6 protein-coding genes (2 of these 6 running past the window's edge) are annotated in these 57,671 nt (G+C 72.2%); 3 read left to right on the top strand and 3 right to left on the bottom strand.

The window, feature by feature from the left end:
• Window positions 1-8,902, top strand: the final stretch of a protein-coding gene (locus AB0B90_RS29955) for a type I polyketide synthase (protein ID WP_362925882.1). Its footprint begins 20,879 nt before the window's first position; 8,902 of the gene's 29,781 nt are visible here — the last part of the coding sequence; the start codon falls outside the window, past its left edge; it ends in the stop codon at window positions 8,900-8,902.
• Between the two features lie 327 nt (window positions 8,903-9,229).
• On the opposite strand, the gene AB0B90_RS29960 is transcribed toward AB0B90_RS29955, so the two are convergent.
• From AB0B90_RS29960 to AB0B90_RS29970, 3 genes are all read right to left on the bottom strand, one after another.
• Window positions 9,230-9,424, bottom strand: a complete 195-nt coding sequence (locus tag AB0B90_RS29960) for a ferredoxin (RefSeq protein WP_362925883.1) — start codon at window positions 9,422-9,424, stop codon at window positions 9,230-9,232.
• 61 nt (window positions 9,425-9,485) lie between these two features.
• Complete coding sequence (locus AB0B90_RS29965) at window positions 9,486-10,667, bottom strand: cytochrome P450 (protein ID WP_362907237.1); 1,182 nt, start codon at window positions 10,665-10,667, stop codon at window positions 9,486-9,488.
• The gene (locus AB0B90_RS29970) at window positions 10,664-12,064 is read right to left on the bottom strand and encodes a glycosyltransferase (RefSeq protein ID WP_362925884.1); all 1,401 of its coding nucleotides are present in this window, start codon (window positions 12,062-12,064) and stop codon (window positions 10,664-10,666) included. The genes AB0B90_RS29965 and AB0B90_RS29970 overlap by 4 nt, the downstream gene beginning before the upstream one ends.
• Window positions 12,065-12,637: 573 nt before the next feature.
• On the opposite strand from AB0B90_RS29970, the gene AB0B90_RS29975 reads away from it, so the two are divergent.
• Together AB0B90_RS29975 and AB0B90_RS29980 are read left to right on the top strand one after the other, a co-directional pair.
• Window positions 12,638-36,157, top strand: coding sequence for an SDR family NAD(P)-dependent oxidoreductase (locus AB0B90_RS29975; RefSeq protein ID WP_362925885.1), 23,520 nt, complete (start codon window positions 12,638-12,640; stop codon window positions 36,155-36,157).
• Window positions 36,158-36,195: 38 nt separating this feature from the next.
• A protein-coding gene (locus AB0B90_RS29980; RefSeq protein WP_362925886.1) for an SDR family NAD(P)-dependent oxidoreductase crosses the window boundary here: on the top strand, window positions 36,196-57,671 show its beginning. The gene runs 29,155 nt beyond the window's last position; the window shows 21,476 of its 50,631 coding nt (coding positions 1-21,476); it begins with the start codon at window positions 36,196-36,198; its stop codon lies beyond the right edge, outside the window.

The following is a 57,671-nucleotide window of genomic DNA, read 5'->3' on the forward strand; positions in this document are numbered from 1 at the left end:
GTCCAACCTCGGCCACACGCAGGCGGCGGCGGGCGTCGCCGGTGTGATCAAGATGGTGCTCGCGATGCGGCACGGCCTGCTGCCCAGGACGTTGCACGTCGAGACGCCGGCGTCGCACGTGGACTGGTCGTCCGGGGCGGTGGAGCTGCTCACCGAGGCCAGACCGTGGACGCGGCAGGACCGGCCGCTGCGGGCCGGTGTCTCCGCCTTCGGGATCAGCGGCACCAACGCCCACGTCATCCTGGAGCAGGCGCCCCCGGACGAGCGGTTCTCCGACGAGCGCTCTTTCGGCGAGCCGTCTCTCGACGGGCGGACCTCCGGCGAGAGGTCCCTCGCTGAGCGGCCTGCCGGCGAAGGGCTCCTCGACGAGCGGCCTCTCGACAAGCGGTCCCTCGGCGGGCGGGGCGAAGGGCGGCTGCCCGAGCCGCTCGGCGGGCCGAGGGTCCCCGCGGTCGTGCCGTGGGTCGTCTCCGGCCGGACCAGGCAGGCGCTGCGAGCCCAGCTCGATCGGCTGCCGGCCGCCGACTCCGGCCTCGACCCGGTGGACGTCGGCTACTCGCTGGCGAGCCGGTCGATGTTCCGGCACCGCGCGGTGCTGCTGGCCACCCCGGACGGTACGTCGGAGATCGCGCGTGGCGAGGCCACCGCGGTCGCGGGCAGGTCGGCGATGCTGTTCGCGGGGCAGGGCTCCCAGCGCCCCGGCATGGGCCGGGAGCTGTACGCCAGGTTCCCCGTGTTCGCGCAGGCACTGGACGTGGTGCTCGCGCAGTTCGACGTCGAGCTCGACCAGCCGCTGCGGACGATCCTGTTCGCCGAGGCGGGCTCCGCCGAGGCCGAGCTGCTCGACCGGACCCAGTGGACGCAGCCCGCGCTGTTCGCGGTCGAGGTGGCCCTGTTCCGCCTGGCGGAGTCGTGGGGGCTGCGCCCGGACCTGGTGGCGGGCCACTCGATCGGCGAGATCGCCGCGGCGCACGTCGCCGGTGTGCTGACGCTGGCGGACGCGTGCACCCTGGTCGCCGCGAGAGGGCGTCTGATGCAGGCGCTGCCGGCCGGGGGCGCGATGGTCTCCGTGCAGGCGGGCGAGGACGAGGTCGTGGCGATGCTCGCCGGACGCGAGCACGAGGTGTCGATCGCCGCGGTCAACGGGCCGTCCGCGGTGGTGATCGCCGGGGCGGAGGGGCCGGTCGTCGAGATCGCCGCCCACTTCGCGGCCGAGGGCCGCAAGACCACCCGGCTCGCCGTCGCTCACGCGTTCCACTCGCCGTTGATGGACCCCATGCTGGAGGAGTTCCGCCGGGCCGTACGAGGGATCGGCTTCTCACCGCCGGCCATCCCGCTCGTCTCCGGCCTGACGGGCGAGCCGGTCGCCGTCGAACGGCTCTGCTCACCCGGCTACTGGGTCGACCACGCCCGGCAGGCGGTCCGCTTCGCCGACTGCGTGCGCACCCTGCGCGGTTCCGGCGTGAGCACGTTCGTCGAACTCGGCCCGGACGGCGTGCTGTCCGCGATGACCCAGCACTGCCTCGCGGCCGACGACACCGAGACCGGCACCCTGGTCGTGCCGCTGCTGCGCAAGGACCGCGGCGAGGAGTCGTCGGTCGTGGACGCGCTGGCCAGGCTGCACGTCCACGGGATCGTGGTGGACTGGCGGTCCCTCTTCACCGGATGCGGCGCGCGCCGCGTCGACCTGCCCACCTACCCCTTCCAGCGCCGCAGGTACTGGCCGGAGGCCGCCGTGCGGGGCGGAGGTCCGGTGGGGGACCCGGTGGACGCCGAGTTCTGGGCCGCGATCGAGCGTGCGGACCTGACGTCCGTGGCGGCCACGCTGGATCTGGAGGCGGAGTCGCTGTCGACGGTGCTTCCCGCGCTGTCGACCTGGCGCCGCGCGCGCCGCGAGCGCACCCTCGTGGACTCCTGGAGCTACCGGGTGGCGTGGAAGCCCCTGGACGCCGTGCCGTCCGCCGTCCCTTCGGGGAGGTGGCTGGTGGCCGTGCCGGCGGGCCTGCCCGAGGAGGGGAGCTGGGCGGAGGTCCTCGACGCCGTGGGCGCCGCCCTGGGTGACCCCGGCGCGCTGACACGTGTGGACGTCACGAGTGCCGACCCCGTGCGGCTCGCCGAACTGCTCGATGCTCCCGACGGCCAGGCGCCGGTGGGGGTGATCTCCCTGCTCGCACTCGCCGGGACAGGTGGTGTGGGTCTAACCGAGGCCGGTCTAACCGAGGCCGGTCTAACCGGGGACGGTCTGTCCGAGGGCGGCCCGACCGGGGACGGTCTGCCTGAGGGCGGCCTGCCCGGGCTGGCGTTCACGGCCGCGCTGGTGCGGGCGCTGGGCATCGCCGGTCTCGACGCGCCGCTGTGGTGCGTCACCCGGGGCGCGGTGTCGGTGGGCCGGTCCGACGCCCCGCCGAGCCCTGAGCAGGCCGCGGTCTGGGGCCTCGGCCGGGTGGCGGCGCTGGAGCACCCCCGGCGCTGGGGCGGCATGATCGACCTGCCGGGACAGCTCGACCGGCGGGCCGTCGCCAGGTTCGCCGGCGTGCTGGCCGGCGGTCCCGACGGCGAGAGCGAGGTCGCCGTGCGCGCCTCGGGAGTGTTCGGCCGCAGGCTCGTGCCGGCTCCCGCCGGGGACGCCGGCCGCTCCTGGCGACCTCGCGGCACGGTGCTGGTCGCCGGGGACACGGGAGTCTCCGGCGAGCGCGTCGCCCGCTGGCTGGCCGACGCGGGCGCCGACCGGGTCGTACTGGCCGGGCGTCCGGTCCCGGCCCAGGCCGGGGAGACAGGGGAGACCTGGGAGGCCGGCGAGTTCGCGGGCCGGGGGGAATCCCCGGAACCGCTGGAGGCCGCCGACCGGGTGGAGGCGGGAGAGACCGCCGCCCCGATGGAGCTCGGGGAACCACGGGAGAGCACCGGTCGGGCGGAACCCGCCGACGCCGATCCCCGGGTGACGATCAGGCACTGCGACCTCGCGGACCGGGAGGCCGTGGCCGCCCTGCTGGCGGAGTTCCCGCCGGACGCGGTCGTCTACGCCGAGGAACCGGCCGGGGCCGCCCTCCTCGAAGGGGCCGAGCCCGCACACCTCGCCGAGACCGCCACGGCCCACGTCGCGGGGGCGCTCCACCTGGACTCCCTGCTGGAAGGCCGGGAGCTGGACGCGTTCGTGCTGTTCTGCTCGCTCGCCGGAGTCTGGGGGGTCGCCGGCCGGGGGGCCGCCGCCGCCGCGGAGGCGGTGCGGGACGCGCTGATCGAGGCGCGCCGCGCCCGGGGCGCGGTGGGGACCGCCGTGTCCTGGGCGGCCTGGGCCGACGGCGGCGTGACCGCGGACAGGGGAATGGACCTGCACCTGCGGGCGAACGGGCTGCCCGCCCTCGCGCCCGACCTCGCGCTCGGCGCACTGGGCCGGGCCGTCGCGAACGGCGAGGGTGCGGTGACGGTCGCCGACGTGGAGTGGGACCGGTTCGCCCCGGCCTTCCTCGCGCTGCGGCCGACCTCGCTGCTGGACGAGCTGCCCCAGGCGAGGAAGGCGATCGAGGCGGCGGGCGGCGCCCGCGACGGCGAGCCCACCGTGGCGGCCGAACTCCGTGAGCGTCTTCTCGGGCTGCCCGCGGCCGAGCGTACGCCCCTCGTCCTCGAACTGGTCGTGGCCAGAGCGGCCTCGGTCCTCGGGCACGCGGACAGCGCCGAGATCGAGGCCGACCGGGCCTTCCGCGACTTCGGATTCGACTCCCTCACCGCGGTCGACCTGCGCAACCAGCTCAACGCCGCGACCGGACTGACCCTGCCGGCCACCCTCGTCTTCGACCACCCGACCCCGGTGGACCTCGCGGGACACCTGGCGGGTCTGATACTCGGCGAGGAGAGCCCCGACGAGGGCGGCCTCGGTGAGGGGAGCCCGGCGTCCGTACCGGCCGCGCTCACGGACGACCCGATCGTCATCGTCGGCATGAGCTGCCGCTACCCGGGCGGCGTCCGCTCGCCGGAGGACCTGTGGCGGCTGGTCACCGAGGGGGTGGACGCGGTCGGCGCGTTCCCCGCCGACCGGGGCTGGGACCTGGCCACGCTGTCCGGCGGGGACGCCGAAGGACGCGGCCGCAGCACGGCGGCCGGAGGCGGCTTCCTGTACGACGTCGCCGACTTCGACCCGGGCTTCTTCGGCATCTCGCCCCGTGAGGCGATGGTGATGGACCCGCAGCAGCGGCTGGTGCTCGAAGCCGCCTGGGAGGCGTTCGAACGGGCGGGCATCGACCCCTCGGGCCTGCGGGGCGGCGACGTGGGCGTCTACGTCGGCGCCACCGGCGGCGACTACCGGCCGCCCCGCGACCACCACGGCCACGCGCAGACGGCACAGGCGGCCAGCGTGATCTCCGGCCGGCTCTCCTACACCTTCGGCCTGGTGGGCCCCTCGGTGACCGCGGACACCGCGTGCTCCTCGTCGCTGGTGGCGTTGCACCTCGCCGCGCAGGCACTGCGGTCGGGGGAGTGCTCGCTCGCTCTCGCCGGCGGCGTCACCGTGATGTCCACCCCGGTGGGTTTCGTGGAGTTCGGCGAGATGGGGGCGCTCTCCCCGGACGGCCGGTGCAAGGCGTTCTCCGACGCCGCCGACGGCACGGGCTGGGCGGAGGGCGTCGGCATGCTCGTCGTCGAACGGCTGTCGGACGCCAGGCGCAACGGCCACCGCGTGCTCGCGGTCCTGCGCGGTTCCGCCGTCAACCAGGACGGCGCCTCCAACGGGTTCACCGCGCCGAGCGGTCCTTCGCAGCGCAGGGTGATCCACCGCGCCCTCGCCGGTGCCCGGCTGACCCCGTCCGAGGTGGACGTGGTGGAGGCGCACGGCACGGGCACCAGGCTGGGCGACCCGATCGAGGCGCAGGCCCTGCTGGAGACCTACGGGCAGAACCGCGAGCGGCCGGTGCTGCTCGGGTCGATCAAATCCAACATCGGCCACACGCAGGCCGCGGCCGGAGTCGCCGGACTGATCAAGATGGTGATGGCCATCAGGCACGGGGTGGCGCCGAGGACGCTGCACGTGCAGGCGCCGTCGTCGCACGTGGACTGGTCGGCGGGCGCGGTGGAACTGCTCACCGAGGCGCGGCCGTGGCCGGACTCCGGGCGCCCGCGCCGGGCGGGCATCTCGTCCTTCGGAGCCACCGGCACGAACTCCCATGTGATCATCGAGGAGGCGCCTCCGGCCGACGTCGCCGGGGTGTCCGAGGCCGTCGAGCCGTCGGGGTTCCACCGGGCACCCTCCGCCGACCTCGGCGAAGCGCCGGGGGCGGCCCCGGCACTCAACGGGACGTCCGCCGGACATCTCGCGGACCAGGCCGAGACGGTTCCCCGCCTCCTGCCGGTCCCGCTGTCGGCGAAGACCCCGGCCGCGGTGCGGGCACAGGCGCGGCGCCTGCTCGACCACCTCGCCGAACACCCGGACCTCGGCCTGGCCGACCTCGCCTACTCCCTCGCCACCACCCGGTCGAGCTTCAGGCAGCGACTCGTCGTCCTGGCCGGCAGCCGTACGGAGCTGCTGGACGGTCTGCGGGCGGCGGCGGACGAAACCCCGGCCCCGCACGTGCTCGACGGCGCTCTCGGGCGACCGGGCAGGACGGCGTTCCTGTTCACCGGCCAGGGCAGCCAGCGGCCGGAGATGGGCCGCGAGCTGTACGACAGGTTCCCGGTCTTCGCCGACGCGCTCGACGCCGTGCTGGCGCAGCTGGACGCCAGGCTGGACCGCCCGCTGAGGGAGATCCTCTTCGCCCCGGCGGGAACCCCCGAGGCAGAGCTGCTCGACGGGACCGGGTGGGCACAGCCGGCGCTGTTCGCGGTCGAGGTGGCCCTGTTCCGCCTGCTGGAGTCGTGGGGTCTCACCCCTGACGTGCTGATCGGACACTCGGTCGGCGAACTGGCCGCGGCGCACGTCGCGGGCGTGCTGTCCCTCGGGGACGCCTGCGCGCTGGTGGCGGCGAGGGGCGCGCTCATGGCGGCGCTTCCGGCCGGCGGCGCGATGGTCGCCGTCCAGGCGGGCGAGGAGGAGGTGCTGCGGGCGCTGTCCGGGTACGAGGGACAGGTCTCCGTCGCCGCGGTCAACGGCCCGGAATCCGTGGTGATAGCCGGGGCGGAGCGGGCGGTGCTCGACGTGGCCGGCACACTGGCCGACAGCGGTCACAGGACGAGGCGGCTGCGGGTCTCGCACGCGTTCCACTCGCCGCTGATGGAGCCGATGCTGGCGGACTTCCGCGCGGTCGCCGAAGGCGTCTCCTACTCCGAGCCGCGCATCCCGGTGATCTCGAACGTCACCGGCGGCGCCGTCACGGCCGAGCTGTGCTCTCCGGACTACTGGGTGACACACGTGCGGAACGCCGTACGGTTCGCCGACGGGATCCGGGCGGCGCACGAGGCGGGGGTGACCCGCTACATCGAGATCGGCCCGGACGGAACCCTCACCGCGATGGCACGGGAGACCGTCACCGCCGAGGCCGAGCTGGTCTCCCTGCTGCGCAGGGACCGAGACGAGCACCGGACCGTCCTCACCGCCCTCGCCCGGCTGCACGTGCACGGGATGAGCCCCGACTGGACCTCGGTCCTCGCCGACACGGGCGCCCGGCAGGTGGACCTGCCGACGTACGCGTTCCAGCACGAGCGGTTCTGGCCCGACGCCGGTCACCCGGGCCCGGCCCGCGCGGCGGACCGGAACGGCACGGCGGATTCGACGGCGGACCCGGTGGACGCCGAGTTCTGGGCGGCCGTCGAGGAGGAGGACTCCAAGGCGCTGGCGTCGCGGCTCGACGTGGACGGCGACGCGCTGACCAAGGTGCTGCCGGCGCTGTCGTCGTGGCGCCGGGAGCGGCGCCGGAAGTACACGATGGACTCCTGGCGGTACCGGATCGCCTGGAAGCCTCTCACCGGTGACGGCGCGGCCGCACCCGGCCGGAGCTCGCGGACCGGTCCGGCCGGCCCGTGGCTGGTGGTGCTGCCCGAGGAACTGCGCGCCGACGCCTGGACGGGCTCGGTGATCGACGCGCTCGGTGCCGACGTGGTCCGCGTTGAGGTGGCCGACCTCGCCGCGGTGCCTTCGGATCGGGCCGCGCTGGCGGAGCGGCTGGGCTCGCTCGCCGGCGACCGGCCGCTCGCCGGAGTGGTCTCGTTCCTGGCGTTGCGGGAGTCCGCGGGCGCCGGGAACCTGGGGAATGCCGGGAGCCTCGGGCACACTGTGCTTCCCGACGGCCTGGCCCTCACGACGTCGCTGATCCAGGCGCTGGGCGACGCCGGTGTCGAAGCGCCGCTGTGGTGCCTCACCCGGGGCGCTGTCGCGGCCGAGCCCGGCGAGGCCCTGCGCGATCCGGCTCAGGCCGCGATCTGGGGTCTCGGCCGGGTCGCCGCGCTGGAGCACCCGCAGCGATGGGGCGGCCTGATCGACCTGCCGGAGGGGTTCGACCGGGAAGCGGCGCGGCGGCTCGCGAGCGTGCTGGCCGGTCTGGACGGCGAGGACCAGATCGCCGTCCGGGCCTCCGGCACGTACGCCCGGCGGCTGGTGCAGGACCCGGCGGGCCAGAGCGGCGAGCCCGGCGAGTGGACGCCGTCGGGAACCGTACTCATCACCGGTGGCACCGGCGCGCTCGGCGGACACCTGGCCCGCTGGCTGGCCCGGCACGGCGCGGAGCACCTGGTGCTGGTCAGCCGACGAGGGATGGAGGCCCCCGGGGCCGCCGAACTGCGCGACGAGGTGTCGGAGCTGGGCGCCCGGGTGACCGTCGCGGCCTGCGACGCGGCCGACCCGGACGCGCTCGCCGCCGTGCTGGCCGACATCCCGGCCGAGTTCCCGCTCACCGGTGTGGTGCACGCCGCCGGCGTGGTCGACGACGGCGTGGTGGACGGCCTGACCAGGGAACGGTTCGAGACGGTGTTCCGGGCCAAGGTGGCACCGGCGGTCGTGCTGGACGAGCTGACGCGGGACATGGATCTGCCGGTGTTCGTGCTGTTCTCCTCCGCGGCGGGGACGCTCGGCACCCCCGGCCAGGGCAACTACGCCGCCGCCAACGCGGTGCTGGACGGCCTGGCGGAGCGGCGCCGCGAACGCGGGGCCGCGGCCACGGCGGTGGCGTGGGGCGCCTGGGCCGGCGGCGGCATGGCGGAGGTGGCCGCGGCGCAGGAGGCGTCCCGGCGCATGGGCGTACGCCCGATGGACCCCGAACTCGCGGTCGCCGCGTTGAGCGGCCTCGTCGCCGGCGGTGAGCCGATCGCGGTGGTCGCCGACATCGAGCACGAGCGGTTCGTCCGCTCCTACACGGCGGGACGGCCCAGCCGGCTGCTGTGCGAGCTGCCGGGATACCGTGAGCTGGTCGAGTCGGAGGGTTCGGCGCAGGAGACCTCACGGTCGGCGTCCGCCCTGCGGGACAGGCTGGCCGTCCTCGCGGGACCCGAACGGCTCGGTGTGCTGCTCGACGTGCTGCGCGATCAGATCGCGATGGTCCTCGGGCACTCGGGTCGCGAGGTGATCGGCGCCGACCAGGCGTTCAGGGACCTCGGATTCGACTCCCTCAGCGCGATCGAGCTGCGAAACCGGCTCACGGCCTCGACGGGGCTGAAGCTGCCCTCCACGCTGATCTTCGATTATCCGACCCCGCAGGCCCTCGCCGAACACGTGATCGCCCAGCTTCTGCCGGAGACGGGCGCGGCCTCGGGCATGAACGGCGTGAACGGTGGCGGCGAGGAGGAGGCGCGGGTCCGGGCGCTGTTCGCGTCACTGTCCATGGCGAGGCTGCGGGAGATCGGCGTGCTGGACGCGCTGCTGCACCTGGCCGGTGACCAGCAGAGTCCTGTCGACGACGATGCCGACGAGGACGCGGGCGACGCGCTCGACGCGATGGGACTCGACGAGCTGGTGCGGGCGGCCCTTGAGGGTGGAGGCCAGTAGGGCGGAGTCGGCAAGACGATCAGGACCGGCGCCTCGGGGGCGCGGGCGGCCCGCGACGGCGGAGCTCGACGAGCTCCGCCGTCCCGTCGTCCCGGGTTTCCGCGGTCCTGCCGTCTCGGCGTCGTGGTCCCGACCGTGTGGGGGACCCACGTATCCGGAGAGACTGGGGAACGTCGGTCTTCGCAAGGTCACGCCCGCGTGGGGGATCACCGGGGGCGGGAGCAGAGGGGAGCGGCCGGGAACGCGAATCGACCCGGCCGGGGGTGCGTCGACCCGGCCGGGTCGGGTTCGTGCGGGCGGGGTGCGATCACCCGCCCGGTACGGTCCTCAGCTCTCGGACAGCGAGATGGACCTCGACGGGCAGGCGAGGACCGCCTCCCGGGCGCCGATCCGAGCGGAGTCGTCCAGGGTCTCGACCAGGACCATGACGGTTCCCTCGTCGTTCTGGTCGAAGACCTCCGGCGCGATGAGCACGCACTGGCCGGCGCCGACGCAGTGCTCGGCGTTCACATTGACACGCATGACATTCCTCATCCTTGAAAGACCGGGACCGACGATGACCGGCCGGGAGCCTGTGGCGCCGTCACCAGCGGACCGGGAGCTCGTGCAGCCCGAACAGCACACCGTCGTACTTGAACGGCAGGTCCTCGACCGCGCCGTCGAGCCGAAGGGTCGGAATCCGCTGGAACAGGGACGTGAAGACGGTCTCCATCTCGATCCTGACGAGGTTCTGCCCGAGACACTGGTGCACGCCGTACCCGAACGCGACGTGGTGGCGGGCCGAACGGCTCGGATCGAACTCGTCGGCCCGCTCGAACGCGTCATGGTCGTGGTTCGCCGCGGCACCGAGCGGCACGATGCCCTCGCCGGCCTTGATGACGTGCCCGCCGATCTCGACGTCCTCCAGGGCCACGCGGAGCGCGACCCGGTCGGCGACGGACAGGTAACGCAGCACCTCCTCCACCACTCCGGGCGCGCCGATCCACTGCCGGTTCAGCAGCAGCATGACCACGCCGAGCGCGATGTTGTTCGCCGTCGTCTCGTGCCCGGCGATCAGCAGCAGCAGGGCGACACCGGAGATCTCCTTGGGGGTGAGCACCCCGGCCGACAGCAGCCGGCTGGTCAGGTCCCTGCCGGGGAACCGCTGCTTCATGGTGATCAGCTTGGAGATGTACAGCAGCAGGTCCTTGGTCGCGGACTCGCGTTCGTCGTCGGTCGACGTGAGGGTCACCAGGACGCGCGTCCTCGACTCGAAGAGCTCACGGTCGGTACGCGGCACGCCGAGCAGCTCACAGATGATCAGCGAAGGCACCGGCAGCGCGAACGCGGACACCAGGTCGGCGGTGGTGCCGGCGTTGAGCATGTCGTCGATACAGGTGTCGACGACCCGCTGGACGGCAGGGCGGAGCTCGGCGACCCGCCGTACGGTGAACTCGGGGATGAGGGCCTTGCGGAAGCGGGTGTGCTCCGGCGGGTCGTACGCGACGAACCAGCCGGGGATCTGGTCGGGCGGAGGCACCGTCCCGTTGCGCCCGATCGTCGGAAAGCCCTCGTGCAGGGGGCTGGCGCTGATCCGGGGATCGGTGAGCACGGCGCGCACGTCGTCGTGCCTGGCGACCAGCCACACGGTGCTGCCTCCCGGCAGCGCCGACCTGACCGGTCCCGGCTGTTCCCTGAGCGAGGCGTACTCGTCGGGCGGAGAGAGCTGCCCGCGCCGCCGCCTCGGGAACTCGATGGATGTCGGGTCGCCGCTGTGCGTTTTCATGATGTCGCCACGTCCTTCGGCATTACCTGGTCGGATCGTTTCAGCGCCGGGTTGCCCAGGATCAGATCGGCGGCCACCCGGGTGCCTCCCGCCTCCTGCTGCGCCTTGGCGAAGAACTCGGCGCGCTCACGGAAGGAAGGGGTGTCCAGCACCTGGGTGATCTTGCCGACCACGTCGTCGACGTCGATGGTCTGCGGGTCGTCGAGGGTGAGGCTCACCCCGCTGTCCACGCCGCGCACCGCCTGGTCGTAGCAGTCGACCCACAGCGGGCGGATGACCTGCGGCTTGCCGAAATACAGGCTCTCGTGGAAGGCGTTCGCGCCGCCGTGGTTGAAGAAGAGGGCGACGTTGGGATGGGCCAGCACGTCGAGCTGGGAGGGAATCCAGCTCTCGATCCTGAGGTTCGGCGGCAGCTCCTCCCGGGGAGGGAGGAACTGTTGCTGCCCGGCAGGGAGCTTCCACAGCACGGCGTGCCTGCCGTCCAACCGGCGGGCGACCTCCACCAGCGCGTGCACCTCGGGACGGGTCAGCCGGGTGATGGTGCCGAGTCCGACGTAGACCACGGAGGGGTTGGCGTCGAGCCAGCCGGACAGGTCACGGTCGTCCTGCGCCTCGGGCAACGGCGGGATGATCGCGCCGACCAGGTGGAACTTGTCGGGAAGGGGAAACGGGTACTCCAGCCCGAAGACCGTGTAGCACAGGACGAGATCGGCGCGGTCGACCTTCGCCGACGGACGGAGCGCCTCCTTCGGCAGCTGGATCTGTTTCGCGTACGAGATGCCCTTGAGCGCGAGCCTCAGCATCCTCGGGTGCAGGAACATCAGCGCGGCCCGGATCTTGAACACGTTGCTGTAGACCCGCTGCGGGAACGACATGTCCAGGGGCAGCCCGGTGTGCAGCATGGGGAATCCGCGCGGTGTCCTGGTGATGAGCAGATTGCTCGGCAGGAAGGGCGAGCTGAGGACGTACGGGATGTTCCTCCTGAGCGCGATCATGAGCGCGACGGGGTTCACGCTGTCAAAGATCATGAGAGCCGGTTTCAGCTCCTCGACCAGGGCGTCGAGTGCCAGATACTTCTGCTCCCCGCTGTCGGGGTCGAACCCGCGCCGCACCACCGCGTGGTGTGCCTTCCAGCGGGACCGCTGGGTGGCCAGCCGGTACATCTCGTCGTCCCAGTCGGCGGGGGATTGCAGGGGATCCGTCTCGCCGAGCGAGGCGAACCGTACGCCGCTTCCCTCGTCGATGCTCTCGATGTCGGCCCTGCAGGACTCATCCGTCGCGAACCACAGATCCTCCGTGCCACGCCTGGCGAGCTCGGCGGCGATCACGCGCAGGGGGTTGAAGACACCGGCCCCCGGATTGCTGACGAACAGCACTGGCTTGCGGCCCTCGCCCATCACACACACCTCCATCGCGGGAGCCGGACCGTTCGAACAGCCAGTGACGCGCGGGCGCCTGCTCCGGTGCGGATCCGTCCTCGCCGTGCGCGTCTTCCCTGCTCCGACGCCGGCGTGCCCGCACGGTATCGCGGCGACATTAGGGGGATCACTAGTTTTCCCGGGGCGCGGGATCGTGGGCTCGACCGGTCTCTCCCGGAGGTGGTCCGCGCGGTCGAGGGCGCCCGGAGGCGGTGCCGTGGGCGCGGCCGGCGCGCCGGGCTTCCCAAAGACTAGGCGTTTGCCGAGTCGCCATCGGCCTAACTTCGCCGAATGGATGGCATGCTCGACGACCTCTCTCTCAGCGGGAGTCCCGTCGTGCATACCGCCGGTCCTCCTCTTCGACCATGTGGAGACCCGTGCTACCGCCTCCCCTCTCCGGTGGGGACGCCTCGCCGGGTGAGGACACCGCGTGCCGGTGCGTGCGGAGAGGGCCGTGGTGACTGACGCGATCGACGCGGCGGTGGTGGGTGTCCTGGTACCGGCGACGCCGGACGCAGGTTTCCCGACCCCGCCCGACGTACGGAGGCTGTGATGGATACGCCCAGTGAGCAGGTCGTACAGGCGCTCCGGACCTCCATGAAGGAGGCCGAACGGCTAAGGCGTCAGTACCAGAAGCTGGTCGCGGTCACCACGGAACCGATCGCCATCGTGGCGATGAGCTGCCGGTTCCCCGGCGGGGTGTCCTCGCCCGAGGATCTGTGGCGGCTGATCGCCGAAGGTGGTGACGCCACCTCGGGCTTCCCGTCCGACCGCGACTGGGATCTCGACCTGCTGGCGGCCCGCGATTCGGACGGCCGGCCTCGGAGTGACACCGACAAGGGCGCCTTCATCAGCGACGTCGCGGACTTCGACCCCGGTTTCTTCGGGATCTCGCCGCGCGAGGCGCTCGCGATGGATCCGCAGCAGCGACTCCTTCTTGAGGTGTCGTGGGAGGCCGTCGAGCGGGCCGGGATCAACGCGGCCAAGCTGCGCGGTAGCCGTACCGGGGTCTTCGTCGGCATGAGCGGCCAGGACTACTCCTATCTGATGGTCGGCTCACTGGCCGACCTCGAGGGCAACATCGGGACCGGCATGGGCGCGGCCGCGGCCTCCGGCCGGCTCTCGTACACGCTTGGCCTGGAGGGGCCGGCGGTGACGGTGGACACGGCCTGCTCGTCGTCGCTGGTGGCGGTGCACCTGGCGACGCAGGCGCTGCGCAGCGGTGAGTGCTCGCTGGCGCTGGCGGGCGGGGTGACCGTGATGGCCACCCCAGGTGCGTTCGTGGAGTTCACCCGGCAGGGCGGGCTGGCGCCCGACGGCCGGTGCAAGGCGTTCGCCGACGCGGCGGACGGCACGGGTTGGGCCGAGGGCGTGGGCGTGCTGGTCCTGGAGCGGCTGTCGGACGCCCAGCGCAACGGCCATCAGGTCCTCGCGGTCCTGCGCGGGTCGGCGGTGAACCAGGACGGCGCCTCCAACGGCTTCACCGCGCCGAACGGTCCTTCGCAGCAGCGGGTGATCCGCCAGGCGCTGGGCAGCGCCGGGCTGAACCCCGCCGACGTGGACGTGGTGGAGGCGCACGGCACGGGTACGACGCTGGGTGACCCGATCGAGGCGCAGGCGCTGCTCGCGACCTATGGTCAGGATCGGTCGGAGGATCGGCCGCTGCTGTTGGGTTCGGTGAAGTCGAACCTGGGTCACACGCAGGCGGCGGCCGGTGTGGCGGGTGTGATGAAGATGGTGCTCGCGATGCGGCACGGGGTGCTGCCTCGGACGTTGCACGTGGACGCGCCGTCCTCGCACGTGGACTGGTCGGCCGGTGCGGTGAGGTTGCTGACCGAGCCGACGCGGTGGCCGCAGGTGGAGCGGCCGTGGCGGGCGGGAGTGTCCTCGTTCGGTCTCACCGGCACCAACGCGCACGTGATCATCGAGCAGGCGCCGCACGACAAGCGAATCGAGGTGAACACGGAGGACTGGTATCCGGCGGTGACCCCGGATGTGCCCCCGGTGCTGATCTCCGGTCGTACGGCGGAGGCGCTGCGGGCACAGGCCGAACGGCTGGTGTCACACCTGGACGCCGAACCTGATTTTGATCTGACCGACATCGCCTTCTCCCTCGTCTCGACGCGATCGGTCTTCGAGCACCGGGCCGCCGTACTGGCCGGTGCGCGCGAGGATGTCGTGGCCGGGCTACGAGCCGCGGCCGAGGGCCGACCGGGCGCGGGCGTCCTGCTGGGACAGAGCGGACGGCAGGGCAAGGTCGCGTTCCTGTTCACCGGTCAGGGCAGTCAGCGGGCCGGGATGGGTCGGGAGTTGTATGACCGGTTCCCGGTGTTCGCCGAGGCGTTGGACGAGGTGTTCGCCGAGTTCGAGCCGCTGCTGGACGGGTCGTTGCGTGAGGTGGTGTTCGCCGAGCCGGGGTCTGCGGAGGCGGAGGCGCTGGATCGGACCGGCTGGGCGCAGCCGGCGTTGTTCGCGGTGGAGACGGCGTTGTTCCGGTTGGTGTCCTCGTGGGGGGTGCGGCCGGATGTGCTGGCCGGTCACTCGGTCGGGGAGATCACGGCGGCGCATGTGGCGGGGGTGTTGTCGCTGAAGGACGCGTGCGCGCTGGTGGCGGGTCGGGCGCGGTTGATGCAGGCGTTGCCCGAGGGTGGGGCGATGGTGGCGGTCCAGGTCGCCGAGGAGCAGGTTGTCGAGCTGCTGGCCGGGCGTGAGGGTGAGGTGTCGGTCGCGGCGGTGAACGGCCCCGCGTCGGTGGTGATCTCCGGCGTTGAGGAGGCGGTGCTGGCCGTCGCGGCCGAGTTGGATGCTCGGGGAGTTCGGACGAAGCGGTTGCGGGTGTCGCACGCGTTCCACTCGCCGCTGATGGACCCGATGCTGGAGGACTTCCGCACCCTGGCCCGGACACTGACCTACGACCCGCCGCGAATCCCGATGGTCTCGACCCTGACCGGGGAACCCGCCACGGCAGAGCAGTTGTGCTCGCCGGATTACTGGGTGGAGCAGGTCCGGGGCGCGGTTCGCTTCGCCGACGGCATCCGTACCCTGCACGGCCAGGGCGTGCGCGCCTACCTGGAGCTCGGCCCCGATGGGGTGCTCGCCGCGATGGCGTCCGACACCCTCGCCGCCGAGGATCGGCCCGTCGCGGACGTGGTGGCCGGGGCGGACGCGGTGGCGGTGCCGGTGCTGCGCGGGGACCGGGACGAGCAGTCGGCGATCATGACGGCTCTCGCCGAACTGCACGTGCGTGGCGTGACGGTGGACTGGGAGGCGGTGCTCGCGGGCGGGCGCCGGGTGGCGCTGCCGACGTACGCGTTCCAGCGCCGGCGTTTCTGGCCCGACGGCGCGGGTGCGCGGGTGGGGAACCTGGCGGCCGCCGGGTTGGCGGCCACCGGCCATCCGCTGCTGGGTGCGGCGGTCGGGCTGGCCGGCTCCGACGGGGTGCTGCTGACCGGTCGTCTGTCGCTGGGGTCGCATCCGTGGCTGGCCGACTACGTGGTGATGGGTTCGGTGATGGTGCCGGGCAGCGTGTTCGTGGAACTGGTCGTGCGGGCGGGGGACCAGGCCGGCTGCGATGTGATCGAGGAGCTGACCCTGACCACGCCGCTGGTGCTGGGTGAGCGGGACGCGGTCGCGGTGCAGGTGTGGGTGGGGTCGGCCGACGAGTCGGGTCGGCGTGAGGTGAGCGTTCACGCCCGGTCGGCCGAGGCGGCCGATGAGGAGCCGTGGGTCGAGCACGCGACCGGTGTGCTGACGGCCGGAGACCGCGCCGCTGTGTCGTTCGAGACGGAGGTTTGGCCGCCGCGGGGTGCGTCGGTGATCGAGTTGGACGGGGTGTACGAAGGGCTCGCCGCGAGCGGGTTGGAGTACGGCCCGGTGTTCCAGGGGCTGCGGGCGGCCTGGCGCGGCGCCGACGGTGAGGTGTTCGCGGAGGTTGTGCTGCCTGAGCAGGTGGTGTCGGGTGCGGGGTCGTTCGGGGTGCATCCGGCGTTGTTGGATGCGGTGTTGCATGCGGTGCCGTTCGTGGGGTTGGACGATGCCGAGGGTGGGCGGTTGCCGTTCTCCTGGGAGCAGGTGTGTCTGCACGCGGGCGGGGCGTCGGTGCTGCGGGTGCGGCTGGCCAGGACGGGCGCGGATTCGGTGTCGCTGCTGGCGGCGGATGTGACGGGTGCGCCGGTGGTGTCGGCGCGGTCGTTGGTGTTGCGGCCGGTCGGCTCTGAGGTGGTGGCCGCTTCTGTTGGGGGTGCGGGTAGGGATGCTTTGTTCCAGGTGGAGTGGACGCCGCTGGTGGGTCTCCCGGCGGCTGACGCGCTCCCGACGGCGGTACTCGGCCAGGACACGTTGGGTGTCGCCGCCACGCTGCGGGCGGGCGGGGATTCGGGTGGGGATCCGGTGCCGGTTCACGTGGATCTGCTGTCGCTGGTTGAGGCGGGGCCGGTGCCGGGTGTGGTGCTGGCGGAAGCGGTCTCCGGCCGGGTCGGCGGGGTCGCGGAGTCGGTGCACGAGCTGACCTCGCATGTTCTGGACGTGCTGCAGGGGTGGCTGGCCGATGACCGGTGCGCCGATTCGCGCCTGGTGTTCGTCACCCGGGGTGGGGTCGTGGCCGGTGAGGACGGCGAAAAGGCGCCGGACCCGGTCGTGGCGGCGGCGCGAGGGCTCGTCCGCAGTGCCCAGTCGGAGAATCCTGGCCGGTTCGTCCTGGTCGACATCGACGACGAACTGTCCTCGTCCGTACTGGCCGGAGTGCTGGCCTCCGGTGAGCCGCAGGTGGCGGTGCGCGGGGGTGAGGTGTGGGTGCCGAGGCTGGCGCGGGTGACGCCGGATTCGAACGCCGGTGGCGACGTCCGCTCGTGGGATCCCGAGGGGACGGTGTTGATCACTGGTGGTACCGGTGGTCTGGGGGCGTTGTTCGCGCGGCATGTGGTGGCCGAGCGTGGGATACGGCACCTGCTGCTGGTGAGTCGGCGGGGGTTGGACGCTCCGGGTGCGGTGGAGTTGCGGGCGGAGTTGATCGCGCACGGGGTCGAGGTCACGGTCGCGGCGTGCGATGTGGCCGATCGCGATCAGGTGGCGGCGCTGCTGGCCGAGGTGCCGGAGGAACACCCGTTGACGGCGGTGATCCACACGGCGGGTGTGCTGGCCGATGGGACGATCCCGTCGTTGTCGGCCGAGGATCTGGATGTGGTGTTGCGGCCGAAGGTGGATGCGGCGTGGCATCTGCACGAGCTGACCCAAGGTCAGGATCTGGCGGAGTTCGTGGTGTTCTCGTCGGTGGCGGGGACGTTCGGTGGGGCGGGGCAGGGCAACTACGCGGCGGCGAACGCGTTCTTGGACGCGTTGGTGGGGGTGCGTCGGGCTGAGGGGTTGGCGGGGTTGTCGTTGGTGTGGGGGGCGTGGGGTCGTGAGGCCGGCATGACGGGTGGGTTGGGTGAGGTGGATCTGCGGCGGTTGGCGCGTTCGGGGATGGTGGCGTTGTCGGCTGAGCAGGGGTTGGGGTTGTTCGAGGCGGCGGTGGGTTCGGGTGGTTCGGTGGTGGTGGCGGCGCGGTTCGATGTGGGGGCGGTGCGGGCCGGTGGTGAGGTGCCGCATTTGTTGCGGGGGTTGGTGCGGGGGGTTCGCCGGTCGGCGGTGTCGGGTGTGGGTGTCGGTGATGGTGTGTTGGTGGGTCGGTTGGTGGGGTTGGGTGAGGCTGATCGGGTGCGGTTGGTGGTGGAGGTGGTGCGGGCGCAGGTGGCGATGGTGTTGGGGCATGCTTCGCCGGAGTCGGTGGAGGTGCGCCGGGAGTTTCGGGAGTTGGGTTTCGACTCGTTGACCTCGGTGGAGTTGCGTAATCGGTTGAACGCGGCGACCGGGCTGAGGCTGCCGGCGACGTTGGTGTTCGATTATCCGACTCCGGTGGTGTTGGCGGAGTTCCTGCTGGGTGAGCTGCTCGGCGAACGAGCCGGCGTGATCATCCCCGCGTCCGTGATGCCGGTGGCCGACGACCCGATCGTGATCGTGGGCATGGCATGCCGTTATCCGGGCGGGGTGTCCTCGCCGGAGGATCTGTGGCGGTTGGTGGCCGAGGGCGGGGACGGGATCTCGTCTTTCCCGACGACGCGCGGCTGGGATCTGGCCGCTTTCTACAGCCCGGACCGCGAGAGGCCCGGCACCAGTTACGTACGTGAGGGTGGGTTCCTGCACGAGGCCGGGGAGTTCGATCCCGGGTTCTTCGGGATCTCGCCGCGTGAGGCGCTCGCGATGGACCCGCAGCAGCGCCTGCTGCTGGAGACCACCTGGGAGGCGATCGAGCGGGCGGGCATGGACCCGATCTCGCTGAAGGGCAGCCGCACCGGCGTGTTCGCCGGAGTGTCGTATCACGACTACGCGTCCAGCGTGGAGTTCCCGCCGGATGTGATGAGCTTCTTCGGTACCGGCAACGCCGGGAGTGTGCTGTCGGGGCGGATCTCGTACACGCTGGGCCTGGAGGGTCCCGCGATGACGGTGGACACCGCCTGCTCGTCCTCGCTGGTGGCGATGCATCTGGCGGCGCAGGCGCTGCGTTCGGGTGAGTGCTCGCTCGCGGTGGCCGGTGGTGTGACGGTGATGGCGTCGCCGGGTGCGTTCATCGACTTCAGCGCGCAGGGCGGACTGGCCGGCGACGCGCGGTGCAAGGCGTTCGCCGACGCGGCGGACGGCACGAGCTGGTCCGAAGGCATCGGGGTGCTGGTGCTGGAGCGGCTGTCGGACGCGCGCCGCAACGGCCACGAAGTACTCGCGGTGATGCGCGGCTCTGCGGTGAACCAGGACGGCGCGTCGAACGGCCTGACCGCGCCGAACGGTCCCTCTCAGCAGCGGGTGATCCGCCAGGCGCTCGCCGGCGCCGGACTGTCGTCGGCCGACGTGGACGTGGTGGAGGCGCACGGGACCGGCACCACGCTGGGTGACCCGATCGAGGCGCAGGCGCTGCTGGCGACCTACGGTCAGGATCGGCCGGAGGATCGGCCGCTGCTGCTGGGTTCGATCAAGTCGAACATCGGTCACACGCAGGCGGCTGCGGGTGTGGCGGGTGTGATGAAGATGGTGCTCGCGATGCGGCATGGTGTGCTGCCTCGGACGTTGCACGTGGACGCGCCGTCCTCGCACGTGGACTGGTCGGCCGGTGCGGTGAGGTTGCTGACCGAGCCGACGCGGTGGCCGCAGGTGGAGCGGCCGTGGCGGGCGGGTGTGTCCTCGTTCGGGATCAGCGGCACCAACGCGCACGTGATCATCGAACAGGGGCCGGAGGCGCCGGAACCCGAAGAGGTTTCGCGGAGCGAGGCACCTGCGGGCGTGCTGCCGGTGGTGGTGTCGGGTCGTACGGCGGAGGCGTTGCGGGCGCAGGCCGGGCGGTTGGCGTCGTTCCTGGAGGGTGAGCCCGGTCTGGGGCTGGCCGATGTGGCGTTCTCGCTGGCGACGACGCGGTCGGCGTTCGAGCATCGGGCGGTGCTGGTCGGCGACCGTGAGAGTGTGCCGGCCGGGCTGGGTGCGCTGGCCGAGGGTCTGCCGGGCGCGGGTGTGGTGCGCGGGCTGGCAGCGGGCGAACCGAAGCTGGCGTTCCTGTTCACCGGTCAGGGGTCGCAGCGGGCCGGGATGGGCCGGGAACTGTACGACCGTTTCCCGGTGTTCGCGCAGGCGCTGGACGAGGTGATCGCGAAGCTGGATCCGCTGCTGGAGAAGTTCGAGGGGGAGCCGGACAGCGAGGCGGCCGAGCATTACCGGAGTCGCTCGTTGCGTGAGGTGGTGTTCGCCGAGCCGGGGTCGGTTGAGGCGGGGTTGCTGGATCGGACGGGGTGGGCGCAGCCGGCGTTGTTCGCGGTGGAGACCGCGCTGTTCCGGCTGGTGGAGTCCTGGGGGATCCGGCCCGATGTGCTGACCGGTCACTCGATCGGAGAGATCACCGCCGCTCATGTGGCGGGGGTGTTGTCGCTGAAGGACGCGTGCGCGTTGGTGGCGGGTCGGGCGCGGTTGATGCAGGCGCTGCCTGCCGGTGGGGCGATGGTGGCGGTGGCGGCTTCCGAGGAGCAGGTCGCCGAGCTGCTGGTGGGGCGGGAGAAGGAGGTGTCGGTCGCGGCGGTGAACGGTCCGTCCTCGGTGGTGGTCTCCGGGGTTGAGGAGGCGGTGCTGGAGGTGGCCGCCGCTCTGGAGGAGCGGGGGGTGCGGACGAGGCGGTTGCGGGTGTCGCACGCGTTCCATTCGCCGTTGATGGATCCGATGCTGGAGGAGTTCCGGGCGGTGGCGGGGTCGCTGACCTACGGTGCGCCGAGGATTCCGGTCGTGTCGACGTTGACCGGGCAGGTGGCCGGTGCGGAGTGGTTGTGTTCGCCGGAGTACTGGGTGGAGCAGGTGCGCGCTGCGGTTCGCTTCGCCGACGGTGTCCGTACGCTGCACGCTCAGGGGGTTCAGGCGTATCTGGAGCTGGGCCCCGACGGTGTGCTCGCCGCGATGGCGTCCGACACCCTCGCCGAGTTTGCCGGTTCCGATCCGAGGGCCGAGGGCTCTTCTGTCGCGTTCGCGGGTGAAACGGGCGCGGTGGCGGTGCCGGTGCTGCGCGGGGACAGGGACGAGCAGTCGGCGATCATGACGGCTCTCGCCGAGCTGCACGTGCGTGGCGTGGCGATCGGTTGGGAAGCGGTGCTCGCGGGCGGGCGCCGGGTGGAGTTGCCGACCTATGCCTTCCAGCACCAGTGGTTCTGGCCGAGTGTCGGGCGAATCGCGGATGCTCGCGGTCTGGGACAGGAGGCGGCGGGCCATCCGCTGCTGAGCGCGGCCGTGGGCCTGGCCGATTCCGGTGACGCGCTGCTGACGGGACGGTTGTCGCTGCGGTCGCATCCGTGGCTGGCGGATCACGCGGTGGGCGGGATGGTGATCTTCCCGGGTACCGGCTTCCTGGAGCTGGCGATCCGCGCGGGTGACCAGGTCGGCTGCGACCTGGTCGAGGAGCTGACCCTGACCACGCCGCTGGTACTGGGTGAGGACGACGCGGTCGCGGTGCAGGTGCGGGTGGGGCCGGCCGACGAGTCCGGGCGGCGTGAGGTGAGCGTCCATGCCCGGCCGGCCGATGCCGGTGATCACGATGGCTGGGTGCGGCATGCCTCGGGTGTGCTGGCGAGCGGTGGCCACGTCGGGGAAGACCGAGGGCAGGTCACGGGGGCCGGTGGTGAGGTCGTCACGCGTTTCGAGACGGAGGTTTGGCCGCCGCGGGGTGCGTCGGTGATCGAGTTGGACGGGGTGTATGAGGGGTTGGCTGAGGGTGGGTTGGAGTACGGCCCGGTGTTTCGGGGGTTGAGGAGGGCGTGGCGGGGTTCTGAGGGTGAGGTGTTCGCGGAGGTTGTGCTGCCTGAGCAGGTGGTGTCGGGTGCGGGGTCGTTCGGGGTGCATCCGGCGTTGTTGGATGCGGTTTTGCATGCGGTGCCGTTCGTGGGGTTGGACGAGGCTGAGGGTGGGCGGTTGCCGTTCTCGTGGGGTGGGGTGTGTTTGCATGCGGGTGGGGCGTCGGTGTTGCGGGTGCGGTTGGTGAGGACTCGGGGTGATGCGGTTTCTGTGGTGGCGGTGGATGGGGGTGGGGGTTTGGTGGTGTCGGCGCGGTCGTTGGTGTTGCGGCCGGTGGCGTCGGAGGTGTTGGCCACCTCTGGTGGGGGTGCGGGTAGGGATGCTTTGTTCCAGGTGGAGTGGACGTCGTCGGTGGATCTCCCGGCGGCTGACGCGCTCCCGACGGCGATACTCGGCCAGGACGTTCTGGACATCACCCGCGCTTGGCAGGCGACCGGACGAGCGGCCTCCACGCATGCGGATCTGGCGTCGCTGGTTGAGGCGGGGCCGGTGCCGGGTGTGGTGCTGATGGAGGCGGTCTCGGATCCGGCGGGCGAAGTGGTGGAGTCGGCGCATGCGCTGACCGCTCGCGTTCTGGACGTGGCGCAGGGGTGGCTGGCCGATGACCGGTTCGCCGATTCGCGCCTGGTGGTGGTGACCAGGGAAGCGGTGACGGCAGGGGACGGCGAGGTGGTGGCCGACCTGGCGGCCGCGGCGGTGTGGGGTTTGGTGCGCTCCGCGCGGCTGGAGAATCCTGACCGGTTCGTACTGGTGGACGTGGACGGACGGGAGTCTTCGCTGTCGGCACTGCCCGGTGTGCTCGCCGGGGTGTTGGCCTCAGGCGAGCCGCAGGTGGCGGTGCGCGATGGTGAGGTGCGGGTGGCGCGGCTGTCGCGGCTGGTGCCCGGCTCTCCCTCTGAGGGGGAGGCGAGCGGAGTCTGGAACCCCGAGGGGACGGTGTTGATCACTGGTGGTACCGGTGGTCTGGGGGGTTTGTTCGCGCGGCATGTGGTGGCCGAGCGTGGGGTGCGGCGTCTGCTGCTGACCAGTCGCCGGGGGTTGGACGCTCCCGGTGCGGTGGAGTTGCAGGCGGAGTTGATCGCGCACGGGGTCGAGGCCGAGGTCGTCGCGTGTGATGTGGCCGATCGCGATCAGGTGGCCGCGCTGCTGGCGGGGATCGATGCCGCTCATCCGTTGACGGCGGTGATCCACACGGCGGGTGTGCTGGCCGATGGGACGATCCCGTCGTTGTCGGCCGAGGACCTGGATGTGGTGTTGCGGCCGAAGGTGGATGCCGCCTGGCATCTGCACGAGCTGACCCAAGACGAGGATCTGGCGGAGTTCGTGGTGTTCTCGTCGGTGGCGGGGACGTTCGGTGGGGCGGGGCAGGGTAACTACGCGGCGGCGAACGCGTTCCTGGACGCGCTGGCGGAGTATCGGCGCGGGCTGGGGCTGACCGGGCGTTCGCTGGCGTGGGGGGCGTGGGGTCGTGAGGCCGGCATGACGGGTGGGTTGGGTGAGGTGGATCTGCGGCGGTTGGCGCGTTCGGGGATGGTGGCGTTGTCGGCTGAGCAGGGGTTGGGGTTGTTCGAGGCGGCGGTGGGTTCGGGTGGGTCGGTGGTGGTGGCGGCGCGGTTCGATGTGGGGGCGGTGCGGGCCGGTGGTGAGGTGCCGCATTTGTTGCGGGGGTTGGTGCGGGGGGTTCGCCGGTCGGCGGTGTCGGGTGTGGGTGTGGGTGATGGTGTGTTGGTGGGTCGGTTGGTGGGGTTGGGTGAGGCTGATCGGGTGCGGTTGGTGGTGGAGGTGGTGCGGGCGCAGGTGGCGATGGTGTTGGGGCATGCTTCGCCGGAGTCGGTGGAGGTGCGCCGGGAGTTTCGGGAGTTGGGTTTCGACTCGTTGACCTCGGTGGAGTTGCGTAATCGGTTGAATGCGGCGACCGGGCTGAGGCTGCCGGCGACGTTGGTGTTCGATTATCCGACTCCGGTGGTGTTGGCGGAGTTCCTGCTGGGTGAGCTGCTCGGCGAACGAGCCGACGTGATCATTCCGACCACGCTCGCATCGGTCTCGGACGACCCCATCGTCATCGTGTCGATGGCATGCCGCTATCCGGGCGGAATCACGTCTCCGGAGGACCTGTGGCGGCTGGTCGACGAAGGCGGGGACGGGATCTCGTCGTTCCCGACAACGCGCGGCTGGGATCTGGCCGCTTTCTACAGCCCCGATCGGGAGAGCCGGGGGACCAGTTATGTGCGTGAGGGGGGGTTCCTGCACGAGGCCGGGGAGTTCGATCCGGGGTTCTTCGGGATCTCGCCGCGTGAGGCGCTGGCGATGGACCCGCAGCAGCGACTGTTGCTGGAGACGTCGTGGGAGGCGGTCGAGCGGGCCGGGATCGACCCGCTCTCGCTGCGTGGCAGCCGTACCGGCGTGTTCGCCGGGATCATGTACCACGACTACGCGTCCAGTGTGGAGCTGCCGCCGGAGGCGATGAGCTTCTTCGGCATCGGTAACGCCGGGAGCGTGCTGTCGGGGCGGATCTCGTACACGCTGGGCCTGGAAGGTCCCGCGATGACGGTGGACACGGCGTGTTCATCGTCTCTCGTCACGATTCACCTGGCGGCGCAGGCGCTGCGCAGCGGTGAGTGCTCGCTGGCGCTGGCCGGTGGTGTGACGGTGATGGCGTCGCCGGGTGCGTTCATCGACTTCAGCGCGCAGGGCGGGCTGGCCGGCGACGGGCGCTGCAAGTCTTTCTCTGACGCGGCCGACGGGGTGAGCTGGGCCGAGGGCGCGGGCATGGTCGTGCTGGAGCGGCTGTCGGACGCGCGCCGCAACGGCCACGAGGTGCTCGCGGTGGTACGCGGCTCTGCGGTGAACCAGGACGGCGCCTCCAACGGCCTGACCGCGCCGAACGGTCCGTCTCAGCAGCGGGTGATCCGTCAGGCCCTGGCCGGGGCGGGTTTGAAACCCTCCGAGGTCGACGCGGTGGAAGGTCACGGCACCGGTACCACGCTGGGTGACCCGATCGAGGCGCAGGCGCTGCTCGCGACCTACGGTCAGGATCGGCCGGAGGATCGGCCGCTGCTGCTGGGTTCGATCAAGTCGAACATCGGTCACGCCCAGGCGGCCGCGGGGGTGGCGGGTGTGATGAAGATGGTGCTCGCGATGCGGCACGGGGTGCTGCCTCGGACGTTGCACGTGGACGCGCCGTCCTCGCACGTGGACTGGTCGGCCGGTGCGGTGAGGTTGCTGACCGAGCCGACGCGGTGGCCGCAGGTGGAGCGGCCGTGGCGGGCAGGGGTGTCCTCGTTCGGGATCAGCGGCACCAACGCGCATGTGATCATCGAGCAGTTCCCCGAGTCAGAAGCCGAGGAGCCGGAGGCTCCGCGAGGCGAGGTCGAGCCGGACGTGGTGCCGGTGCTGGTGTCGGGAAGATCCGCGGGGGCGTTGCGGGCGCAGGCCGGGCGGTTGGCGTCGTTCCTGGAAGGTGAGACCGATCTCGGTCTGGCCGATGTGGCGTTCTCGCTGGCGACGACGCGCTCGGCGTTCGATCATCGGGCGGTGGTGGTCGGCGACCGTGAGAGTGTTCTCGCCGGGTTGGGTGCGCTGGCCGGGGACCTGCCGGGTGCGGGTGTGGTGCGCGGGGTGGCAGCGGGCGAGCTGAAGCTGGCGGTGTTGTTCACCGGTCAGGGCAGCCAGCGGGCCGGGATGGGCCGGGAGCTGTACGAGCGGTTCCCGGTGTTCGCCGAAGCCTTGGACGAGGTGTTCGCCGAGTTCGAGCCGCTGCTGGACGGGTCGTTGCGTGAGGTGGTGTTCGCCGAGCCGGGGTCTGCGGAGGCGGAGGCGCTGGATCGGACCGGCTGGGCGCAGCCCGCGCTGTTCGCGGTGGAGACCGCGCTGTTCCGGCTGGTGTCCTCGTGGGGGATCCGGCCCGATGTGCTGGCCGGGCACTCGGTCGGGGAGATCGCCGCTGCTCATGTGGCCGGGGTGTTGTCGCTGCAGGACGCGTGTGCGTTGGTGGCGGCGCGGGCGCGGTTGATGCAGGCGTTGCCCGAGGGTGGGGCGATGGTGGCGGTCCAGGTCGCCGAGGAGCAGGTTGTCGAGCTGCTGGCCGGGCGGGAGAAGGAGGTGTCGGTCGCGGCGGTGAACGGCCCCGCGTCGGTGGTGGTCTCCGGGGTGGAGGAGGCGGTGCTGGAGGTGGCCGCGGCCCTGGAGGAGCGGGGAGTGCGGACGAAGCGGTTGCGGGTGTCGCACGCGTTCCACTCGCCGCTGATGGACCCGATGCTGGAGGACTTCCGCACCCTGGTCCGGACGCTGTCCTACGACCCGCCGCGAATCCCGGTGGTCTCGACCCTGACCGGGGAACCCACCACCGACGAGCAGCTGTGTTCGCCCGACTACTGGGTGGAGCAGGTCCGGGGCGCGGTCCGCTTCTCCGACGGCGTCCGCACCCTGCACGACCAGGGCGTGCGCGCCTACCTGGAGCTGGGCCCCGACGGGGTGCTCACCGCGATGGCCGACGACACCCTGAGGGTGCTCGCCGATTCGGACGAGGCCGCCCGTTCCCAGGTGGCAGAGGACTCAGGCGCCCACCACCCCGCCACGGGCACGAACGCGGATGCGAATCCTCTGCTCGTATCGGTGCTGCGGAGAAACCGCGATGATCAGTCGGCGATCCTGGCGGCGCTGGCCGAGCTGCACGTGCACGGGGTACCGCTCGACTGGCAGGCGGTGCTCGCGGGCGGGCGCCGGGTGGCGCTGCCCACCTACGCCTTCCAGCGTCAGCAGTTCTGGCCGACCGGTAAGCGCGCCGGGGACGCTCGTGGCCTGGGTCTGGCCGCGGCCGAGCATCCGCTGCTGGGCGCCGCCGTTCGCCTCGCCGACTCCGATGGCGTACTGCTGACCGGGCGGTTGTCGTCGCAGTCGCACCCGTGGCTGGCCGATCACGTCGTGGCCGGGATGGTGTTCTTCCCCGGTACCGGCTTCCTGGAGCTGGCGGTGCGGGCGGGTGACCAGGTCGGCTGCGACCTGGTGGAGGAGCTGACGCTGGCGACGCCGCTGGTGCTGGGTGAGGACGACGCGGTCGCGGTGCAGGTGTCGGTGGGTGCCCCGGACGAGTCGGGCAGGCGCGTGCTCGGCATCTATGCCCGCCCGGCCGAGGCCGAGGATCACGTGCCGTGGATCCGGCACGCCACCGGCACGCTGACGACCAGGGGCGAGGGCGACGGCCAGGCTGCCGCGTTCGACGCCACGGTGTGGCCCCCCGAGGGGGCGACCGCGATCGGGCTGGACGGGTTGTACGGCCGGCTCGCCGAGGGCGGACTCGCCTACGGGCCGGTGTTCCAGGGACTGAAAGCCGCCTGGCGCGGCCAGGACGGCGAGGTTTTCGCCGAGATCGCCCTGCCCGAGCAGGAGACGTCGAACGCGGCTTCGTTCGGGTTGCATCCGGCGCTGCTGGACGCGGCGTTGCACGCGGTGCCGTTCGCCGGGCTGGAGGCGACCGAGGGCGGAAGGCTGCCGTTCTCCTGGAGCGAGGTGAGTCTTCGCGCCGAAGGCGCGTCGGCGCTGCGCGTGCGGCTGGCCGTGACCGGCGCCGACTCCGTGTCGCTGACGGCGGTGGACGCCGTCGGCGCACCGGTGCTGTCGGCGCGCTCCCTGGTGCTGCGGCCGGTCTCGTCCGACCAGGTCGCCGCGGCCTCCCCCGACCGTGGGGTGGAGCGGGACTCGCTGTTCCGGCTGGACTGGGTCACCGTGCCGATGACGGTCTCCCCGGTGGACGCCGTGATCGGGTTGGAGGTGGCCGAGCTCACCGGCGACCTCGATTCGCTGGAACTGCCGTTCGGCAGGATGCCCGACCTGGTGACCGTCGAGATCGACACCGATGACTCCACGGACGTAGTGGAGGCGGCGCACGCGCTGACCACACGGGTTCTCGGCCTGCTTCAGCAGTGGCTGGCCGACGAGCGGTTCGGTGACTCGCGTCTGGTGTTCGTCACCCGGGGCGCGGTCGCGACCGATGACAGCGAGACCGTGTCGAACCCGGTCGCGGCCACCGTGTGGGGACTGGTCCGCAGCGCCGAGGCGGAAAACCCCGGCCGCTTCCTGCTGGCCGATGTGGAGGAGTACGAGACGGCCCTGTCCGCGCTGCCCGTCGTACTGGCTTCCGGTGAGCAGCAGGTGGCGGTGCGTGAGGGTGGGGTGCGGGTGCCGAGGTTGGCGTCGCTGACCTCGGGTGCGGGCCTGTTGCCTCCGGCCGGTGAGAAGGCGTGGCGGCTGGGCAGCCGGGCCAAGGGCAGCCTGGACGCGCTGGAGTTGTTGCCGTTCCCGCAGGCGGCCGAGCCCCTGGAGGCCGGACGGGTTCGGATGGCCGTGCACGCGGCGGGGGTGAACTTCCGTGACCTGCTGGACGGGTTGAACGCGCTGGGGTGGTTCCAGGACAGGGTCGGCCTGATGGGTGGTGAGGCCGCGGGCGTGGTGCTTGAGGTCGGTCCCGGCGTCGAGGACCTGCGGCCGGGGGATCGGGTGGTCGGCCTGGTCGAGGGCGGCTTCGGCCCGATGGCGATCACCAGCACCCAGGTCCGGGCGAAGATCCCCGACGGGATCTCCTTCGAACAGGCCGCGACGATCCCGGTGACGTTCCTCACGGCCTTCTACGGGCTGATGGATCTGGCCCGGTTGCGGGCGGGGGAGCGGCTGCTGGTGCACGCGGGCACCGGTGGTGTGGGCATGGCGGCGATCCAACTGGCGCAGCGGCTCGGGGTGGAGGTGTTCGCCACGGCCAGTCCGGCGAAGTGGGGCGTGCTGCGGTCGATGGGCATCTCCGACGATCACATCGCCTCGTCGCGCACCCTGGAGTTCGAGGAGCGGTTCCGGGAGGTGTGTGGTGAGCGGGGCGTCGATGTGGTGCTCAACTCGTTGACGGGTGAGTTCATCGACGCCTCGGCGCGTCTGCTGCGTCCGGGTGGCCGGTTCGTGGAGATGGGCAAGCTCGACATTCGTGAGCAGGAGAGTTTCCCGGGGTTGGAGTATCACTGGTTCGATGTGATGGATGCCGGCTCTGAGCGGCTGGAGCGGATTCTCGCCGAGTTGATGGAGTTGTTCGCGGCGGGTGAGTTGCGGCCGTTGCCGGTGACGGCGTGGGATGTGCGCCGGGGCCGGGAGGCGTTCCGGTTCATGAGCCAGGCGAAGCACACCGGCAAGATCGTGCTCACCATGCCTCGGCGCTGGGACGCGCAGGGCACGGTGTTGATCACCGGCGGCACCGGCGGTCTGGGCGCGGAGCTGGCCCGGCACCTGGTGGCCGAGCACGACGTACGGCACCTGCTGCTGGCCAGCCGCCGAGGTCTGGAGGCTCCGGGCGCGGTGGAGTTGCAGGCCGAGCTGATCGCGCACGGGGTCGAGGTCACCGTCGCGGCGTGTGACGTGGCCGACCGGGATCAGGTGGCCGAGGTGCTGGCCGGGGTTCCGGAGGAGCACCCGCTGACGGCGGTGATCCACACCGCGGGTGTGCTGGACGACGGCACGATCGCCTCGCTGACGCCGGAGCGGCTGGCCGGGGTGCTGCGGCCGAAGGTCGACGCCGCCTGGCACCTGCATGAACTCACCCGCGACATGGACCTGGTGGAGTTCGTGGTGTTCTCGTCGGTGGCGGGAACGTTCGGCGGGGCGGGGCAGGGCAACTACGCGGCGGGCAACGCGTTCCTGGACGCGCTGGTCCAGCACCGGAGAGCCGCGGGACTGCCGGCGGTGTCGCTCGCCTGGGGCCCGTGGTCGCAGGACGTCGGGATGACGAGCCGGATGTCGCAGGCGGACGTGCAGCGGTGGGGCATGAGCGGCCTGCTGCCCATCTCACCCCCGCAGGGCATGGCGCTGTTCGACGCGGCCATCGGGTCCGGTGCGCCGGCGGTGGCCCCTGTCCGCCTGAACATGCCGGCGCTGCGGGCGCACACGGAGCTGCCGCCGATGCTGAGCGGGCTGCTTCCCGCCGCACGCCGCTCGACGGCCGCCGCCCCGCAGGTGCGGAGCAAACTGCCGCAGAGGCTGGCCTCGCTGGGGACCGCGGAACGCATCGAGGTCCTGCTGGACGTGGTGCGGACCGAGGTGGCGCTGGTGTTGGGGCACACCACACCGGACACGGTGGAGGTGCGGCGTGAGTTCCGCGAGCTGGGCTTCGACAGCCTCACCGTGATCGAACTGCGTAACCGGCTGAACGCGGCGACGGGTCTGCGCCTGTCGGCCACGCTGGTGTTCGACTATCCGACGCCGACCGTGCTGGCCAGACACCTGCTCGACGAGCTCATGGGCGCGCAGGCGGAGGTTCAGGAGACGGCGCCGCCGGTGCTGCCGCCGGTGGACGACGACCCGATCGTGATCGTGAGCATGGCCTGCCGCTTCCCGGGCGGGGTGAACTCCGCCGAGGATCTGTGGCGGCTGGTGGCCGAGGGCGGGGACGGGATCAGCGGGTTCCCGACGACCCGCGACTGGGACCTCGACGGGCTGTACAACCCGGATCGGGAGAACCGCGGGACCAGCTACGTGCGTGAGGGTGGGTTCCTGCACGAGGCCGGGGAGTTCGATCCCGGGTTCTTCGGGATCTCGCCGCGTGAGGCGCTCGCGATGGACCCGCAGCAGCGACAGCTTCTTGAGGTCTCCTGGGAGGCGATCGAGCGGGCCGGAATCGACCCGGTCTCGCTGCATGGCAGCCGTACCGGCGTGTTCGCCGGGATGATGTACCACGACTACCGGTCGGGGCGCCTTGAGTTCCCCCCGGACGTGATGAGCTTCATGGGCACCGGCACCGCGGGAAGCGTGCTGTCCGGCCGGATCTCGTACACGCTGGGCCTGGAGGGTCCGGCGGTGACCGTGGACACCGCCTGTTCCTCCTCCCTGGTGGCGATCCACCTGGCGACGCAGGCGCTGCGCTCGGGTGAGTGCTCGCTCGCGGTGGCCGGTGGTGTGACGGTGATGGCGTCGCCGGGTGCGTTCATCGACTTCAGCGCGCAGGGCGGGCTGGCCGGCGACGGGCGCTGCAAGTCCTATTCGGACGCGGCCGACGGGGTGAGCTGGGCCGAGGGCGCGGGCATGGTCGTGCTGGAGCGGCTGTCGGACGCACGCCGCAACGGCCACCAGGTGCTCGCGGTGGTACGCGGGTCGGCGGTGAACCAGGACGGCGCCTCCAACGGCCTGACCGCGCCGAACGGCCCCTCCCAGCAGCGGGTGATCCGCCAGGCGCTCGCCGCCTCCGGGCTGTCGCCCGCCGAGGTCGACGCGGTCGAAGGGCACGGTACGGGCACGACGCTGGGTGACCCGATCGAGGCGCAGGCGCTGCTGGCCACCTATGGTCAGGACCGGCCGGAGGATCGGCCGCTGCTGCTGGGGTCGGTGAAGTCGAACATCGGTCACACCCAGGCCGCCGCCGGTGTCGCGGGTGTGATCAAGATGGTGATGGCTCTGCGGCACGGCGTGCTGCCTCGGACGCTGCACGTGGACGAGCCCTCCTCGCATGTGGACTGGTCTCTGGGTGCGGTGGAACTGCTGACCGAGACCACGCCCTGGCCTCGGACGGACCGCCCGTGGCGGGCGGGGGTGTCGTCGTTCGGGATCAGCGGCACCAACGCGCACATGATCCTGGAGCAGGGGCCGGAGGCACCGGAAGCGCCGGAAGGAGAGGGCGGGGCTCCGGCCGCGGGTGTGGTGCCGTGGGTGGTGTCGGCCCGCACCGATCAGGCGTTGCGCGCGCAGGCCGGACGCATGGTCTCGTACGTGGACGGCGAGCCCGATCTGAGCCTCGGCGATGTGGCGTTCTCACTGGCCACGACGCGGTCGGCGTTCGAGCACCGGGCGGTGGTGGTCGCCGGGGACCGGGCCGACGCGCTGGCCGGGCTGCGGGCCGTTGCCGAGGACCTGCCGGGTGCCGGTGTGGTGCGCGGGGTGGCAGCGGGCGAGCTGAAGCTGGCGGTGTTGTTCACCGGTCAGGGCAGCCAGCGGGCCGGGGTGGGCAGGGAGCTGTACGACCGTTTCCCGGTGTTCGCCGAGGCGCTGGACGCGGTGATCGCCGAGCTGGACCCGCTGCTGGACGGGTCGTTGCGTGAGGTGGTGTTCGCCGAGCCGGGATCGGCGGCGGCGGAGGCGCTGGATCGGACCGGGTGGGCGCAGCCGGCGCTGTTCGCGGTGGAGACGGCGCTGTTCCGGCTGGTGGAGTCGTGGGAGGTGCGGCCGAACGTGCTGGCCGGGCACTCGGTCGGGGAGATCGCCGCGGCTCATGTGGCCGGTGTGCTGTCGTTGCAGGACGCGTGTGCGTTGGTGGCGGCGCGGGCGCGGTTGATGCAGGCGCTGCCCGAGGGTGGGGCGATGGTGGCGGTCCAGGTCGCCGAGGAGCAGGTCGTCGAGTTGCTGGCCGGGCGGGAGAAGGAGGTGTCGGTCGCGGCGGTGAACGGCCCGTCCTCGGTGGTGATCTCCGGGGTCGAGGAGGCGGTGCTTGAGGTGGCCGCCGCCCTGGAGGAGCGGGGAGTGCGGACGAAGCGGCTGCGGGTGTCGCACGCCTTCCACTCGCCGCTGATGGACCCGATGCTGGAGGACTTCCGGGCGGTGGCCGGGAGGCTGACCTACGGTGCGCCGGAGATCCCGATCGTGTCCACGTTGACCGGGCGGGCGGCCACGGCCGAGCAGTTGTGCTCGCCGGAGTACTGGGTGGATCAGGTCCGCGGCGCGGTTCGTTTCGCCGACGGCGTGCGCACCCTGCACGGCCAGGGCGTGCGGGCCTACCTGGAGCTGGGCCCCGACGGGGTGCTCACCGCGATGGCCGCCGACACCCTCGCCACCGACGCGGAGGCGCACGAGTCGGACGCCGTGCTCGTGCCGATGCTGCGCAGGGACCGCGACGAGCAGGTCACGTCCATGACGGCGCTCGCCGAACTGCACGTGCACGGGGTGGAGATCGACTGGAAGGCCGTCCTTCCCGGCGCTCGCCGGGTCGACCTGCCGACGTACGCCTTCCAGCACCAGCGGTTCTGGCCCAGGAGGGTGAGGGCCGGCGTGGGCAACGTGGCCGCGGCCGGGTTGGCGACGGCCGGGCACCCGCTGCTGGGCGCCGCCGTGGGCCTCGCCGACTCCGACGGTGTGCTGCTGACCGGGCGGTTGTCGGTGCGATCGCACCCGTGGCTCGCCGATCACGTCGTGTCCGGAACGGTGCTCTTCCCGGGTACCGGTTTCCTGGAGCTGGCGGTGCGTGCCGGTGACCAGGTCGGGTGTGACCTGGTGGAGGAGCTCACCCTGACGGCGCCGCTGGTGCTGGGCGAGAGCGACGCCGTCGCGGTGCAGGTGTGGGTGGGCGCGGTTCAGGAGTCGGGCCACCGGAGCGTGAACGTCTACGCCCGGTCGGCCGAGGCGGCCGACGATGTGCCGTGGGTGCGGCATGCCACCGGCACGCTCGCGATCGGGATTTCCGAGGCCGCGCCGTTCGACGCGGGGGTGTGGCCTCCGCAGGGCGCGACCGCCGTCGAGTTGGACGAGTTGTACGAGAACCTGGCCGCCGGAGGGTTCGCGTACGGCCCGGTCTTCCGGAATCTCCGCGCCGCCTGGCACGGCGCGGACGGAGAGGTGTTCGCCGAGGTCGCGCTGCCTGAGCAGGTCGGTGACGCCGGTTCGTTCGGGATGCATCCGGCGCTGCTGGACGCGGCGCTGCACGCGGTGCCGTTCGTCGGGCTGGAGCCGGTCAAGGGCGGCCGGATGCCGTTCTCCTGGGGTGAGGTGAGCCTGCGCGCGGCCGGCGCGTCGATGCTGCGGGTGCGGCTGGCCAGGACGGGCGACGATTCCGTGTCGCTGGCGGCCGTGGACGCCGCCGGGGAACCGGTGCTGTCGGCGCGGTCGCTGGTGCTGCGTCCGGTCACGTCCGACCAGCTCGCCGTCGACGGCGGTCGTGGCGTGGAGCGGGACGGGCTGTTCCGGGTGGAGTGGAGCACACTGCCTGAGACGTCGGAATCGGCCACCGGGGTGAGCGTGGCCGAGACGACCGGAGACCTCGCTTCGCTGGATCCGGTGCCGGACGTGGTGACGTTCACCGTTGACTCCTCCGAGAACACCGGCGTGGTGGAGTCGGCGCACGCGGTGACGGCCGGGGTGCTGGATCTGCTGCGACGGTGGCTGGCCGATGAGCGGTTCGCCGACTCGCGGTTGGTGGTGGTGACGCGGGGTGCGGTGGCCGCGGGTGAGGGTGAGGCGGTCGCCGATCTGGCGGCCGCGGGAGTGTGGGGGTTGGTGCGCTCCGCGCAGTCGGAGAACCCGGGCCGGTTCGTGCTGGTCGACGTCGACACGGAGGTGCCTCTCGCCTCGTTGGCCGGGGTGCTGGCTTCCGGTGAGCCGCAGGTGGCGGTGCGTGAGGGTGGGGTGCGGGTGCCGAGGTTGGCGTCGCTGACCTCGGGTGCGGGTCTGTTGCCTCCGTCGGGTACGCCGTGGCGGTTGGGCAGCCGGGCCAAGGGCAGCCTGGACGCGTTGGAGTTGTTGCCGTTCCCGCAGGCGGGCGAGCCGTTGGAGGCCGGTCAGGTTCGGCTGGGGGTGCGTGCGGCGGGGGTGAACTTCCGTGACCTGCTGGACGGGTTGAACGCGCTGGGGTGGTTCCAGGACAAGGTCGGCCTGATGGGTGGCGAGGCCGCCGGTGTGGTGCTTGAGGTCGGCCCAGGGGTCGAGGACCTGCGCGTGGGTGACCGCGTGGTCGGCCTCACCGAGGGCGGCTTCGGTCCACTGGTCGTCGCCGAGGCGAAGACCTTGGCGAAGATTCCCGATGGGATCTCCTTCGAGGGGGCCGCGACGATCCCGGTGGTGTTCCTCACCACCTACTACGGGCTGATGGATCTGGCCCGGTTGCGGGCGGGCGAGCGGCTGCTCGTGCACGCGGGCACCGGTGGTGTGGGCATGGCGGCGATCCAACTGGCGCAGCGGCTCGGGGTGGAGGTCTTCGCGACCGCGAGTCCGGCGAAGTGGGACGTGCTGCGGTCGATGGGCATCCCCGACGATCACATCGCCTCGTCGCGCACCCTGGAGTTCGAGGAGCGTTTCCGGGAGGTGTGTGGTGAGCGGGGCGTCGATGTGGTGCTCAACTCGTTGACGGGTGAGTTCATCGACGCCTCGGCGCGTCTGCTGCGTCCGGGGGGCCGGTTCGTGGAGATGGGCAAGCTCGACATTCGTGAGCAGGAGAGTTTCCCGGGGTTGGAGTATCACTGGTTCGATGTGATGGATGCCGGCTCTGAGCGGCTGGAGCGGATTCTCGCCGAGTTGATGGAGTTGTTCGCGGCGGGTGAGTTGCGGCCGTTGCCGGTGACGGCGTGGGATGTGCGCCGGGGCCGGGAGGCGTTCCGGTTCATGAGCCAGGCGAAGCACACCGGCAAGATCGTGCTCACCATGCCTCGGCGCTGGGACGCGCAGGGCACGGTGTTGATCACCGGCGGTACGGGTGGTCTGGGCGCGGAGCTGGCCCGGCACCTGGTGGCCGAGCACGACGTACGGCACCTGCTGCTGGCCAGCCGCCGAGGCGCGGAGGCGGCCGGCGCGCGGGACCTGGAGCGTGAGCTGGCAGCGCGAGGCGCTCAGGTGACCGTGGCCGCCTGTGACGTGGCCGACCGCGATCAGGTGGCGGCGCTGCTGGCGGGGGTTCCGGAGGAGCATCCGCTGACGGCGGTGATCCACACCGCGGGTGTGCTGGACGACGGGACGATCGCCTCGCTCACGTCGGAGCGGCTGGCCGGGGTGCTGCGGCCGAAGGTGGACGCCGCCTGGCACCTGCACGAGCTGACCGAGGGCATGGATCTGGCCGGTTTCGTGGTGTTCTCCTCGCTCGCCGGGCTGATGGGCGGTGCGGGTCAGGGTAACTACGCGGCGGCGAACGCCTGGCTGGACGCGTTGACGGCGCGGCGCCGGGCTCAGGGATCGCCGGGGCTCTCGCTGGCCTGGGGACTGTGGGCGCAGACGACCGGGATCACCGAGGGCATGTCGCAGGCCGACGTGCAGCGGATGACCGCGGCCGGGTTGCCGCCGATCACCACCGAGCAGGGGCTGGCGCTGTTCGACGCGGCGATCGGGTCGGACTCACCACTCGTGATCCCGGTGCGGCTGAACCCGCCGACACTGCCGCAGGAGCAGGTGCCGCCGTTGTTCCGCGGCCTGGTGCGCGGTACCCGCCGTACGGCCGCCGCGCTCTCCGAGACCGGCGGTGACGGCGCGGGCGCGGCACTGTCCCGGCGACTCGCCGACCTGCCCCACCCCAAGCGGATCCGCATGCTGATCGACCTGGTCCGAGCCCAGGCCGCCGCCGTACTCGGACACCCCGACTCCACGGCGGTGGAGGTACGGCGCGAGTTCCGCGAGCTGGGCTTCGACTCGCTGACCGCGATCGAACTGCGCAACCGGCTCAACACCGCCACCGGGCTGCGGCTGCCCTCCACCCTCGTCTTCGACTACCCCACCCCCACCGTGCTCGCCGAACATCTCCTCGCGGAGATCGCTCCCGGAGAGACCGAGGTCGCGAAGCCCTCGTTGCTGGAGGACCTCGACCGGTTCGAGGCCGCCCTTTCCGAGGACACGATGGACGAAATCACTCGGAACGGCATCGCGACCCGGCTTCGGCAGCTGCTGGGCAAGGTGAGCGGCAGCGGCGCAGGAACTAGTGAAATCGCTGTCGCAGACATGCTCGAATCAGCGAGTGCCGAGGACCTTCTCGGCATCATCGAAAGCGAACTGGGTCACTTGAAAGAGCTGTGATCCCGGCTCGCCTCGGAGTACTTCGGAGGTACGCGCCGATGTCGCAGGACCGGAAGCTCGTTGACTACCTGAAGTCGGTCGCCGCCGACCTGCGCGAGACCCGTCGGCGGCTCCAGGAGGTCGAGTCGGGCAGGCACGATCCGATCGCGATTGTCTCGATGGCGTGCCGCTTCCCCGGGGATGTCAACTCCCCTGAGGACCTGTGGCGTCTTGTGTCCGAGGGTGGGGACGGGATCGGGGAGTTCCCGACGTCGCGTGGCTGGGACCTCGGGATGGTGTACAACCCGGACCGGGAGAGCCGGGGTACCAGTTATGTGCGTGAGGGCGGCTTCCTGCACGACGCGGGGGTGTTCGATCCCGGGTTCTTCGGGATCTCGCCGCGTGAGGCGCTGGCGATGGACCCGCAGCAGCGGTTGCTTCTTGAGGTCTCCTGGGAGGCTTTCGAGCGGGCCGGGATCGACCCGGTCTCGCTGCGCGGCAGCCACACGGGCGTGTTCGCCGGTGTGATCTACCACGACTACGGTCCGAGCGTCGAGTTCCCGCTGGACGTGCGGGGCTTCGTCAGCACCGGCACCGCGGGAAGCATCGCCACCGGGCGTATCGCCTACACGCTGGGCCTGGAGGGGCCGGCGGTGACGGTGGACACCGCCTGCTCGTCGTCGCTGGTGGCGCTGCACCTGGCCGCGCAGGCGCTGCGCTCGGGCGAGTGCGACCTGGCCCTGGCCGGAGGCGTGACCGTGATGGCCACGCCCGGAATGTTCATCGACTTCAGTGCGCAGGGCGGCCTGGCCGGTGACGGGCGGTGCAAGGCGTTCTCCGACGCGGCGGACGGCACGAGCTGGGCCGAGGGCATCGGCATGCTGGTGCTGGAGCGGCTCTCGGACGCCCAGCGCAACGGCCACGAGGTGCTGGCGGTGGTGCGGGGTTCGGCGATCAACCAGGACGGCGCGTCCAACGGGTTGACCGCGCCGAACGGTCCTTCCCAGCAGCGGGTGATCCGCCAGGCGCTCGCCGGCGCCGGACTCACTCCCGCGAACGTGGACGTGGTGGAGGCGCACGGCACCGGCACCACGCTGGGTGACCCGATCGAGGCGCAGGCGTTGCTGGCGACGTACGGCCAGGACCGGCCGGAGGACCGGCCGCTGCTGCTGGGGTCGGTGAAGTCGAACATCGGTCACACGCAGGCGGCCGCCGGTGTGGCGGGTGTGATGAAGATGGTGCTCGCGATGCGGCACGGGGTGCTGCCTCGGACGCTGCACGTGGACGAGCCGTCCTCGCACGTGGACTGGGCCTCGGGAGCGGTGGAACTGCTGACCGAGAGCAGGCCGTGGCCCCAGGTGGATCGGCCGTGGCGGGCGGGTGTGTCGTCGTTCGGTTTCAGCGGCACGAACGCGCACGTCATCATCGAACAGGGGCCGGGAGCTCCTGACGCCGTGCCTGGCGCGGATGAGCGGGCACCGGCGGGCGCGGGTGTGGTGCCGGTGGTGGTGTCGGGTCGTACGGCGGGGGCGTTGCGGGCGCAGGCCGGGCGGTTGGCGTCGTTCCTGGAGGGTGAGCCCGGTCTCGGGTTGGCCGATGTGGCGTTCTCGCTGGCGACGACGCGGTCGGCGTTCGAGCATCGGGCGGTGGTGCTGGCCGATGGTCGTGAGGGGGTGCTGGCCGGGCTGGGTGCGTTGGCCGAGGGTCTGCCGGGTGCGGGTGTGGTGCGCGGGGTGGCCGGGGCGCAGCCGGAACTTGCGGTGTTGTTTACCGGTCAGGGCAGTCAGCGGGCCGGGATGGGCCGGGAGTTGTATGAGCGGTTCCCGGTGTTCGCGGCGGCGTTGGACGCGGTGGTCGCGGAGCTGGATCCGCTGCTTGAGGGGTCTCTGCGTGAGGTGCTGTTCGCCGAGCCGGGGTCGGCGCAGGCGGAGGCGCTGGATCGGACCGGGTGGGCGCAGCCGGCGCTGTTCGCGGTGGAGACGGCGTTGTTCCGGCTGGTGGAGTCCTGGGGAGTGGCGCCGGATGTGCTGGCGGGGCATTCGGTTGGGGAGATCGCGGCGGCTCATGTGGCCGGTGTGCTGTCGTTGCAGGACGCGTGTGTGTTGGTGGCGGGTCGGGCGCGGTTGATGCAGGCGCTGCCCGCGGGTGGGGCGATGGTGTCGGTGCGGGCCTCCGAAGAGGTGGTCGTCGAGCTGCTGGCCGGGCGGGAGAAGGAGGTGTCGGTCGCGGCGGTGAACGGTCCCGCGTCGGTGGTGATCTCCGGTACCGAGGAGGCCGTGCTGGAGGTGGCCGCGGCCCTGGAGGAGCGGGGGGTGCGGACGAAGCGGTTGCGAGTGTCGCACGCGTTCCATTCGCCGTTGATGGATCCGATGCTGGAGGAGTTCCGGGCGGTGGCGGCGACGCTGTCCTACGACCCGCCGCGGATCCCGGTGGTCTCGACGCTGACCGGGGAGCTCGCCACCGACGAGCAGCTGTGCTCACCGGAGTACTGGGTGGAGCAGGTGCGTGGCGCGGTCCGCTTCGCCGACGCCGTCCGTACGCTGCACGGCCAGGGGGTGCGGGCGTATCTGGAGCTGGGCCCCGACGGGGTGCTCACCGCGATGGCCGCCGACACCCTCGCCACCGACGCGGAGGCGCGCGAGCCGGACGCCGTGTTCGTGCCGGTACTGCGTAAGGACCGCGACGAGCACACGGCGGCGATGACGGCGCTCGCCGAGCTGCACGTGCACGGGGTGCCGGTGGAGTGGCGTTCGGTGCTGCCGGGCGGGCACCGGGTCGACCTGCCCACCTACCCGTTCCAGCACGAGTGGTACTGGCCCCGCGAACGGCGGATGGGTGACGCCAGAAACCTGGGACTGGCCGCGGCGGGGCACCCTTTGCTGGGCGCCGCCGTGGCGCTCGCCGCCTCGGACGGCGTACTGCTGACCGGTCAGCTGTCGTTGCGGTCGCAGGCGTGGCTGGCCGATCACGTCGTGGCCGGAAGGGTGCTCTTCCCCGGCACCGCGTTCCTGGAGCTCGCCATCCGAGCCGGTGACCAGGTCGGCTGCGACCTGGTGGAGGAGCTCACCCTGGCGACGCCGCTGGTGCTGGGCGAGACCGACACCGTCGCGGTGCAGGTGTGGGTGGGCGCCGAGGAGTCCGGCCGGCGCGACCTGAGCATCTACACCCGGCCGGCCACGGCCGACGACGACGAGCCGTGGGTACGGCACGCGGTCGGTGTCCTCGCCGCCGGCGGCCAGGTCGCCGAGCGACTCGACACCGACGTCTGGCCGCCCCGGGGCGCGTCCGCGATCGAGCTGGACGGGCTGTACGAGCAGCTCGCCGAGGGCGGACTGAGCTATGGGCCGCTGTTCCAGGGACTGCGGGCGGCCTGGCGGCATGATGACGAGATCTTCGCCGAGGTGAGCCTGCCGAGCCGGCTTGAGTCGGACGCCGGTTCGTTCGGCGTGCATCCGGCCCTGCTGGACGCGGCACTGCACGTGGTGACCTTCGCGGGACTGGACGATGCCGAAGGCACCCGCCTGCCGTTCTCCTGGGGTGAGGTGTGCCTGCACGCCGGTGGGGCGTCGGCACTGCGGGTACGACTGGCCAGGACCGAGGGCGACGCCGTCTCGTTGACGGTGGCCGATGTCACGGGTGAACCGGTGCTGACGGCGCGGTCACTCGTACTGCGCCCGATCGCGGCGACCACCGGCGAAGGCGGCCGCCGGAGCGAACAGGACCCCCTGTTCAGGGTGGAGTGGACGGCGCTGCCGTCGGCGCGGGTGGCACCGGTGGCCGACCCCGCGCCCAGGGTGACGGTGGCCGCCCTTGACGCGCTCGACCTCGCGGATCCGTCGACCTTCGGGGACACGGACCGGGCGCCGGGGGTCGTGGTGACCGAAGTGGTCTCCGATCGGGCCGGCGCGGTGGTGGACGCGACGCACCTCCTCACCACGCGTGTTCTCGACCTGCTGCGCCAGTGGCTCGCCGACGAGCGGTATCGCGATTCACAGCTGGTGTTCGTGACCCGGGGTGCGGTCGCCGCCGAAGACGGTGAGGTGGTGTCGGATCTGCCGGCCGCCGCGGTGTGCGGATTGGTGCGCAGTGCCCAGTCGGAGAACCCGGGCAGGTTCCTGCTGGTCGACATCGACGAAGAGCAGGAGTCGCTGGCGGCTCTGCCCGGGATGCTGCCCATGGTGTTCGCCTCCGGTGAGCCGCAGGTGGCGGTGCGTGAGGGTGGGGTGCGGGTGCCGAGGCTGGTGTCGCTGACCTCGGGTGCGGGTCTGTTGCCTCCGGCCGGTGCGGGTTCGTGGCGGTTGGGCAGCCGGGCCAAGGGCAGCCTGGACGCGCTGGAGTTGCTTCCGTTTCCGGCGGCGGCCGAGCCGCTGCAGAGCGGGCAGGTTCGGGTGGCGGTGCGTGCGGCGGGGGTGAACTTCCGTGACCTGCTGGACGGGCTGAACGCACTCGGCTGGTTCCAGGACAAGGTCGGCCTGATGGGCAGCGAGGCCGCCGGAGTGGTCCTTGAGGTCGGTCCCGGTGTCGAGGACCTGCGCGTGGGTGACCGCGTGGTCGGCCTGGTCGAGGGTGGTTTCGGCCCGGTGGTGGTCGCCGGTGCCGGCGGGTTGGTCAAGATTCCCGACGGGTTCTCGTTCGAGCAGGCCGCGACGATCCCGGTGGCGTTCCTCACCACCTACTACGGGCTGATGGATCTGGCCGGTTTGCGCGAGGGCGAGTCGCTGCTGGTGCACGCGGGCGCCGGTGGGACCGGGATGGCGGCGATCCAGCTGGCCCAGCGGCTCGGGGTCGAGGTGTTCGCGACCGCGAGTCCGGCGAAGTGGGATGCGCTGCGGTCGATGGGCATCCCGGACGATCACATCGCCTCGTCGCGGAGTGTGGAGTTCGAGGAGCGGTTCCGCGCGGTGTGCGGTGAGCGGGGCGTCGATGTGGTGCTCAACTCGTTGACGGGTGAGTTCATCGACGCCTCGGCGCGTCTGCTGCGCCCCGGGGGCCGGTTCGTCGAGTTGGGCAAGCTCGACATCCGCGACCAGGAGAGTTTCCCGGGGCTGGAGTATCACTGGTTCGACGTGATGGACGCCGGGCCCGAGCGGCTGCGGCAGATCCTGGCCGAGTTGATGGAGCTGTTCGCGGCCGGTGAGCTGCGGCCGTTGCCGGTGACGACCTGGGACGTGCGCCGGAGCCGGGAGGCGTTCCGGTTCATGAGCCAGGCCAGGCACACCGGCAAGATCGTGCTCACCATGCCCCGGGTCTGGGACCCGCAGGGCACGGTGCTCATCACCGGCGGCACCGGCGGTCTGGGCGCGTTGTTCGCGCGGCATGCGGTGGCCGAGCACGGGGTACGGCGCCTTTTGCTGGTCAGCCGCCGGGGTCTGGAGGCTCCGGGCGCGGTGGAGTTGCAGGCCGAGCTGATCGCGCACGGAGTCGAGGTCACCGTCGCCGCCTGCGATGTGACCGACCGAGGTCAGGTCGAGGACCTGCTGGCCGGGATCGATGCCGATCATCCGCTGACCGCGGTGATCCACACCGCCGGTGTGCTGGACGACGGGACCATTCTCTCGCTGACACCGGAGCGGCTGGATGCGGTGCTGCGGCCGAAGGTGGACGCCGCCTGGCATCTGCACGAGCTCACCCAGGGCCTGGATCTGGCCGAGTTCGTCATGTTCTCGTCGGTGGCGGGTGTGATCGGAGCTCCCGGGCAGGGCAACTACGCCGCGGCGAACTCGTTCCTCGACGCGCTGGCTCAGCACCGTGGGGCCGCCGGGCTGGCCGGGTTGTCACTGGTCTGGGGTGCGTGGGCTCAGGACAGTGGGATGACGGGCACCCTGAGCGACGGCGACATGGAGCGGCTGGCCCGTGCCGGCACGCCACCGATCGCACCGGAGCAGGGCGTCGCCCTGTTCGAGGCGGCGATCCGTTCCGGCGAACCGGTCGTGGCCCCGGTCCGGCTGGATCTGCCGGTGCTCCGCGCGCAGGGCGAGGTTCCGCCGCTGCTGCGCAAGCTGGTGCGGGGAAGGCGCCGGTCCGCCGCGGGGAGGTCGGAGGCGGCCAGCACGCTGCTCCAGCGACTGGCTCCGCTCACGGTGGCCGAACGCGCCGAGGTCCTGGTGGACCTGGTACGTACCGAGGTGGCCCTGGTGCTGGGGCACGTCTCGCCGGAGACGGTGGAGGTGCGGCGGGAGTTCCGCGAGCTGGGGTTCGACTCGTTGACCTCGGTGGATCTTCGCAACCGGCTGAACGGCACGACCGGGTTGCGGTTGCCGGCCACGCTGGTGTTCGACTACCCGACGCCGGCCGTGCTGGCGGAGTTCCTGCTGGCCGAGTTGCTCGGTGAGCACGCGGACGTGGTGGCTCCCAGCGCGGTCCGGCCGGTGGCCGACGACCCCATCGTGATCGTGGGCATGGCGTGCCGCTATCCGGGCGGGGTCACCTCTCCGGAGGACCTGTGGCGACTGGTCACCGAGGGCACGGACGCGATCTCGCCGTTCCCGACCACGCGTGGCTGGGATCCGGCGGCGTTCTACAGCCCCGATCGGGAGAACCGGGGCACCAGTTACGTGCGTGAGGGCGGTTTCCTGCACGAGGCCGGGGAGTTCGACCCCGGGTTCTTCGGGATCTCGCCGCGTGAGGCGCTCGCGATGGACCCGCAGCAGCGGTTGTTGCTGGAGACGTCGTGGGAGGCGATCGAGCGGACCGGGATCGACCCGGCGTCGCTGCGCGGCAGCCGTACCGGCGTGTTCGCCGGGGTCATGTACCACGACTACGCGACCAGCGTGTCGTTCCCGCCGGAGGTGATGGGGTTCGTCGGCACCGGCACCGCCGGAAGCGTGGCGACCGGTCGCCTTTCCTACACCTTCGGGCTGGAGGGCCCGGCGGTGACGGTGGACACCGCGTGCTCCTCCTCGCTGGTGGCGTTGCATCTGGCATCGCAGGCGCTGCGGAGCGGTGACTGCTCGCTGGCGCTGGCCGGCGGTGTGACCGTGATGGCCAACCCGGGACCGTTCATCGACTTCAGTGCCCAGGGCGGGCTGGCCGATGACGGCCGGTGCAAGTCGTATTCGGATGCGGCCGACGGGGTCAACTGGTCCGAGGGTGTGGGCATGCTGGTGCTGGAGCGGCTGTCGGATGCCCGCCGCAACGGCCACCAGGTGCTGGCGGTGGTGCGGGGTTCGGCGGTGAACCAGGACGGCGCGTCGAACGGGTTGACGGCGCCGAACGGTCCCTCCCAGCAGCGGGTGATCCGTCAGGCGCTGGCCGGGGCGGGGCTCTCGGTGTCCGAGGTGGACGCGGTCGAGGGCCACGGTACGGGGACGACGCTGGGTGACCCGATCGAGGCGCAGGCGTTGCTGGCGACCTATGGCCAGGATCGGGACGAGGATCGGCCGCTGCTGCTGGGGTCGATCAAGTCGAACCTCGGTCACGCCCAGGCGGCGGCGGGTGTGGCCGGTGTGATCAAGATGGTCATGGCGATGCGCCATGGGGTGCTGCCCAGGACGTTGCACGTGGACGCGCCGTCGTCGCATGTGGACTGGTCTCTGGGTGCGGTGGAGTTGCTGACCGAGGCGACGGAGTGGCCGCAGACGGGTCGTCCGCGTCGGGCGGGGGTGTCGTCGTTCGGGATCAGCGGCACCAACGCGCACGTGATCTTGGAGCAGGGGCCGGAGGCTCCTGAGCGGGAGTCGCGTGACCAGGGCCAGGCGCCGGGTGCGGTGCCGTGGGTGGTGTCTGCGAAGACCGAGGAGGCGTTGCGCGAGCAGGCGAGCCGTCTGGGTGCGCTGGTGGAGACGGCCGACGAGCTTGACCCGGTGGATGTGGGGTCGTCGCTGGTGGTGTCGCGGTCGGTGTTCGAGCACCGTGCGGTGGTGATCGGCGGGGGTCGTGGGGGTTTGCTGGCGGGGTTGGGTGCGGTGGCTTCGGGTGAGCCCACGGCGAATGTGGTGTCCGGGGTGGCCGATGTGGTGGGCAAGTCGGTGTGGGTGTTCCCGGGTCAGGGGGCGCAGTGGGTGGGGATGGGTGCGGTTCTGTTGGAGGAGTCGGCGGTGTTCGCGGCGCGGATGGCGGAGTGTGCGGCGGCGTTGGAGCCGTTCGTGGACTGGTCGCTGCTGGAGGTGATCCGGGGTGTGGAGGGTGCTCCGGGGCTGGATCGGGTGGATGTGGTGCAGCCGGTGTCGTTCGCGGTGATGGTCTCGCTGGCGGCGGTGTGGGAGTCGCTGGGAGTGCGGCCGGACGCGGTGGTGGGGCATTCGCAGGGTGAGATCGCGGCGGCGGTGGTGGCCGGTGGCCTGTCGTTGCAGGACGGCGCCCGGGTGGTGGCGCTGCGCAGTCAGGTGATCGGGCGTGGGCTGGCGGGGTTGGGGGCGATGGCGTCGGTCGCGCTCCCGGTCGAGCAGGTCACCGAGCGGGTGGCGGCGTGGGACGGGCGGATCTCGGTGGCGGCGGTGAACGGCCCGAACTCGGTGGTGGTGGCCGGTGAGATCGCAGCCGTCGAGGAACTGGTGGAGCAACTGGGCACTGAAGAGGTGCGGGTGCGGCGGATCGCGGTGGATTACGCCTCGCATTCGGCGCAGGTGGATCTGATCGGAGAGGAGCTGGCCGAGGTCCTGGCGGGGGTGGCGCCGCAGCCGGTGCGGGTGCCGATGCTGTCGACGGTGACCGGCCAGTGGCTGGAGGGCCAGGAGCTCGATGGCGGGTACTGGTGTGACAATCTGCGGCGCACGGTGGCTTTCGCTCCGGCGGTCGGGCAGTTGCTGGAGCAGCGGTATCGGGTGTTCGTCGAGGTGAGCTCGCATCCGGTGCTGACGGTCGGGGTTGGTGAGTGCGTGGACGCGGCCGAGGTGGAGGCCGTGATCGCCGGGACGCTGCGCCGCGATGAGGGCGGCCTGGAGCGGGTGCTGGTCTCGGCGGCCGAGCTGTTCGTGCGTGGCGTGGCAGTGGACTGGCAGCAGGTGCTGCCCGGTGGCCGGCGGGTGGATCTGCCCACCTACGCCTTCCAGCATGAGCGGTTCTGGCCGGTGGGAGCGGGTTCCCAGGTGGGCAACGTGGCCGCGGCTGGGCTGGCGGTGGCGGGGCATCCGCTGCTGGGCGCCGCCGTGGGCCTGGCCGACTCCAACGGTGTGCTGCTGACCGGGCGGTTGTCGCTCTCGTCGCATCCGTGGCTCGCCGATCACGCGGTGGCAGGAACGGTGATCTTCCCGGGGACCGGTTTCCTTGAGCTGGCGGTGCGTGCCGGTGACCAGGTCGGTTGTGACCTGGTGGAGGAGCTCACCCTGACGGCGCCGCTGGTGCTGGGCGAGACCGATGCCGTCGCGGTGCAGGTGTGGGTGGGGGCCGCGCAGGAGACGGGTCACCGGAGCGTGAACGTCTACGCCCGGTCGGCACAGGCCGCCGACGATGTGCCGTGGGTGCGGCACGCCACCGGCACGCTGGCCGTCGGCGCCCCGGCCACCGGTGCTCCCGATGCCGGGCCGTTCGACGCGACGGTCTGGCCTCCGGCCAGCGCGACCGCGATCGGGCTGGACGGGGCGTACGAAGGGCTGGCCGCGGGCGGGTTCGAGTACGGCCCGGTGTTCCAGGGGCTGCGGGCGGCCTGGCGTGGTGCCGATGGTGAGGTGTTCGCCGAGGTCGCGCTGCCCGAGCAGACGGCGTCGAGCGCGGGTTCGTTCGGGGTGCATCCGGCGCTGCTGGACGCGGCGCTGCACGCGGTGCCGTTCGTGGGGCTGGAGCCGGTCGAGGGCGGCCGGCTGCCGTTCTCCTGGGGGCAGGTGAACCTGCAGGCCACCGGAGCGGCGATGCTGCGCGTGCGACTGCTCCGGACGGGTGATGACGCCGTGTCGCTGACGGCGGTGGACGCCGCGGGCGAGCCGGTGCTGTCGGCGCGGTCGCTGGTGCTGCGCCCGTTCACGCCTGATCAGCTCGCCGTCGGCGGCGGTCAGGTGGCGGAGCGGGATGGGCTGTTCCGGCTGGACTGGACGCCGCTTTCCGAGATTTCGGTGGCTGACCCTGCGTCGGTGGCGGTGGTCGGTTTCTCCGGGTTCGAGCCGGACGCCCTGGGCCTCGTGGCGATGTGGGAGTCGGCCGGGCACTCGGTGCCGGTTCACCGTGATCTGTCGGCGTTGGGCGAGGCGGGGGCGGTGCCGGGGACGGTGCTGGCCGGGGTGGTGGCCGATTCCGCCGGGGACGCGGTGGCCTCGGCGCGTGCGGCGACGGCCGGGGTGCTGGCTCTGTTGCAGGGGTGGCTGGCCGACGAGCGGTTCGGCGATTCGCGTCTGGTGTTCGTCACCCGGGGCGCGGTCGCGGCCGGTGACGATGAGACGGTCTCCGATCTGGCGGCAGCTGCCGTGTGGGGCCTGGTGCGTAGTGCGCAGTCGGAGAACCCGGGCCGGTTCGCGCTGGTCGATCTGCGCCATGGTGAGTACGGAGACGAGTATCCGGACCCGGCTGCGGATGAGACCTCGCCCGATGCGCCGAGGGTTGCGCTTCCCGTGCTTCCCGCACTGCTGAGCGGGGTGCTGGCTTCCGGTGAGCCGCAGGTGGCGGTGCGTGAGGGTGGGGTGCGGGTGCCGAGGTTGGCGTCGCTGACCTCGGGTGCGGGTCTGTTGCCTCCGGCCGGTGAGAAGGCGTGGCGGTTGGGCAGCCGGGCCAAGGGCAGCCTGGACGCGTTGGAGTTGCTGCCGTTCCCGCAGGCGGGCGAGCCGCTGGAGGCAGGGCAGGTTCGGCTGGCGGTGCGTGCGGCGGGGGTGAACTTCCGTGACCTGCTGGACGGGTTGAACGCACTCGGCTGGTTCCAGGACAAGGTCGGCCTGATGGGTGGCGAGGCCGCCGGTGTGGTGCTTGAGGTCGGCCCAGGGGTCGAGGACCTGCGCGTGGGTGACCGCGTGGTCGGTCTGACCGAGGGCGGTTTCGGCCCGGTGGTGGTCACCGGTGCCGGCGGGGTGACCAGGATCCCCGACGGAGTCTCCTTCGAGGAGGCCGCGACGATCCCGGTCTCGTTCCTCACCACCTACTACGGATTGATGGATCTGGCCGGCCTGCGCGAGGGCGAGTCGCTGCTGGTGCACGCGGGCACCGGTGGGACCGGGATGGCGGCGATCCAGCTGGCCCAGCGGCTCGGGGTGGAAGTCTTCGCGACCGCGAGTCCGGCGAAGTGGGACGTGCTGCGGTCGATGGGCATCCCCGACGATCACATCGCCTCCTCGCGCACCCTGGAGTTCGAGGACCGCTTCCGGGAGGTCTGCGGTGAGCGGGGCGTCGACGTGGTGCTCAACTCGTTGACGGGTGAGTTCATCGACGCCTCGGCGCGACTGCTGCGCCCCGGGGGCCGGTTCGTGGAGATGGGCAAGCTCGACATCCGCGACCAGGAGCAGTTCCCCGGCCTGGAGTACCACTGGTTCGACGTGCTGGACGCCGGGCCCGAGCGGCTGCGGCAGATCCTGGCCGAGTTGATGGAGTTGTTCGCGGCGGGTGAGTTGCGGCCGTTGCCGGTGACGGCGTGGGACGTGCGCCGTGGCCGGGAGGCGTTCCGGTTCATGAGCCAGGCCAGGCACACCGGCAAGATCGTGCTGACGATGCCCCGGGTCTGGGACCCGGAGGGCACGGTGTTGATCACCGGTGGGACGGGTGGTCTGGGTGCGGAGGTGGCCCGGCATCTGGTGGCTGAGCACGGGATGCGGCATCTGCTGCTGGTCAGCCGCCGGGGTCTGGAGGCTCCGGGGGCGGTGGAGCTGCAGGCCGAGCTGATCGCGCACGGGGTCGAGGTCACGGTCGCGGCGTGCGACATGGCCGACCGGGACGCGGTCGCGGCGCTGCTGGCCGGGGTGGACGCCGATCATCCGCTGACCGCGGTGATCCACGCGGCCGGTGTGCTGGACGACGGCACGATCGCCTCGCTGACGCCGGAGCGGCTGGATGCGGTGCTGCGGCCGAAGGTGGACGCGGCGTGGCATCTGCACGAGCTGACCGAGGGCATGGATCTGGCCGGGTTCGTGGTGTTCTCCTCGCTCGCCGGGCTGATGGGCGGTGCGGGTCAGGGTAACTACGCGGCGGCGAACGCCTGGCTGGACGCGTTGACGGCGCGGCGCCGGGCGCAGGGACTGCCGGGGCTGTCGCTGGCCTGGGGACTGTGGGCGCAGGCCACCGGGATGACCGGGGCCATGTCGCAGGCCGACGTGCAGCGGATGACCGCGGCCGGGTTGCCGCCGATCACCACCGAGCAGGGGCTGGAGCTGTTCGACGCCGCCATCGACTCGGATGCGCCGCTGGTGGTCCCGGTGCGGCTGAACGTACCGGCGATGCCCGCTCAGCTGGTGCCGCCGCTGCTGCGCGGCCTGGTGCGCGGCACCCGCCGTACGGCGGCATCGGCGCCCGCCCTGGGCGAGGGCACCCTGTTGCGGCAGTTGGCCGGGTTGACGCAGGCCGAGCGGACCCGGTTCGTGACCGACCTGGTCCGCACCCAGGCCGCGGCCGTCCTCGGGTACCCCTCGCTGGAGGCGGTGGACGTCAGGCGGGAGTTCCGCGAGCTGGGCTTCGACTCGCTGACCGCGATCGAACTGCGCAACCGCCTCAACACCGCCACCGGGCTGCGGCTGCCCTCCACCCTCGTCTTCGACTACCCCACCCCCACCGCGCTGGGAGAGTATCTGCTGAGCGAGGTGCTCGGCGCGCACGGCGACGCCATCCTGCCGGTGGCCACGGTCTCGGTCGGGGACGACCCGATCGCGATCGTCTCGATGGCCTGCCGCTACCCCGGAGGGGTGAATTCCCCGGACGACCTGTGGCGGCTGGTCATCGAGGGACAGGACGCCATCACCCCGCTGCCGACCGACAGAGGCTGGCAGACCCACGGTGACATCGACCTGAAGGGCGGATTCGTCTTCGACGCGCCCGAGTTCGACGCGGAGTTCTTCCGGATCTCGCCACGTGAGGCGCTCGCGATGGACCCGCAGCAGCGACTGCTGCTGGAGGCGGCCTGGGAGGTCCTGGAGAACGCGGGCATCGACCCCGACTCGTTGCGCGGCAGCGACACCGGCGTGTTCATCGGCTCCGTCGGCTCGGGCTACATGCCGGGGGAGGAGTCTCGCGGTCACATCATGACCGGGCAGCTGGCCAGTGTGGCCTCCGGCCGGATCTCCTACACCCTGGGCCTGGAAGGTCCGGCGGTGACGGTGGACACCGCGTGCTCGTCGTCGCTGGTGACCATCCACATGGCGGCACAGGCCCTGCGCAACGGGGAGTGCTCGCTCGCGGTGGCCGGTGGCGTCACCGTCATATCGACGCTCGCGGCGTTCGGAGAACTCGGTGAGCAGGGCGGCCTCGCACCGGACGCCCGCTGCAAGGCGTTCTCCGACTCGGCGAACGGCATCGGATGGTCCGAGGGTGTCGGCCTGGTGATGCTGGAGCGGCTGTCGGACGCCCAGCGCAACGGCCACCAGGTGCTCGCGATCGTTCGCGGGTCGGCGATCAACCAGGACGGCGCGTCCAACGGCCTGACCGCGCCGAACGGCCCCTCGCAGCGGCGGGTGATCCGCAAGGCCCTGGCCGTCGCCGGGCTGTCCGCCGACGAGGTGGACGCGGTCGAGGCGCACGGCACCGGCACCGCCCTGGGCGACCCGATCGAGGCGCAGGCGCTGCTGGCGACGTACGGCCAGGACCGGCCGGAGGACCGGCCGCTGCTGCTGGGTTCGGTGAAGTCGAACATCGGTCACACCCAGGCCGCCGCGGGCGTCGCAGGTGTGATCAAGATGGTGATGGCCCTGCGGCACGGCATGCTGCCCCGGACGCTGCACGTGGACGAGCCGTCCTCGCACGTGGACTGGGCCTCCGGCGCGGTGGAGCTGCTGACCGAGCCGATCGAGTGGCCGCGGAACGGTCACCCCCGCCGGGCGGCGGTGTCGTCGTTCGGCATCAGCGGCACCAACGCCCACATGATCCTTGAGCAGGGCCCCGAGGCGGCGGAGCCGGCGGCCGAGGAGCCCGCCGGACCGGCGGGCGGCGTACTGCCCTGGGTGATCTCGGCTCGTACGGCCGACGCGGTACGGGCGCAGGCCGGGCGGTTGGCGGCGCATGTTCGGGCCAGGGGCGAGCTCGACCCGGTGGACGTGGGCTCGTCGCTGGTGTCGTCGCGGTCGATGTTCGACCACCGCGCGGTGGTGGTCGGGGGCGACCGGGAGGAGTTGCTGGCAGGGCTGGCGGCGGTCGTCTCCGGAGACTCCACGGCGGGCGTGGTGCGCGGCTCGGCGGACGTGAACGGCCTGACGGTGTGGGTGTTCCCCGGTCAGGGGGCGCAGTGGGCGGGCATGGGCGCCGCCCTGCTGGAGGAGTCGGCGGTGTTCGCGGCTCGGATGGCCGAGTGCGCGGCGGCGCTGGAGCCGTTCGTGGACTGGTCGCTGCTGGACGTGATCCGGCAGGTGGAGGGTGCTCCGTCACTGGAGCGGGCGGACGTGGTCCAGCCGGTCTCGTTCGCGGTGATGGTGTCGCTGGCGGCGGTGTGGGAGTCGCTGGGGGTTCACCCGGACGCGGTGGTGGGTCATTCGCAGGGCGAGATCGCGGCGGCGGTGGTGGCCGGTGGCCTGTCGTTGCAGGACGGTGCGCGGGTGGTGGCGCTGCGCAGCCGCCTGATCGCCGAGCGGCTGTCCGGGCACGGGGTGATGCTGTCGGTGATGGCGCCGGTGGAGCAGGTGCGTGCGGCGCTCGCCGAGGACGGCCTGCTGGACCGGATCTCGATCGCCGCGGTCAACGGGCCCAGGGTGGTCACCGTCGCCGGCGACGGGGAGGCCATGCGGGTGCTGGAGCGGCGCCTGTCGGCCGGAGGCGTCATGCGCTGGCAGCTGGCCGGCGCGGACTTCGCCGCGCACTCGCCCCAGGTCGAGCGGTTCCGTGACGACCTGCTGGCGGACCTGGCGGAGGTGGCGCCGCGTGCGGCGCGGGTGGCGATGTTGTCGACGGCGACCGGGCGGTGGCTGGACGGCACGGAGCTGGACGCCGGCTACTGGTACGAGAACGTGCGGCGGACGGTGGAGTTCGCCCCGGCGGTCGAGCGGCTGCTGGAAGAGCGGTACCGGGTGTTCGTCGAGGTCGGCCCGCACCCGCTGCTGACGCTGGGAATCGAGCAGGCCGTGGACGCGGCCGGGGTGGCCGCGGTGGTCGCCGGGACGCTGCGCCGCGACGAGGGCGGCCTGGACCGGGTGCTGGTCTCGGCGGCCGAGCTGTTCGTCCGGGGCGTGACGGTGGACTGGCAGCAGGTGCTGACCGGCGGCCGGCGGGTCGACCTGCCGACCTACGCCTTCCAGCATCGGCGTTACTGGCCGAGCGGGGTGCGGATCGCCGACGCCCGAGGGCTCGGCCTCGTCGCGGCCGGGCATCCGCTGCTGGGCGCCGCGGTCGGGCTCGCCGACTCCGACGGCGCGCTGCTCACCGGCCTGATGTCGGTGCGCGCGCACCCCTGGCTCGCCGACCACGCGGTGGCCGACACGGCGCTGTTCGCCGGCACCGGCTTCCTTGAGCTGGCGATCAGGGCGGCGGACCAGGTCGGCTGCGACCGGGTGGAGGAGCTCACCCTGGCCGCCCCGCTGGTGCTCACCCGGGACGGCGCCGTCGCCGTCCAGGTGGTGGTGAGCGCGTCCGACGAGACGGGCCGCAGGAACATCGCGATCTACGCGCGGCTCGCCGACGCGCCGGACCAGCCCTGGGTACGGCACGCGGCCGGTGTGCTGGGGGTCGGAGCGCGTACGGCGCGGTTCGACACGGCCGTCTGGCCGCCCGAGGGCGCGGCGCCCATCGCGCTGGACGGGCTGTACGACGATCTGGCCGAGGGCGGCGTGGTCTACGGACCCACCTTCAAGGGACTGCGGGCGGCCTGGCAGCGCGACGGGGAGATCTTCGCCGAGGTCGAGGTGCCGGAGGAGGTCGGCGACGTCGGTCTGTTCGGCCTGCATCCCGCGCTGCTGGACGCGGCGCTGCAGCCCGCCTCGTTCATGGATCTGACGGAGCCGGGCCAGGGGCGGCTGCTGTTCTCCTGGAGCGGCGTCTGCCTGCACGCCAACGGCGCTTCGGCGTTGCGGGTGCGGCTGGTCAAGACCGGAGGCGGTTCGGTGTCGCTGGCGGCGGTGGACGCCGAGGGCGCGCCGGTGCTGACGGCGGAGTCGCTGGTGTTCCGGCCGGTGTCCGCGGACCAGATGCTCGCCTCCGGCGGCCAGGGACCGGAGCGGGACGCGCTGTTCACCCTGGAGTGGGTGGTCGCGCCCACGGTCGTCTCTCCGACGGACGCGGTGGCCGGCCTGGACTGTGTCGAGCTGGACTGGTCGGAACCGGGCCGTCCGGAGCTGAGCGAGCTGCGCTGGGCCGAGCCGGGTCAGGCCGAGCCCGGGGCACTGGACCGGGTGCCGGACGTCGTGACCGTCGAGATCGGCTCGCCCGCCGAGGCGGCCGGGGCGGCCGGGGCGTCGGCGGCACGGGAGCTGACCGGCCGGGTGCTGGAACTGCTGAGGCAGTGGCTGGCCGACGACCGGTTCAGCGAGTCGAGGTTGGTGCTGGTCACCCGAGGTGCGGTCGTCGGCGGGGAAGACGAGATCGTCACGGATCCGGCGGCGGCCGCGGTCTGGGGCCTCGTACGCGTCGCGCAGGCCGAGAACCCCGGACGCTTCGTACTGGTCGACGTGGACGAGCGGGAGACCGGGCTGTCGGCACTGCCCGAGGCGCTGGCCTGCGGCGAGCCCCAGATGGCGATCCGCGAACACGTGGTCCGCGTTCCCCGGCTGGTCCGCCTGACCCCGGGTGAGGACGGCGCGCGGCGGCCGGACCTCGAAGGCACCGTTCTGATCACGGGTGGTACGGGCGGTCTGGGAAGCAACCTGGCCCGGCATCTGGTGGCCGAGCACGGGGTCCGGCACCTGCTGCTGACCAGCAGAAGAGGGCTGGACGCTCCGGGCGCGGTGGAGTTGCAGGCGGAGCTGATCGCGCACGGGGTCGAGGTCACCGTCGTCGCCTGCGACCTGGCCGACCGTGACCAGGTGGCGGAACTGCTCGCCGGCGTGCCGGCGGAGCACCCGCTCACCGCGGTCGTCCACACCGCGGGCGTCCGTGACGACGGCATGATCCCGTCGCTGGACGCCCGGCGGCTGGCCAACGTGTTCGGGCCCAAGGTCGACGGCGCCTGGCACCTGCACGAGCTCACCCGGGACCTCGACCTGACCGCCTTCGTCATGTACTCCTCGATGGCCGGGCTGGTCGGCGGCGCGGGACTGGGCGGTTACGCGGCGGCCAACGCCTACCTGGACGCCCTCGCCCAGCACCGCCGGGCCCAGGGCATGGCGGGCCTGTCCCTGGTGTGGGGACCGTGGGCGGCGGACGCAGGCATGGCCGGAGAGCTCTCCGAGACGGACCTCCGCCGGCTGACGGCCGCGGGATTCCAGCTCTTCTCCTTCGCCGAGGGGCTGGCGCTGTTCGACGCGGTCCTGGGCTGCGACACGCCGGTGGTCGCGCCGGTCCGGCTCAACCTGCCGGCGCTGCGGGCGTTCGGTGAGGTACCGCCGCTGCTGCGCTCGCTGGTGCGGGGCACCCGCCGTACGGCGGCGGCCCCGGTGTCGGGCGCGGACGGGGCGCTGCTGCGGCAGCTGGCCGGGCTGCCCCCCGCCGACCGCGGCCGGCTGGTGACCGAGCTGGTCCGAGCCCAGGCCGCCACGGCGCTGGGACACGACTCTCCGCAGATGGTGGAGGTGCGGCGGGAGTTCCGCGAGCTGGGCTTCGACTCCCTCACCGCCGTCGAACTGCGCAACCGGCTCAACGCCGCCACCGGACTGCGGCTGCCCGCCACCCTGGTGTTCGACTACCCGACCCCCGTGGTGCTGGCGGAGTTCCTGCTGGCCGAACTGCTGGGTGAGCACGGTGACGTCGTCGTTCCGACGGCGATCGCGTCGGTGGCCGACGACCCGATCGTGATCGTGTCGATGGCCTGCCGCTATCCGGGTGAGGTGCGCTCTCCCGAGGATCTGTGGCGGCTCGTCACCGAGGGGCGCGACGCCATCTCCCCGCTGCCGGTCGACCGGGGCTGGCAGGTGAACGGCGAGCTGGACTTCCACGGCGGCTTCATGTCCGACGCCGCGGACTTCGACGCCGGGTTCTTCGGGATCTCGCCGCGTGAGGCCCTGGGGATGGACCCGCAGCAGCGCGTCCTGCTGGAAACCACCTGGGAGGCGTTCGAACGCGCCGGAATCGACCCGCTGTCGCTGCGGGGCAGCGACACCGGTGTCTACGTCGGCGCGAGCGGTTCCGGCTACATCCCGTCGGACGAGGCCCGCGGTTTCATGGTGACGGGCCAGGCGGGAAGCGTGACCTCGGGCCGGCTGTCCTACACGCTGGGGCTGGAGGGCCCGGCGGTGACGGTGGACACCGCGTGTTCGTCGTCGCTGGTGGCGATGCACATGGCGGCGCAGGCGCTGCGCTCGGGCGACTGCTCGCTGGCACTGGCCGGCGGTGTGACCGTGGTGGCCACGCCGATGGGGATCGTGGAGTTCAGCGCTCAGGGCGGGCTCGCCGCCGACGGACGCTGCAAGTCCTACTCCGACGCCGCCGACGGCACCAGCTGGGCCGAGGGCGTCGGCATGGTGGTCCTGGAGCGGTTGTCCGACGCGCGACGCAACGGCCACCAGGTCCTGGCCGTCCTGCGGGGTTCCGCGGTGAACCAGGACGGCGCCTCCAACGGTCTGACCGCGCCGAACGGCCCCTCGCAGCAGCGGGTGATCCGCCAGGCCCTGGCCGGTGCCGGCCTGACCCCCGCCGAGGTGGACGCGGTCGAGGGCCACGGCACGGGCACCGCGCTGGGCGACCCGATCGAGGCCCAGGCGCTGCTCGCCACCTACGGCCAGGACCGGCCGGAGGACCGTCCGCTGCTGCTCGGATCACTGAAGTCGAACATCGGTCACACCCAGGCGGCCTCCGGCGTGGCCGGTGTGATCAAGATGGTCATGGCGATGCGGCACGGCGTGCTGCCCAGGACGTTGCACGTGGACGAGCCGTCCTCGCACGTGGACTGGACCTCGGGCGCGATAGAGCTGCTGACCGAGCCGGCCGAGTGGCCCTCGGCCGACCACCCCCGCCGGGCGGCGGTGTCGTCGTTCGGCATCAGCGGCACCAACGCGCACGTGATCATCGAACGGCCGGAAGAGCGGGACGAGAAGTCCGAGGGCACGGAGTCCGAGAACCGCCCGCCCGTGTCGGACGGCGCCGTCCCGGTCCTGGTCTCCGGCCGGTCGGCGGAGGCGCTGCGGGCACAGGCGGAGCGGCTCACGGCGTACGTGGACGACGAGCCCGGTCTGCGTCTCGCCGACGTGGCGTACTCGACGGCCACCACGCGCTCGGCGTTCGAGTACCGGGCGGCCGTGCTGGCCACCGACCTCGAAGGTCTGGGCGCCGGCCTGCGGGCACTGGCGGAAGGCCGGTCCGGTGCGGGCGTGCTGCGGGGGTCGGCCACGGCCGAATCGAAGCCTGCGGTGCTGCTCACCGGTCAGGGCAGCCAGCGCGCCGGGATGGGCAGGGAGCTGTACGACCGGTTCCCGGTGTTCGCCGAGGCGCTGGACGCGGTGATCGCCGAGCTGGACCCGCTGCTTGAGGGGTCGCTGCGGCAGGTGCTGTTCGCCGAGCCGGGGTCGGCGCAGGCGGAGGCGCTGGATCGGACCGGGTGGGCGCAGCCCGCGCTGTTCGCGGTGGAGACGGCGCTGTTCCGGCTCGTCGAGTCGTGGGGAGTCCGCCCCGAGATCATGGCGGGACACTCGATCGGCGAGATCACCGCGGCGCACGTGGCCGGGGTGTTGTCCCTGCCGGACGCCTGCGCGCTGGTGGCGGCGCGCGGCCGGTTGATGCAGGCGCTGCCCGCCGGTGGGGCGATGGTGTCGGTGCGGGCCTCGGAAGAGGAGATCGCCGAGCTGCTGGCCGGGCGTGAGACCGAGGTGTCGATCGCGGCCGTGAACGGCCCGGCGTCCGTGGTGATCTCCGGGGATGAGCGGGCCGTTCTCGAGGTCGTGGCCGCACTGGAGAAGCGGGCGGTCAAGACCCGGAGGCTGCGGGTGTCGCACGCCTTCCACTCGCCGCTGATGGACCCGATGCTGGAGGACTTCCGCGCGCTGGCCCGGACGCTGACCTTCAGCGCGCCACGGATTCCGATCGTCTCCACGGTGACCGGTGAGATGGCCACGGCCGAGCGGCTGTGCTCGCCGGACTACTGGGTGGAGCAGGTGCGGAGCGCGGTGCGCTTCGCCGACGGGGTGCGCACGCTGCACCGGCAGGGTGTCACGGCCTACGTGGAACTCGGGCCGGACGGGGTGCTCACCGCGATGGCCGCCGACACCCTGGCCGAGCTCACCGCCCAGGACTCGCCCGCCCAGCTCTCCGGCGCCGACGCGGTACTCGCGCCGGTGCTCCGCGGCGACCGCGACGAGCAGTCGTCGATCATGACGGCCCTGGCCGAGCTGCACGTGCGCGGAGTGCCGGTGGACTGGCGGGCGGTGCTCCGGGGTGGGCATCGGATCGACCTGCCGACGTACGCGTTCCAGCGTCAGCGGTTCTGGCCCGACGTGGTCGGCTCCCAGCCGGGGAACGTGGCGGCGGCTGGCCTGGCCTCCGCTGGGCACCCGCTGCTGGGCGCCGCGGTCGGTCTGGCCGACTCGGCCGGAGTCCTGCTCACCGGCAGGCTGTCGCTGCGGACGCATCCGTGGCTGGCCGACCACGCGGTGGCCGGAACGGTGATCTTCCCGGGTACCGGGTTCCTCGAGCTGGCGATCCGTGCCGGTGACCAGGTCGGCTGCGACCTGGTCGAGGAGCTCACCCTCACCGCGCCGCTGATGCTGGGCGAGCGGGACGCCGTCGCGGTGCAGGTGTGGGTGGGCGCGGCGGCGGAGTCCGGCCGCCGCAACCTGAGCGTCTACGCCCGCCCGGCCGAGGCCGCCGACGACGAGCCGTGGGTGCGGCACGCCATCGGCGTACTGGCCGTGGCCGACGGCCGCTCTCGCTCGCTCGCCGACATCGCGGCCGGCTTCGACGCGGCGGTGTGGCCGCCGCGTGACGCGACGGCCATCCGGCTGGACGACCTCTACGACCGGTTCGCCGCGGGCGGGTTCCACTACGGGCCGGTGTTCCAGGGACTGGGCGCGGCCTGGCGGGGCACGGACGGCGCGGTGTACGCCGAGGTCGTCCTGCCCGAGCAGGCGCAGTCGAGTGCGGGTTCGTTCGGGATGCATCCCGCGCTGCTGGACGCGGCGCTGCACTCGGTGAGTTTCGTCGGCCTGGACGACTCCGAGAGCGGCCGGATGCCGTTCTCCTGGGGTGAGGTGTGCCTGCACGCCGGTGGCGCGTCGGTGCTGCGGGTGCGGGTGGCCAGGACCGGTGGTGACGCGGTCTCGGTGATCGCGGTGGACGGCGCGGGGGAGCCGGTGCTGTCGGCGCGTTCCCTGGTGCTGCGACCGGTCGCGGCCGACCAACTGACCGTCGGCGGCGGCGACCTGTACCGGGACTCGCTGTTCCAGCTGACCTGGACGGCGTCGTCCGAGACGAC

Source organism: Streptosporangium sp. NPDC049078, assembly GCF_040648855.1.
GTDB lineage: Bacteria > Actinomycetota > Actinomycetes > Streptosporangiales > Streptosporangiaceae > Streptosporangium.

Excerpts from the sequence above, each read along its gene's own strand:
- AB0B90_RS29965 (WP_362907237.1), bottom strand. The coding sequence starts at position 10,667 with ATGAAAACGCACAGCGGCGACCCGACATCCATCGAGTTCCCGAGGCGG.
- AB0B90_RS29970 (WP_362925884.1), bottom strand. The coding sequence starts at position 12,064 with ATGGGCGAGGGCCGCAAGCCAGTGCTGTTCGTCAGCAATCCGGGGGCC.
- AB0B90_RS29960 (WP_362925883.1), bottom strand. The coding sequence starts at position 9,424 with ATGCGTGTCAATGTGAACGCCGAGCACTGCGTCGGCGCCGGCCAGTGC.
- AB0B90_RS29975 (WP_362925885.1), top strand. The coding sequence starts at position 12,638 with ATGGATACGCCCAGTGAGCAGGTCGTACAGGCGCTCCGGACCTCCATG.